General features: G+C 68.1%; 51 protein-coding genes and 3 tRNA genes (2 of these 54 running past the window's edge). 27 read left to right on the top strand and 27 right to left on the bottom strand.

Translation table 11 applies throughout. The features are described 5' to 3' along the window. Positions 1 to 376: the end of a DNA mismatch repair protein MutS gene (gene mutS / locus ACG3SL_RS01070; protein ID WP_448665209.1), read on the top strand. 2,204 nt of this gene lie to the left of the window's left edge; 376 of the gene's 2,580 nt are visible here — the last part of the coding sequence; its start codon lies beyond the left edge, outside the window; its stop codon occupies positions 374 to 376. Between the two features lie 3 nt (positions 377 to 379). Here the strand turns inward: mutS and ACG3SL_RS01065 are convergent, their stop codons facing one another. Further along, the gene (locus ACG3SL_RS01065; protein ID WP_448663294.1) at positions 380 to 2,062 is read right to left on the bottom strand and encodes a sensor domain-containing protein; all 1,683 of its coding nucleotides are present in this window, start codon (positions 2,060 to 2,062) and stop codon (positions 380 to 382) included. A 193-nt stretch (positions 2,063 to 2,255) separates the two neighbouring features. Between ACG3SL_RS01065 and ACG3SL_RS01060 the strand changes: the two genes are divergently transcribed. From ACG3SL_RS01060 to ACG3SL_RS01035, 6 genes are all read left to right on the top strand, one after another. Continuing rightward, positions 2,256 to 3,011, top strand: coding sequence for an EAL domain-containing protein (locus tag ACG3SL_RS01060; protein WP_448663293.1), 756 nt, complete (start codon positions 2,256 to 2,258; stop codon positions 3,009 to 3,011). Between the two features lie 287 nt (positions 3,012 to 3,298). Then, complete coding sequence (locus ACG3SL_RS01055; protein WP_448663292.1) at positions 3,299 to 4,117, top strand: EAL domain-containing protein; 819 nt, start codon at positions 3,299 to 3,301, stop codon at positions 4,115 to 4,117. A gap of 47 nt (positions 4,118 to 4,164) precedes the next feature. Next, on the top strand, positions 4,165 to 4,845 hold the full coding sequence (gene trmB / locus ACG3SL_RS01050; protein ID WP_448663291.1) for a tRNA (guanine(46)-N(7))-methyltransferase TrmB: 681 nt from the start codon (positions 4,165 to 4,167) through the stop codon (positions 4,843 to 4,845). A 104-nt stretch (positions 4,846 to 4,949) separates the two neighbouring features. Beyond that, on the top strand, positions 4,950 to 6,464 hold the full coding sequence (locus tag ACG3SL_RS01045; protein WP_448663290.1) for a glucuronyl esterase domain-containing protein: 1,515 nt from the start codon (positions 4,950 to 4,952) through the stop codon (positions 6,462 to 6,464). A gap of 71 nt (positions 6,465 to 6,535) precedes the next feature. Next, positions 6,536 to 7,228: a DUF2490 domain-containing protein gene (locus ACG3SL_RS01040; protein WP_448663289.1), complete on the top strand. Its 693-nt coding sequence runs from the start codon at positions 6,536 to 6,538 to the stop codon at positions 7,226 to 7,228. A 126-nt stretch (positions 7,229 to 7,354) separates the two neighbouring features. After that, a tRNA-OTHER gene (locus ACG3SL_RS01035) sits at positions 7,355 to 7,433 on the top strand. A gap of 409 nt (positions 7,434 to 7,842) precedes the next feature. Here ACG3SL_RS01035 and ACG3SL_RS01030 read toward each other — a convergent pair. The 4 genes from ACG3SL_RS01030 to ACG3SL_RS01015 all read right to left on the bottom strand — a co-directional run bounded on the left by ACG3SL_RS01030 (position 7,843) and on the right by ACG3SL_RS01015 (position 11,580). Beyond that, entirely contained in the window at positions 7,843 to 8,985 is a 1,143-nt protein-coding gene (locus tag ACG3SL_RS01030; RefSeq protein WP_448663288.1) for an acyl-CoA dehydrogenase family protein, read from the bottom strand. After that, positions 8,982 to 9,761: an SDR family NAD(P)-dependent oxidoreductase gene (locus ACG3SL_RS01025; RefSeq protein WP_448663287.1), complete on the bottom strand. Its 780-nt coding sequence runs from the start codon at positions 9,759 to 9,761 to the stop codon at positions 8,982 to 8,984. Before ACG3SL_RS01025 ends, ACG3SL_RS01030 begins: the two co-directional genes overlap by 4 nt. A gap of 14 nt (positions 9,762 to 9,775) precedes the next feature. After that, the gene (locus tag ACG3SL_RS01020) at positions 9,776 to 10,927 is read right to left on the bottom strand and encodes an acetyl-CoA C-acetyltransferase (protein WP_448663286.1); all 1,152 of its coding nucleotides are present in this window, start codon (positions 10,925 to 10,927) and stop codon (positions 9,776 to 9,778) included. A gap of 251 nt (positions 10,928 to 11,178) precedes the next feature. Continuing rightward, positions 11,179 to 11,580 carry a hypothetical protein gene (locus tag ACG3SL_RS01015; protein ID WP_448663285.1) on the bottom strand — a complete coding sequence of 134 codons (402 nt, stop codon included), beginning with the start codon at positions 11,578 to 11,580 and terminating at the stop codon, positions 11,179 to 11,181. Between the two features lie 214 nt (positions 11,581 to 11,794). On the opposite strand from ACG3SL_RS01015, the gene infA reads away from it, so the two are divergent. From infA to ACG3SL_RS00990, 5 genes are all read left to right on the top strand, one after another. Next, positions 11,795 to 12,013, top strand: coding sequence for a translation initiation factor IF-1 (gene infA / locus ACG3SL_RS01010; RefSeq protein WP_010162480.1), 219 nt, complete (start codon positions 11,795 to 11,797; stop codon positions 12,011 to 12,013). An 11-nt stretch (positions 12,014 to 12,024) separates the two neighbouring features. Further along, positions 12,025 to 12,594, top strand: coding sequence for a Maf family protein (locus ACG3SL_RS01005; protein ID WP_448663284.1), 570 nt, complete (start codon positions 12,025 to 12,027; stop codon positions 12,592 to 12,594). Next, positions 12,587 to 13,531 (top strand): ribonuclease E/G, encoded by a 945-nt coding sequence (locus ACG3SL_RS01000; RefSeq protein WP_448663283.1) that lies wholly within the window; start codon positions 12,587 to 12,589, stop codon positions 13,529 to 13,531. The genes ACG3SL_RS01005 and ACG3SL_RS01000 overlap by 8 nt, the downstream gene beginning before the upstream one ends. A 4-nt stretch (positions 13,532 to 13,535) precedes the next feature. Further along, positions 13,536 to 13,721, top strand: a complete 186-nt coding sequence (locus ACG3SL_RS00995) for a DNA gyrase inhibitor YacG (RefSeq protein WP_448663282.1) — start codon at positions 13,536 to 13,538, stop codon at positions 13,719 to 13,721. 53 nt (positions 13,722 to 13,774) lie between these two features. After that, a tRNA-Phe gene (locus ACG3SL_RS00990) sits at positions 13,775 to 13,850 on the top strand. Between the two features lie 59 nt (positions 13,851 to 13,909). Here ACG3SL_RS00990 and ACG3SL_RS00985 read toward each other — a convergent pair. Genes ACG3SL_RS00985 through ACG3SL_RS00970 form a run of 4 tightly spaced genes read right to left on the bottom strand, consistent with a single transcriptional unit; the run spans position 13,910 to position 19,890 of the window. Then, a complete protein-coding gene (locus ACG3SL_RS00985; RefSeq protein ID WP_448663281.1) occupies positions 13,910 to 15,040 on the bottom strand; it encodes a hybrid sensor histidine kinase/response regulator in 1,131 nt (376 codons plus the stop codon). A gap of 4 nt (positions 15,041 to 15,044) precedes the next feature. Further along, positions 15,045 to 15,593: a chemotaxis protein CheB gene (locus tag ACG3SL_RS00980; RefSeq protein WP_448665208.1), complete on the bottom strand. Its 549-nt coding sequence runs from the start codon at positions 15,591 to 15,593 to the stop codon at positions 15,045 to 15,047. Between the two features lie 5 nt (positions 15,594 to 15,598). Then, positions 15,599 to 16,450, bottom strand: a complete 852-nt coding sequence (locus ACG3SL_RS00975) for a CheR family methyltransferase (RefSeq protein WP_448663280.1) — start codon at positions 16,448 to 16,450, stop codon at positions 15,599 to 15,601. Next, positions 16,447 to 19,890 (bottom strand): response regulator, encoded by a 3,444-nt coding sequence (locus ACG3SL_RS00970; protein ID WP_448663279.1) that lies wholly within the window; start codon positions 19,888 to 19,890, stop codon positions 16,447 to 16,449. The genes ACG3SL_RS00975 and ACG3SL_RS00970 overlap by 4 nt, the downstream gene beginning before the upstream one ends. 176 nt (positions 19,891 to 20,066) lie before the next feature. On the opposite strand from ACG3SL_RS00970, the gene ACG3SL_RS00965 reads away from it, so the two are divergent. Continuing rightward, on the top strand, positions 20,067 to 20,906 hold the full coding sequence (locus ACG3SL_RS00965; protein WP_448663278.1) for a hydroxypyruvate isomerase family protein: 840 nt from the start codon (positions 20,067 to 20,069) through the stop codon (positions 20,904 to 20,906). Between the two features lie 28 nt (positions 20,907 to 20,934). On the opposite strand, the gene ACG3SL_RS00960 is transcribed toward ACG3SL_RS00965, so the two are convergent. The 4 genes from ACG3SL_RS00960 to folK all read right to left on the bottom strand — a co-directional run bounded on the left by ACG3SL_RS00960 (position 20,935) and on the right by folK (position 23,873). Then, positions 20,935 to 21,129 carry a YbdD/YjiX family protein gene (locus ACG3SL_RS00960; RefSeq protein WP_448663277.1) on the bottom strand — a complete coding sequence of 65 codons (195 nt, stop codon included), beginning with the start codon at positions 21,127 to 21,129 and terminating at the stop codon, positions 20,935 to 20,937. Between the two features lie 3 nt (positions 21,130 to 21,132). Next, positions 21,133 to 23,178 carry a carbon starvation CstA family protein gene (locus ACG3SL_RS00955; RefSeq protein WP_448665207.1) on the bottom strand — a complete coding sequence of 682 codons (2,046 nt, stop codon included), beginning with the start codon at positions 23,176 to 23,178 and terminating at the stop codon, positions 21,133 to 21,135. 116 nt (positions 23,179 to 23,294) lie between these two features. Then, positions 23,295 to 23,370, bottom strand: a tRNA-Lys gene (locus ACG3SL_RS00950). A 35-nt stretch (positions 23,371 to 23,405) separates the two neighbouring features. Then, positions 23,406 to 23,873, bottom strand: a complete 468-nt coding sequence (gene folK, locus ACG3SL_RS00945; RefSeq protein ID WP_448663276.1) for a 2-amino-4-hydroxy-6-hydroxymethyldihydropteridine diphosphokinase — start codon at positions 23,871 to 23,873, stop codon at positions 23,406 to 23,408. Positions 23,874 to 23,896: 23 nt separating this feature from the next. On the opposite strand from folK, the gene ACG3SL_RS00940 reads away from it, so the two are divergent. After that, positions 23,897 to 24,541 carry a uracil-DNA glycosylase gene (locus ACG3SL_RS00940; protein ID WP_448663275.1) on the top strand — a complete coding sequence of 215 codons (645 nt, stop codon included), beginning with the start codon at positions 23,897 to 23,899 and terminating at the stop codon, positions 24,539 to 24,541. A 120-nt stretch (positions 24,542 to 24,661) separates the two neighbouring features. Here the strand turns inward: ACG3SL_RS00940 and ACG3SL_RS00935 are convergent, their stop codons facing one another. Beyond that, the gene (locus ACG3SL_RS00935) at positions 24,662 to 25,363 is read right to left on the bottom strand and encodes a VIT1/CCC1 transporter family protein (RefSeq protein ID WP_448663274.1); all 702 of its coding nucleotides are present in this window, start codon (positions 25,361 to 25,363) and stop codon (positions 24,662 to 24,664) included. A 114-nt stretch (positions 25,364 to 25,477) separates the two neighbouring features. On the opposite strand from ACG3SL_RS00935, the gene ACG3SL_RS00930 reads away from it, so the two are divergent. Beyond that, positions 25,478 to 25,765 carry a hypothetical protein gene (locus tag ACG3SL_RS00930; RefSeq protein ID WP_448663273.1) on the top strand — a complete coding sequence of 96 codons (288 nt, stop codon included), beginning with the start codon at positions 25,478 to 25,480 and terminating at the stop codon, positions 25,763 to 25,765. Here ACG3SL_RS00930 and aguB read toward each other — a convergent pair. From aguB to ACG3SL_RS00910, 4 genes are all read right to left on the bottom strand, one after another. Continuing rightward, a complete protein-coding gene (aguB, locus tag ACG3SL_RS00925) occupies positions 25,762 to 26,622 on the bottom strand; it encodes an N-carbamoylputrescine amidase (RefSeq protein ID WP_448663272.1) in 861 nt (286 codons plus the stop codon). The two genes, ACG3SL_RS00930 and aguB, sit on opposite strands and share 4 nt — an antisense overlap. Before the next feature lie 61 nt (positions 26,623 to 26,683). Then, a complete protein-coding gene (locus tag ACG3SL_RS00920) occupies positions 26,684 to 28,114 on the bottom strand; it encodes a glucoamylase family protein (RefSeq protein ID WP_448663271.1) in 1,431 nt (476 codons plus the stop codon). A gap of 71 nt (positions 28,115 to 28,185) precedes the next feature. Next, complete coding sequence (locus ACG3SL_RS00915; protein WP_448663270.1) at positions 28,186 to 31,173, bottom strand: TonB-dependent receptor; 2,988 nt, start codon at positions 31,171 to 31,173, stop codon at positions 28,186 to 28,188. 26 nt (positions 31,174 to 31,199) lie between these two features. Next, entirely contained in the window at positions 31,200 to 32,198 is a 999-nt protein-coding gene (locus ACG3SL_RS00910) for a LacI family DNA-binding transcriptional regulator (RefSeq protein WP_448663269.1), read from the bottom strand. A 206-nt stretch (positions 32,199 to 32,404) separates the two neighbouring features. Between ACG3SL_RS00910 and ACG3SL_RS00905 the strand changes: the two genes are divergently transcribed. Beyond that, a complete protein-coding gene (locus ACG3SL_RS00905) occupies positions 32,405 to 34,690 on the top strand; it encodes a glycoside hydrolase family 3 N-terminal domain-containing protein (protein ID WP_448663268.1) in 2,286 nt (761 codons plus the stop codon). A gap of 6 nt (positions 34,691 to 34,696) precedes the next feature. On the opposite strand, the gene ACG3SL_RS00900 is transcribed toward ACG3SL_RS00905, so the two are convergent. Next, positions 34,697 to 36,061 (bottom strand): MFS transporter, encoded by a 1,365-nt coding sequence (locus ACG3SL_RS00900; protein WP_448663267.1) that lies wholly within the window; start codon positions 36,059 to 36,061, stop codon positions 34,697 to 34,699. Between the two features lie 157 nt (positions 36,062 to 36,218). Between ACG3SL_RS00900 and ACG3SL_RS00895 the strand changes: the two genes are divergently transcribed. From ACG3SL_RS00895 to ACG3SL_RS00885, 3 genes are all read left to right on the top strand, one after another. Then, the gene (locus tag ACG3SL_RS00895) at positions 36,219 to 37,031 is read left to right on the top strand and encodes a ferredoxin--NADP reductase (RefSeq protein ID WP_448663266.1); all 813 of its coding nucleotides are present in this window, start codon (positions 36,219 to 36,221) and stop codon (positions 37,029 to 37,031) included. A 144-nt stretch (positions 37,032 to 37,175) separates the two neighbouring features. Further along, a complete protein-coding gene (locus tag ACG3SL_RS00890; RefSeq protein WP_448663265.1) occupies positions 37,176 to 37,601 on the top strand; it encodes a hypothetical protein in 426 nt (141 codons plus the stop codon). Between the two features lie 95 nt (positions 37,602 to 37,696). Further along, on the top strand, positions 37,697 to 39,877 hold the full coding sequence (locus ACG3SL_RS00885; protein ID WP_448663264.1) for a TonB-dependent receptor: 2,181 nt from the start codon (positions 37,697 to 37,699) through the stop codon (positions 39,875 to 39,877). Positions 39,878 to 39,922: 45 nt separating this feature from the next. On the opposite strand, the gene ACG3SL_RS00880 is transcribed toward ACG3SL_RS00885, so the two are convergent. From ACG3SL_RS00880 to ACG3SL_RS00870, 3 genes are all read right to left on the bottom strand, one after another. Next, entirely contained in the window at positions 39,923 to 40,153 is a 231-nt protein-coding gene (locus ACG3SL_RS00880) for a hypothetical protein (RefSeq protein WP_448663263.1), read from the bottom strand. Further along, positions 40,150 to 40,704 (bottom strand): DUF4334 domain-containing protein, encoded by a 555-nt coding sequence (locus ACG3SL_RS00875; protein ID WP_448663262.1) that lies wholly within the window; start codon positions 40,702 to 40,704, stop codon positions 40,150 to 40,152. The genes ACG3SL_RS00880 and ACG3SL_RS00875 overlap by 4 nt, the downstream gene beginning before the upstream one ends. A 63-nt stretch (positions 40,705 to 40,767) precedes the next feature. Continuing rightward, the gene (locus tag ACG3SL_RS00870) at positions 40,768 to 42,312 is read right to left on the bottom strand and encodes a DUF389 domain-containing protein (protein ID WP_448663261.1); all 1,545 of its coding nucleotides are present in this window, start codon (positions 42,310 to 42,312) and stop codon (positions 40,768 to 40,770) included. Between the two features lie 189 nt (positions 42,313 to 42,501). On the opposite strand from ACG3SL_RS00870, the gene ACG3SL_RS00865 reads away from it, so the two are divergent. From ACG3SL_RS00865 to ACG3SL_RS00850, 4 genes are all read left to right on the top strand, one after another. After that, entirely contained in the window at positions 42,502 to 43,809 is a 1,308-nt protein-coding gene (locus tag ACG3SL_RS00865) for a chloride channel protein (protein WP_448663260.1), read from the top strand. 101 nt (positions 43,810 to 43,910) lie between these two features. Beyond that, positions 43,911 to 44,681, top strand: a complete 771-nt coding sequence (gene otsB / locus ACG3SL_RS00860; protein WP_448663259.1) for a trehalose-phosphatase — start codon at positions 43,911 to 43,913, stop codon at positions 44,679 to 44,681. Next, positions 44,678 to 46,474 carry a glycoside hydrolase family 15 protein gene (locus ACG3SL_RS00855; protein ID WP_448663258.1) on the top strand — a complete coding sequence of 599 codons (1,797 nt, stop codon included), beginning with the start codon at positions 44,678 to 44,680 and terminating at the stop codon, positions 46,472 to 46,474. The genes otsB and ACG3SL_RS00855 overlap by 4 nt, the downstream gene beginning before the upstream one ends. Beyond that, entirely contained in the window at positions 46,471 to 47,898 is a 1,428-nt protein-coding gene (locus tag ACG3SL_RS00850; RefSeq protein WP_448663257.1) for an alpha,alpha-trehalose-phosphate synthase (UDP-forming), read from the top strand. The genes ACG3SL_RS00855 and ACG3SL_RS00850 overlap by 4 nt, the downstream gene beginning before the upstream one ends. On the opposite strand, the gene ACG3SL_RS00845 is transcribed toward ACG3SL_RS00850, so the two are convergent. Continuing rightward, positions 47,879 to 49,591, bottom strand: a complete 1,713-nt coding sequence (locus ACG3SL_RS00845) for a thiamine pyrophosphate-dependent enzyme (RefSeq protein ID WP_448663256.1) — start codon at positions 49,589 to 49,591, stop codon at positions 47,879 to 47,881. The two genes, ACG3SL_RS00850 and ACG3SL_RS00845, sit on opposite strands and share 20 nt — an antisense overlap. A gap of 132 nt (positions 49,592 to 49,723) precedes the next feature. On the opposite strand from ACG3SL_RS00845, the gene ACG3SL_RS00840 reads away from it, so the two are divergent. Then, entirely contained in the window at positions 49,724 to 50,431 is a 708-nt protein-coding gene (locus tag ACG3SL_RS00840; RefSeq protein WP_448663255.1) for a phosphatase PAP2 family protein, read from the top strand. Here ACG3SL_RS00840 and galE read toward each other — a convergent pair. Continuing rightward, positions 50,428 to 51,423 carry a UDP-glucose 4-epimerase GalE gene (gene galE, locus ACG3SL_RS00835; protein ID WP_448665206.1) on the bottom strand — a complete coding sequence of 332 codons (996 nt, stop codon included), beginning with the start codon at positions 51,421 to 51,423 and terminating at the stop codon, positions 50,428 to 50,430. The two genes, ACG3SL_RS00840 and galE, sit on opposite strands and share 4 nt — an antisense overlap. Before the next feature lie 69 nt (positions 51,424 to 51,492). On the opposite strand from galE, the gene msrA reads away from it, so the two are divergent. Continuing rightward, entirely contained in the window at positions 51,493 to 52,038 is a 546-nt protein-coding gene (gene msrA, locus ACG3SL_RS00830; protein ID WP_448663254.1) for a peptide-methionine (S)-S-oxide reductase MsrA, read from the top strand. Positions 52,039 to 52,084: 46 nt separating this feature from the next. On the opposite strand, the gene ACG3SL_RS00825 is transcribed toward msrA, so the two are convergent. Continuing rightward, positions 52,085 to 53,005, bottom strand: a complete 921-nt coding sequence (locus ACG3SL_RS00825) for an L-threonylcarbamoyladenylate synthase (protein ID WP_448663253.1) — start codon at positions 53,003 to 53,005, stop codon at positions 52,085 to 52,087. A gap of 48 nt (positions 53,006 to 53,053) precedes the next feature. Between ACG3SL_RS00825 and ACG3SL_RS00820 the strand changes: the two genes are divergently transcribed. Continuing rightward, positions 53,054 to 54,748, top strand: coding sequence for an acyl-CoA dehydrogenase (locus tag ACG3SL_RS00820; RefSeq protein ID WP_448663252.1), 1,695 nt, complete (start codon positions 53,054 to 53,056; stop codon positions 54,746 to 54,748). 94 nt (positions 54,749 to 54,842) lie between these two features. Here ACG3SL_RS00820 and ACG3SL_RS00815 read toward each other — a convergent pair whose 3' ends face one another. Together ACG3SL_RS00815 and ACG3SL_RS00810 are read right to left on the bottom strand one after the other, a co-directional pair. After that, a complete protein-coding gene (locus ACG3SL_RS00815) occupies positions 54,843 to 55,199 on the bottom strand; it encodes a GntR family transcriptional regulator (protein WP_448663251.1) in 357 nt (118 codons plus the stop codon). Positions 55,200 to 55,213: 14 nt separating this feature from the next. Continuing rightward, positions 55,214 to 55,816, bottom strand: a complete 603-nt coding sequence (locus ACG3SL_RS00810; protein WP_448663250.1) for a nitroreductase family protein — start codon at positions 55,814 to 55,816, stop codon at positions 55,214 to 55,216. A gap of 121 nt (positions 55,817 to 55,937) precedes the next feature. On the opposite strand from ACG3SL_RS00810, the gene ACG3SL_RS00805 reads away from it, so the two are divergent. Next, positions 55,938 to 56,665, top strand: partial view of a peptide MFS transporter gene (locus tag ACG3SL_RS00805; protein ID WP_448663249.1) — the beginning only. It continues 868 nt past the right edge of the window; 728 of the gene's 1,596 nt are visible here — the first part of the coding sequence; its start codon is at positions 55,938 to 55,940; the stop codon falls past the right edge of the window.

The raw sequence follows: 56,665 nt of genomic DNA, 5'->3' as shown, positions 1-56,665 counted from the left end.
ACGCTGCGACGCGCTGACGCTCCACCATGTCCGCGCGCGCGAGTGGAAGGGCGATCTGGTGCTGCTCCACGAAGTTGCCGAGGGGCCGGCGGATCGAAGCTTCGGCATCGCCGTCGCCCGGCTGGCGGGGCTGCCCCCCGCGACGCTCAAGCGCGCCAAGGCCGTGCTCGACAAGCTGGAGGCCGGGCGCGCCAAGACCGGCGGGCTGGCAGCGGGACTGGACGACCTGCCGCTGTTCGCCGCCGTCGCCGAACAGGAAGCGGATGCGGTCGATGCGCTGCGCGAAACGCTGGAGGGGCTCGATCTCGACGCGCTCACCCCGCGCGAGGCACTGGACACGCTGTACCGGCTGAAGGCACTCGCCCGCGAGGGATGAGCGTCACGCCGCCCGGGCGCTGATCCCCGCGTTCGCCAGATAGGCACGCGCCGCCCGCTCGGGCAGCGGGCGCGAGAACAGATAGCCCTGGAAATCGCTGCACCCGCTGTCGCGCAGGAACCGGAACTGCGCGTCCGATTCGACGCCCTCTGCGGTGACGGCCACGCCCAGCGCCTTGCTCATGCACAGCACGGCCTGGATGATGGCGCGCGAATCCGCAGCCTCGACGACACCGCTGACGAAAGACTGGTCGATCTTGACGCGGTCGATCGACAGCTTCTGCAAATGCGACAGGCTGGAATAGCCGGTGCCGAAATCGTCCAGCACGATCTTCACGCCGCTTTCGCGCAACCGGCGCAGCTTGTCCGACCCCGCATCGCCCGAATCGAACAGCGCGGTTTCGGTGATCTCGACATGCAACTGGGCGCGGGCCAGCCCGGCATCGTCGATGATCGCCAGCAGCCGCTCGACGATATCATCGGCGCGGAGTTGCACGGCGGAGACATTGACCGCCACCGGCACCCCCGTCCACACCGCCATCATCCGCGCCGCGCGCGCCAGCACCCATTCGCCCAGCGCCACGATCAGCCCGGTTTCCTCGGCGATCGGCACGAATTCGGTCGGCGTCAGTTCGCCCAGCGTTGGGTGGTCCCAGCGGACCAGCGCCTCCATCGAGCGCACCGTCTCTCCGGTGTTGTCCACCACCGGCTGGTAATGGACGTCCAGCCCCTCGCCCGTCGCCAGTGCGACGCGCAGGTCGCGCTCGATCTGCGCCCGGCGGCGCATCGCCGAATCCAGTTGCGGCGAAAAGGTCTCGGCGCGGGCCTTGCCGGCATTCTTGGCATGGTACAGCGCGACATCGGCCATGCGGTGCAATTCGTCGCGGCACGTTCCGCCGTCGGGCACGATCGCGACTCCGATCGACGCGCCGACATAGACCTGCGCCCCTTCGATCTCGAACGGCTCGGTAGCGGCGGCAAGAATGCGCGCGCTGATGTCGGCGGGATCGAACTGGTCGCCGATATCGGTCAGCAGGACAGCAAACTCGTCGCCCCCGATCCGGGCGACGGTGTCCGAAGCGCGCGCGATAGACGCCAGCCGCGCGGAAAAATCGCGGAGCAATGCGTCGCCCGACGCATGGCCATAGCTGTCATTGACTTCCTTGAACCGGTCGAGATCGACGTACAGCAACGCGCACCGCGTCCGGCTGCGCCGCGTGCGCAGCACCGCCTGGTCGACGCGCTCGTTCAACAGCGAACGATTGGGAAGCCCGGTCAGCGGATCGTGAAAGGCGAGGTAGCGACTGCGGGCTTCGGCCTCGCGCACGTCGGTCACGTCGGTGAACAGCGCGACAAGCGCGGGCTTGCCGCCGATATGGACGCGCCGTTTGTGCGTGATCATCCGGCGGACGCGACCATTCCGGTCAACCACATCCTCTTCGTTTTCATGGTCGCAGCCGGTGGCGAAAACGATGTCGTCGGCGCGGTTGTAAATCGCGAGCAGCTCCTCCGACGCCAGCACCGCGCCCGGCGACAGCACGACTTCGCGCGGATAGCCGATCATGTCGCACGCGCTCTGATTGGCCATCAGGATGCTGTGATCGGGACGCTTGAGCATCACCGGGTTCGGGATTGCATCCAGCAGCGACTGCATCTCGCTCAGGGCAAGGTTGGACAGAAAACGCATCGGCCTGATCCCTGTCGGGCGGGCGTACTGGCCCCCGATACCGCCGGAAATGCCCCGCCCGTCCGCCCCGTGCCATCCCGGTCATTTGCGGAAGCGGCCGGCAAGTTTTCGGTAACCATCGCAAGCCGCGCGGGGCGCGGACCCGACGCCCGAACCGCAAACCTTCTATATGGAGTAGAGCAGGAGGGGACCCATGCACGCTGAACCATCGATCGCGCCGCGCGCCGAACAGGATTTCGACGTCGCGATGGCGTTTCAGCCGATTCTCGACGTCCATAGCGGCACCGCCTTTGCCTATGAGGCACTGGTGCGCGGGCGCGGTGGCGAGACGGCGGGCGAGATGCTGGGCCGCGTCCGGCCCGACACGCGCTATACCTTCGACCAGCAATGCCGCGTCGCCGCGATCGACCAGGCGGTCGCCGCCGGGATCATCGCCACCGGAGCCCGGCTGTCGATCAACTTCATGCCCGACGTGATCCTCGATCCGGTGGCGGACAGCCAGCGCACGCTGCGCGCCGCGCGCGAGACGGGGCTGCCGCCGGAACGGCTGATGTTTGAGTTCAGCGACCATGATGCGCTCGACGGCACGCAGATGGCGGGCGTGGTCGCGGCCTATCGCCGGATGGGCATGGCGACCGCGTTCGACGATTTCGGATCGGGGGAAGACGGCCTGCGGCTGCTGTCGCGCTTCACGCCCGATGCGATCAAGCTGGACCCGGAACTGGTGCGCGGGCTGTGCGTCAGCTGGTCGCGCCGGCTGCTGGTGGAGAACATCGTCCATATGGCGCACGGACTGGGGATCAAGGTGATCGCCGAGGGCGTCGAGACCCGCGCGGAATATGACAAGCTGCGCGCGATCGGCGTGCGCTATCTTCAGGGCTATTTCATCGCGCGTCCGGTCATCGGCCAGTTGATCGAGCCGGGCCTGCCCCGCGCCCGCGTGGCGTAATACCCAAGTCGCGTTGAGCGCGACTCATACCGCCCGCCCCGCCTCCCCACCCGACCACCATAGCCTGATGGTAATCTTGGTGGTCGGGTGGGGAGGCGGGGCGGGCGGTGCATGCGTTCATGCCAAGGAACCTGGGTATAACCCGACTCGCGCGCGGGGCGCCGGACTCTGTCCACGACCGGGACAAAGCTAGGGAAATACCGGAACGGACGAACCCAATGGGGCAAGCCCCGGAGTATCGAAACGGTACGTTAACGCTTTATTCGGACTTCGAAAGGAGACGCCGAATGCTTGAGACGACGCTTGCTGGAATCGACTCGCGCCTCGACTTCGTCATCGCGTTCCAGCCGCTGATCGCCGCGCATGCGCGCCAGCCGATCGCGTGGCACGCGCTGGCGACGGCGCCCAACGGTCGCAGCTTCGCCGCGGTCGCTGCCGCAGTCTCCCCCGAACAGCGCCCCGCGCTGGAGGCCAGCCGGATCGCGCTGGCCATCGAAGCCGCCGTGCGCGCCGGCATCCGGGAAAGCGACGCGCTGCTCATCCTGCCCATCGGCGCCGCCGGCGGGCGCGCCGAGGCGCTGCTCGGCCACCTCTTCCGCACCGCGCTCGCATGGCATTTCCCGGTCGATCGGCTGCTGGTCGAAATCAACGCCGACGAACGCGGCGACCTTGGCTGCGCGACCGCGCTTGCGCAGGCGTGCACCGCGCGCGGCATTGGCCTGGCGCTCGACGGTTTCGCCGCCGGCCCCGTCGCGCTCAACCTGCTCGCACGCTTCACCCCGCTATTCATCACGCTCGACCCCGCGCTTATCCAGAACATCCACCAGAGCCTGTCGCGCCGCCTGATCGCCGAAGGCGTGATGCGGCTGGCACGAGGCCTGGGCGTGGCGGTCGTCGCGCGCGGCGCTACCGCCGCCGGCGAATCGGCGGTGCTGGACGCGATCGGCGTGCGCCATTTTCAGCTCGACATCGCCGCCCTGCCGCCCGCCCCGCGCCCGCGCCGCGAGCCCCGCCTCGCGATACCCGTGCAGCGCCGCGCGCCCGCTCCTTTCGCCGCAATGGCCGCGCGTGGCCCCGCCGCCAGCATGGCGCGCGCCGCCGCGTAACGCACCGCACGCTTGCGCCGCGCGGCCAGCACGCTAACAGCCGCACCGTGTCCGATCCCATCACCATTGGCCGTCTCTATGGCCGCCGCCAGGGCCACAAGCTGCGCGCTGGCCAGTCGCAACTCGTCGAGGAATTGCTGCCGCGCGTCAGCGTTCCCGAAACCGGCCCGCTCGATTCCCGCAGCCTGTTCGGCGACGATCGCCCGCTTGAGTTCGAGATCGGCTTTGGCGGGGGCGAGCATCTGGCCGGGCAGGCAGCGATGCGGCCGGGCCATGGCTTTATCGGCTGCGAGCCCTTCCTCAACGGCGTCGTCGGCGCGCTCAACCATATCCGCGACGAGGATCTGGCGAATGTGCGCCTGTTCATGGGCGACGCGCTTGAGGCGCTGGCCCGCGTCCCCGATGCGACGCTGGAGCGCGTGTACCTGTTGCATCCCGATCCGTGGCGCAAGGCGCGCCATGCCAAGCGCCGGATGGTCAACCACGGCCCGCTCGACATGATCGCGGCCAAGCTGAAGCCGGGCGGCGAATTCCGGCTGGGCACCGACGACCCGACCTATTGCCGCTGGGCGATGATGGTGATGAACGCCCGCAGCGACTTCGCATGGCAGGCCCGCACCGCCACCGACTTCCTGACGCGCCCCGACGACTGGCCCGAGACCCGCTACGAGCGCAAGGCGCGGCGCCAGGGGCATGAGGTGTGGTACTTCCGCTACCTGCGCCAATAGCCCCGCGCGTCGCCGTGCATTGACGCTGGCGGCACCGTTCGGGCTTACTCCCCCCGCGGCCGCGAGTCGCCCTGCCGCGCGCAGGAAATGGGGGAGGATGAGGGATGCGAAGGATCGAAGCCGCGCGTGCGGTGCGCGCTGCCGTGCTGGCGCTGGGACTCGCTGCAACACCGCTGTTCGCGCAGGCGCGCGGGCCGGGGCCGACCAGCGACGAAGCGCGCGCCCTTATGATGGCGCAGCTGCATATCCAGGCGCTGATTCCCGGCCCGAGCGGCGACGAAAGCGCGCCCAACCACGCCAATTACGACGAGGCGCAGGCGAACCCCTTCCCCACCCTGCCCGACGTGCTGACCACCCGTGCGGGCCGCAAGGTGACCACGGCGGACCAATGGTGGAAGGTGCGCCGCCCCGAGATAGTCGAGGATTTTGCCCGCGAAATCTATGGCCGCGTTCCCGCATCCGCCCCGCGCATCACGTGGCAGGTGGCAGCGACCGACCGCGAACGCATCGGATTCGTCCCGGTGATCGCCCGGCGCGTGATCGGGCGCGCCGACAACAGTGCCTATCCGGCGATCGACGTCGCCATCCGCATGACCGTGGTGACCCCGGCCAATGCGAAGGGCCCGGTGCCGCTGCTCATCATGTTCGGGCGCGAGGGGTTTCCCGCCCCGTCGCAGCCCACGCGCGCCGAGTTCGAGCGGATCGACGCGGCGATCAAGGCGACGCTGGTCGCGCAGGACCCGGCGCTGGCCGGCATATTCGCGGCGCATCCGGGCTTCACCCTCGCCGAAGAGCCGCCGTTCCGCTTTCCCCAGCGCGACGCGCGCGGCGACCTGCCCGCCGCCGACCAGCTTGTCGCCGCCGGATGGGGCTATGCGATGCTCGACCCCGCATCGATCCAGCCGGACAGCGGCGAGGGGCTGGTCGAGGGCGTGATCGGGCTCGCCAACAAGGGGCAGCCGCGCGCGCCCGAGGATTGGGGCGTGCTGCGTGCCTGGGCCTGGGGCGCCAGCCGCGCGCTCGACTATCTGGCGACCGACCCGACGGTCGATGCCGCGCGGATCGGCGTCGAGGGCGTCTCGCGCTATGGCAAGGCGGCGCTGGTCGCCGCCGCGTTCGACCAGCGTTTCGCGGTCGTGCTCGCCGGATCGTCGGGCAAGGGCGGCACTACACTGCTCCGACGCAATTTCGGCGAGGCAGTGGCGAGCCTGGCGACCGGCGAGCATTACTGGATGGCGGGTAACTTCCTGAAATATGACGTCGCCAAGGCCGACGTGATGCGTGACGCCGGCGACCTGCCCGTCGATTCGCACGCACTGATCGCGCTCGTCGCGCCGCGCCCGATCTTCATCAGCTATGGCATTCCCGAACAGGGCGACGCCCGCTGGCTCGACCATCGCGGCAGCCTGATGGCGGCGATGGCGGCGGGGCCGGTGTTCGAACTGCTCGGCGCGCGCGACCTGGGGATCGGGCATGACTATGCGAAGGCGGTGCTCCCGCCGGTCAATAGCGGGCTGCTCGACGGCCGGCTGGCGTGGCGCCAGCATGATGGCGGCCACACCGATCTGCCCAACATGAAATTCTTCATCCCCTGGGCCGACAAGCAAATGGCGCGGTAAGCGCGGGCGCCTGCGCAGTTTGTGACGCGCGAGCAAAGAAGCAGCAACGTACGATCCGTAGCGGCGGCGCGATGGTTCCTTTGCTCCGCCGCGCGCTGCTCGCCGCAGCGCTTTCGCCCCTCTGCGCCGCCGGCGCGCACGCCCAGACCCAGCAGGACGAACAGGTATGGGTCAACCTGACCGCGATGGGCGGGCTGCGCGGCGACGTCGTGTATTTCGCCGAGGTCCAGCCGCGCACCGGCGACGGGGTTTCGCGGCTGGACCAGATGCTGTTGCGCGGCGCGATCGGCGTGAAGCTATCGCCCCGAGTCACGCTGTACCAGGGCTATGCCCATGTCGTGTCGCCGGTCGACGGTGCGCGCGACATCCATGAGGATCGCAGCTTCCAGCAGCTGAACTGGAACATCGGCAAGGCACTGGGCGGCGAGCTGTCGTCGCGCACCCGGCTCGAGCAGCGCTGGCGCTCCAATGGCAGCGGCACCGGATGGCGGCTGCGCGAGATGCTGCGCTACGAAACGCCGCTGAAGCCCGGCACCAATGGCCCCAGCGCGCTGGTCTATTCCGAAGCGTTCGTGGCGCTGAACGACACCGATTGGGGCGCGCGGGCGGGGTTCGACCAGGTGCGCAATTTCGCCGGCCTCGAAATCCCGGTCGGCGGCGCATCGACGATCGAGGCCGGGTATCTCAACCAGTGGATCGACCAGCCGGGTCGCCGCAGCCGGATGAACCATGTCGCGTCACTGACCCTGTTCTTCCGGCACTGAGGCCGGGGGGCGGCCATTAGAGCGGGGCAGAAGCGTACCGGGCCGCGGACTTATAAAAGCTGCTGGTCGGCTTCCGCTCCAGACGCGGACATTGCCCGAGTAGCAAGCGGAGGTTAGCTTCTTCGGGCCAGCATGACGGAATTGGTAGACGTATCGCTTCAGCGATCCCGGCAACGGGTGCGGGTTCGATCCCCTGCTGCTGGCAAACACCGCCCAGTTGTGGACTCTCGAGGCTAGCTCATTCCTCCCCCGGAGGGGGAGGGGGACCGGCGAAGCCGGTGGAGGGGTAGTCGCCGCGAGCGATAACGGCGATATGGATCGCGGCCTTCAAGTCCGACAGAATAATCTGCGCGGCGGTTCGGAGCCGTGCAAAGTCCTGTGTTTCTTCGAGCCACGGCACGCGCGGAGACTACCCCTCCACCAGCCTGCGGCTGGTCCCCCTCCCCATCCGGGGGAGGATCAAAGACAGCACCATCCGCGCGCCCGCGCCACGTCCGCTTCCCCCCATATCGGCGGGTCGCCCCTCCTGCCGAACGGGGCCGCTTATGCGTTCATGACCCGAAACAGCACGCCGTCATCCCGATAAAGTCAGGGTCCATTCGGTGCCCCGCCCGTTACAGGCTGCGCGCGATCAGCATCTTCATGATCTCGTTCGATCCGCCATAGATGCGCTGCACCCGCGCGTTGCGCCACATCCGCGCAATCGGATATTCGTTGATATAGCCATAGCCGCCGTGCAGCTGGAGGCATTCGTCCACGACCTGCCACTCGGCATCGGTCACCCAGTATTTGGCGATCGCCGCGCTGGTCAGGTCGAGCGCGCCGTCCAGCTGGCGGGCGATGCAATCCTCGACATAGACGCGCGCGATCTCTGCCTTGGCCTTGCACTCGGCCAGTTTGAACTGGGTGTTCTGGAAATCGAACACGCGCTGTCCGAAGGCCTGGCGCTGCTTCACATAGTCGGTGGTGACCTCCAGCGCCTTTTCCATCGTGATGACGCTACTCACCGCGATCACCAGCCGCTCGCGCGGCAGCTCGGCCATCAGCTGGCGGAACCCCTGCCCCTCGGTCGTGCCCAGCAGATTGTCGGCGGGCACCCAGACATCGTCGAAGAACAGCTCGGACGTGTCCTGCGCATCCAGCCCGATCTTGTCGAGCGCCTTGCCGCGCCGGAACCCCTCGGCCTGGTCGGTCTCGACCACCAGCAGCGACACACCCTTGGCGCCCTGGCTCGGATCGGTCTTGGCCACGACGACCGCGAAATCGGCGATCTGGCCGTTCGAGATAAAGGTCTTGGCGCCGTTGATCCGGTATCCGTTGCCGTCGCGCAGCGCGGTGGTGCGGATCGATTGCAGGTCCGATCCGGCACCGGGCTCACTCATCGCGATCGCCGCAACGCTTTCGCCCGAACACAGCTTGGGCAGCCAGCGCGCCTTCTGCTCCTCGGTCCCGTGCGCGAGGACATAGGGCAGGATGATGACGTTGTGCAGCGACAGGGCAAAGCCCTCCACGCCGCACCGGCCAACGGCCTCGACCAGCATCACGTCATGCCGGAAATCGCCCCCTGCCCCGCCATATTCGGTCGGGATCGACGCACCGAGCAGCCCGGCCTCGCCCGCCTGCCGCCAGAAGGCGCGATCGACCTGCCCCGCCTCGCGCCATCCGGCGATCCGCGCCTCGGTCGCCTCGCGGGCAAAGAAGCGCGCGGCATGGTCGCCCAGCGCGACCAGTTCGGGATCGTCCCGCCAGCCGCTCATCGCATGCCCATCCGAATGGCGCCGTCCAGCCGGACATCCTCGCCGTTGAAATAGGGATTGCGCAGCATCTCCAGCGCGAGGCTGGCATAATCCTCCGGGCGCCCCAGCCGCTTCGGGAAGGGCACCGACGCGGCCAGCGCGTCCTTCACCTGCGGCGGTGCCGCGTTCATCAGCGGGGTGTCGAAAATTCCCGGCAGGATCGTGTTCACGCGGATTCCCTCGCCCGACAGGTCGCGCGCGATGGGCAGCGTCATGCCGACGATCCCGCCCTTCGACGCGGAATAGGCCGCCTGGCCGATCTGGCCGTCCTCCGCCGCGACGCTGGCGGTGTTGACGATCGCCCCGCGTTCGCCGCCTTCGCCTGGCTCCAGCGTCAGCATCCCCGCCGCCGACTTGACGATGCAGCGGAACGTGCCGACCAGATTGACCTGGATCACCCAGTCGAACGACGCGGCGGGGAACTGGCGGATCTCGCCGCTGGCCTTGTCGCGGCTGACAGTCTTGTAGGCGTTGCCCACGCCCGCGCAGTTGACCAGCACGCGCTCCTGCCCATGCGCCGCGCGCGCCTTGGCGAAGCCCGCATCGACATCGTCGTCGGAGCGCACGTCCACCTTGCAGAACACGCCGCCGATCTCGGCAGCCAGCGCCTCGCCCTTGTCCGCGTTCATGTCGAACAGCGCGACCTTCGCGCCTGAGGCTGCCAGCGCGCGCGCGGTCGCCGCGCCCAGCCCCGATGCGCCGCCCGTCACGACTGCGGCGATACCGTTGAAATCCATGCCCGTTCCTCCCCTCAAAGCGCTTCGACGATGGTGACGTTGGCGATCCCGCCGCCCTCGCACATCGTCTGCAATCCATAGCGAAGCCCGCGCTTGCGCAGCGCATGGACAAGCGTGGTCATCAGCTTGGTGCCGCTGGCGCCCAGCGGATGGCCCAGCGCGATGGCGCCGCCATTGACGTTGAGCCGCGCGGGGTCCGCGCCGACATGGTCCACCCAAGCCAGCGGCACCGGCGCAAAGGCCTCATTCACTTCGTACAGGTCGATCTCACCGATCGACATCCCGGCGCGCTTCAGCGCCTTGTCGGTCGCGAACAGCGGTTCTTCGAGCATGATGACCGGATCGCCCGCGCTCACCGTCAGGTTCACGATCCGCGCGAGCGGCGTGAGCCCATGCGCCTTCAGCGCCGCTTCGGACACGATCATCACCGCCGATGCGCCGTCGCAGATCTGGCTGGCATTGCCCGCCGTGACCACGCCGCCCTCGGCCAGCGTCTTGAGCGCGCCCAGCCCCTCCAGGCTGGCGTCGAAGCGGATGCCCTCGTCCACGCTGTGCAGCGCCGGCCCTTCGGGCGTCTCGACGTCCAGCGGCAGGATCTCGTCGGCGAAGTCGCCCCGTTCCACCGCCGCCGCCGCGCGCCGGTGGCTCTCCAGCGCATAGGCATCCACGCGGTCGCGGTCATAGCCATATTTGCGCGCCATCATCTCCGCGCCGGTGAACTGGCTGAACCCCTTCACGCCATAGCGCCCCAGCACCCGGTCGCTGAACGGCCGCGCGCCCGCGACGGAGGTGCCCATCGGCACCCGGCTCATATGCTCGACTCCCGCCGCGATCACCACGTCCTGCGTGCCGGACATCACCGCCTGCGCCGCGAACTGGATCGCCTGTTGCGAAGATCCGCATTGCCGGTCGATCGAGACCGCCGGCACGCTATCGGGCAGCGTGGACGCCAGCACGGCGTTGCGCCCGACATGCAGCGCCTGCTCACCCGCCTGTCCGACGCATCCCATGATGACATCGTCGATCGCGGCGGGATCGATGCCGCTGCGCGCCGCAACCTCGGAAAGCACGGCCCCTGCCAGATCGACGGGGTGCCACCCCATCAGCCGCCCGTTGCGGCGCCCGCCGGCGGTACGCGCCGCCGCGACGATATAGGCTTCAGCCATCCCACTCTCCTGTCCCGGCGCGCCCTGTCGGCGCGCCCAACTGACACGAGTGTAAGTTAACTTTCGCCGCCAGCGCAAGCCCAAGTCGCAAGCACGCGATTCTGCAGGCGGCGGACGGTCAAGTAGAAGGCAGAGGTTCGCGCACAGGCGGGGAGGCGTGGAGGGATTCACGCCTCCCAGCGAACTTTGCGGCCGAGCGCTTTTCGAGTCGGAGCCGTGGACCGTTGAAGCGAGCGGTCAACCAATGCCCGCTATGCGTCACCGTTGCAGGACACCGAGACCAGCGTTTTACTGGGGACATTGTAGCGTACTCTGATGACGGCACAGCCCCCGTCCATTACCGGTGGCACGTCGCCCGGCGCGACCCAATAGGATTGCCCCGCTTTCCACTTCGAAGGCAGGCCGCCGGTCTTTTCAAAGAGATAGGTTCCGTCCACATTGCCCTCTTCGGTATGGGAATAGAGGCGCACATAGCGCTCGGGAGTGAAATCAGGATGTGCCACGGACACCTGCTTTTCAATGGACTCGGCGAGCGCAAAATTCTCCGATAGGGGTGTCTGACGCGCCACATTGCCCCCTCCGCAATTTACCAGAAAAAGGGCCATCAGCGCGAGGACGAGACGGATCGGTTTGGGCATCCGCGCGAGTGTCACACGGTCCTCCACTGTCCGCAATGCATCGCCACCCGCGCCGCTTTACAAGTTGACGCCGCAGCCCGCCCCGAACCCTCTCTGCGCCTCCGCGCCTCTGTGCGAACCTCTACCTTCTTCTTCTGCGCGCGCGCCACACCGCCCCACCTTCCCTTTTCGCGGTTTGGGGAGTAAAGGCTCCGCCAATTTTACCGGCACAGACTAAAGAGGCACTTTTTTGGCCAAAGAAGAACTGCTTGAAATGCGCGGACAGGTCGTTGAGCTTCTGCCCAACGCCATGTTCCGCGTGAAGCTCGAAAACGATCACGAGATCCTTGGCCACACCGCCGGCAAGATGCGCAAGAACCGCATCCGCGTGCTGGTGGGCGACGAAGTGCTGGTCGAGCTGACTCCGTACGACCTGACCAAGGGCCGTATTACCTATCGCTTCAAGTGACAGGCGGGCCCATGCGGCTCGTCCTCGCGTCCACTTCGCCGCGTCGGCTTGATCTGCTGACGCGAATCGGCGCCGTGCCCGCGCGAATCGCGGCACCCGATGTCGACGAAGACGCCCGCCCGAACGAACTTCCCCGCGACTATGTGCTGCGCGTCGCAGTCGACAAGGCACATGCGGTGTCCCGTGCCGCCGACGAGATCGTCCTGGCCGGCGACACCACGATCGCCGTGGGCCGCCGCATCCTGGGCAAGCCGGCGGACGAGGCCGACCTGCGGCGGATGCTCGCGCTGCTCTCCGGACGGCGCCACCATTGCCTGTCGGCGATCTGCCTGATCGGGCTGGACGGCAAGGCGCGCACCCGGATCAGCGATACCGTGGTCGCGTTCAAGCGGCTGACCCCGCGCGAAATCGACGCCTATGTCGCGTCCGGCGAAGGCATGGGCAAGGCCGGCGGCTATGCCATCCAGGGCCGCGCCGAGGCGTTCGTCCGCTTCCTCTCGGGCAGCCACTCGGGCGTGGTCGGGCTGCCGGTGTTCGAGACCCGCGCCTTGCTCGACTCCGCCGGCTACGCCTTTGGCTGAGTGGCTGTACGAGGCGGGGATCGGCGAGAACCGCGCCGCGCTCGTCTCGCGCGGGGTGATCTGGAAGGCGCGGATCGAGCTGGAGGGCACTGCCCCCCATGTCGGCGCGGTGCTGAATGCCCGCGTCGCCGATCGCAGCACCGGCAAGGTGACGCTGGAGGGCGGCGGCGAAGCGCTGTGCGATCCGCTGCCCAAGGGGATCACCCAGGGTGCGGCACTGCGCGTGATGATCGTGCGCGAGGCGATCCAGGAGCCGGGCCGCGCCAAGCTGCCCAAGGCAGTGCCCAGCGACGCACTGCCGATGCCGGGCCCGGATCTGCTCCAGCGAATCACCGCGACCGGCCTGCCGGTGCGAATCGCCCGCGCGCACGAACCCGATATGCTGGAAGAAGCGGGCTGGTCCGAAGTGCTGGACGAGGCCGTCACCGGCGACATCGACTTTCCCGGGGGCGCGCTGCGGCTGTCCCCGACGCCGGCGATGACGCTGTTCGACGTCGATGGCGGCGGCCCGCTGGAGGCGCTGTCGGTCGCGGCGGCGCATGCCGTCGCGCGCGCGATCGAGCGTCACGGCATTGGCGGGTCGATCGGCATCGATTTCCCCACGCTCGCCAACAAGGCCGCGCGCCAGGCGGTGGCGGAGGCGATCGACGCCGCGCTGCCCCAGCCGTTCGAGCGCACGGCGATGAACGGATTCGGCTTTCTCCAGATCGTGCGCCGCCGCACGCGCCCCTCGCTCCCCGAATTGCTGCGTACCGACCCGATCGGCGCCGAGACCCGCGCCGAACTGCGCCGCGTCGAGCGCCTTTCCCCACCGCCCCCGGCCACCCATATGGTGACCAGGCGAATCGCCCGCCGGCTGGCCCAGCAACCCGGCTGGACCGCCGAACTGGCGCGGCGCAGCGGCGGGACGACGCAGTTCGTCTCGGCAAAGGAGTAGAATTTTGGCCAAGCGCGACGGCTGCCCGATCTGCGGGCACGCCCCCACCCCCGAATCAAAGCCCTTTTGCAGCCGCGGCTGCAAGGATCGCGACCTGCTGAACTGGCTGGGCGAGGGCTATCGCGTCCCCGGAGAGCCTGTTGATCCCGATGCAATAAGCGGGCTGGACATGCGCGCCGACCCCGACTAATAGCCCCGCTCCGGCGTTCGCCGGCCACATGGTTTCCGGCCCCGCCGGACGCTGCCCGGGTAGCTCAGTTGGTAGAGCATGCGACTGAAAATCGCAGTGTCGGCGGTTCGACTCCGTCCCCGGGCACCACTTCTTCCGCTATGGATGTCCGAAAGTGGTGGTCACTTGGCGCGCAAGCGGGAAGGCCGTCAATCGCGCGGCAGAAGCACCCTAAACGTCGAACCCTGGCCGGGCACGCTTTCCTTTAGCGCAATCGAGCCGCCTTGCAGCGTCACGAGCTGCCGCACCAGCGCCAGCCCGATGCCCAGCCCGTCCGCAGTGCCCTCCTGGCGATCGACCTGGGCGTAGAGGTCGAATATCCGCTCGTGCAGCGCAGGCGGGATGCCGATTCCGGTATCCGCGACTTCGATAGCCACCTGCGACGCCTCGCGTCGGACGGTCAGGCGGATCGCGCCACCCGGCGGGGTATATTTGGCGGCATTCGACAGCAGGTTGCTGACGATCTGCGCGATGCGGGCATGGTCGGCGTGGAGCCAGATGGGGTCCTCGGGCAACTGCACCGTCAGGCTGTGGTTCTGCGCCTCGATCTGCGGCGCGCTGAGGTCCACGGCCAGCGCCACGGCGTCCGCGATTGCCATACGCTCGGTGCGCAGCACGATCTTGCCCTGGTCGATCCGGGCGACGTCGAGCAGATCCTCGATCAGCCGCGCCATGTGCGTCACCTGCCGCTCCATCTGGCCGCGCACCTTCTCGGCGGCGTCAGCGGTCGCGGCACGCCCGAGCAGGTGGAGGCCGGCGCCGAGTGCCATGATGGGGTTGCGCAGCTCATGGCCGACCATGCCGAGAAAGGCGTTCTTGCGCCGGTCGGCAAGCTGAAGGCTCTCGCTCAGGCGCGCCAGTTCGTCGCGCTGGGCGGTGATCTGGCGGCGCTGCTCGTACAAGTCGAAGAACACGTTGCTTTTCGACCTGAGCACGCCCGCATCGATCGGCTTGTGCAGGAAATCCACCGCCCCCGCCTCATAGCCGCGAAAGCGGCGCTGGGCATCGGCGCTGCCGGCGGTGAGGAAGATGATCGGCACATGCCGGGTGCGTTCGTTGCCGCGCAGGAACTCGGCCAGCTCGAATCCGTCCATCCCCGGCATCTGCACGTCGAGCAGCGCCAGCGCGACATCGTGGACCAGCAACAGCTCCAGTGCCTCTTCGCCCGATCGCGCCTTCAGGCACGCGAGCCCGTCGCGCCGCAGCAGCGCCTCCAGCGCCAGCAGATTCTCGTCGAGATCGTCAACCAGCAGGAAGTGCACGGGCGCAGCGGCAGGCATGGGGTCAGGCCAATCGTACAAGGTGGGGCGCAATGGCTTCGATCGGCAGCCGGGTCGCCGCGGGGCACAGCGCAAGCCCGGCGGCGGGCATGGTCGGCACGCGGGCGGTTTTGGGGTCCTCGACGATCGCGGTCCCGCCGGCGCGGGCGACGGCGCGCAGCCCTTCGGCGCCGTCCTGATTGGCGCCGGTCAGCAGCACCGCGATCAGCCGGCTGCGCAGCGCATCGGCAGCGGTTTCCAGCAGCAGGTCGATCGACGGGCGGCTGTGGTTGACCGGATCGTCGGCGGACAGCGCCATGCTGCCATCGGGCTCGACCAGCAGATGATAGTTGGCGGGCGCGAAATAGATCGTGCCGGGCTCGGGCACCAGCTTGTCCTCCGCCTCGCACACCTGCATCGCGCACCGCGTCTCGAACAGCGCCGCCAGCCCGTGATCGTGATCGGGCGGTACGTGCACGACGATCAGCACCGGGCGCGGAAAGTCCGCCGGCAGCGCGGGCAGCAGCGTGAGCAATGCCTGCACGCCCCCCGCCGAAGCGCCGATGGCGACCATCCCCTTCACCGGTCGCGCCGCTGGTAGATCTTCTCCTCGCGGACGAAGTCGGAATAGCCGGCGGCATGGTCCGAAAAGCGCAGACTTTCCTTGCGCCCCAGCCCAAGGAAGCCGCGCCGCACCAGCGACGAATCGAACAGCCCGACCGCGCGCTCCTGCAACGCACGATCGAAATAGATCAGCACGTTGCGGCACGAGATCAGGTGCATCTCGCCGAACACCGAATCGGTCGCCAGGCTGTGATCGGAGAACACGACATTGGCGCGCAGGCTGCTGTCGAAGATCGCCCGGTCGTAATCGGCCGTGTAGTAATCGGACAGCGAGGTGCGCGCGCCGGATTGCTGGTGGTTCTCGGTGAACTTGCGGATCTGGTCGAGCGGATACACCCCCGCCTCCGCCGCGCGCAGCGCCTTGGGGTTGATGTCGGTGGCATAGAACAGCGTGCGCTGCTCCAGCCCCTCTTCGCGGAACAGGATGGCGAGCGAATAGACTTCCTCGCCGTTGCTGCACCCCGCGATCCACACCTTGAGCGAGGGATAGGTCCGCAGATGCGGGATCACCTTCTCGCGCAGCGCCCGGAAATAGCTGGGATCGCGGAACATCTCGCTCACCTGGACGGTCAAGTAGTTGAGCAGCCGCGCCAGCATCTCCGGATCGCGCAACAGCTGTTCCTGCAAGGCGGAAAAGCTGCTCAGCCCCAGCCGGTTGCGCGCCTGGATCAGCCGCCGCTTGATCGAGGCGCGCGCATAATGCCGGAAGTCGTAATGATAGCGCCGGAACAGCGCCTCGAGCAGCAGCGCGATCTCGATATCGTCGATATCGGGCTCGGCTTCGGCTTCGGGGACGCCCTCGCTCATCGCGGCATCCACACGCGGACCAGCGACAACAGCTTATCGACGTCGATCGGCTTGGCCATATAGTCGCTGCCGCCGGCTTCGATGCAGCGTTCCTGATCGTCGGGCATCGCCTTTGCAGTGAGCATGATGATCGGCAGCTTCGCCCAGCGCGGGTCCTGGCGGATTTCGCGCGTGGCGGTCAGGCCGTCCATCACCGGCATCATCACGTCCATCAGCACCAGGTCCACGCCCTGCGCGGGATCGGCCGCCGCCTCCGCCAGCGCGTCGAGCGCCTCCTGCCCGTTGCGCGCGATGCGGACCAGCACGCCGCGCGGCTCCAGCACGCTGGTCAGCGAATAGACGTTGCGGACATCGTCCTCGACGATCAGCACGCGCCGCCCTTCGAGCACCGCGTCGCGGCGGCGGGCGTTCTGGATCATTTCCTGCTGCTCGCTCGGCAGTTCGGACACGACCTGGTGGAGGAACAGCGAAACCTCGTCGAGCAACCGTTCGGGCGACTTCGCCCCCTTGATGATGATCGAGCTGGAATAGCGCCGCAGCTTCTGTTCGTCGTCGGGGCTCAGGTCATGGCCGGTATAGACGATCACCGGCGGGAAGCTGTGGGCTCCGTCCTCCTGGCTCAGCGTCTCGAGCAGCGAATAGCCCGAGGCATCGGGCAGCGACAGGTCGAGCACCATGCAGTCGAAGGTCTGGCTGCGCAACATCTCCAGGCACTCGGCGGCGGTGCTGACGCCGATGGTCTCGACATCGTCGGTCTGGAGCAGCCGGGCAACGGCGTCGCGCTGGACGGGATCGTCCTCGACGATCAGCACGCGGCGCACGCGGCTGGCAGTGCGCGCCTGCAGGCTCTCCAGCACTTCGGCCAGCAGCTCGCGCTTGATCGGCTTGATGTGATAGCCGACCGCGCCGAGCGACAGCGCCGTCTGGCTCTGGTCCGCGGCGGAGATGACGTGGATCGGGATGTGCCGCGTCGCGTCGTCCTGCTTCAGCCGATCGAGCACGGTCAGCCCCGACTGGTCGGGCAGGCCCAGGTCGAGCACCACCGCGCTGGGGCGATAGGTCTTGGCCAGGTGCAGCGCCTCGTCGGCGGTGCTGGCGATCAGGCACTGGAAGCCCAGTTCGCGCGCGAGATCGCGGACGATCGAAGCGAACACGGGATCGTCCTCGATCACCAGCAACTGGCGCCCGCCGGGCATCAGCGCCTCGCGATCATCCTCCAGCACCCAGTCGCCCGCAGCGGGTGTCCGGCGCGACGGGGCTGGCGTCGGCGGGCTGGCGGGGACCGGCGCGGCCCGCGGGGCGGCCACCGCCGCAGGCGCGCGGGGGGCGACACCGGCGGGATCGTAGCTGACCGGCAGCGTGAGCGTGAAGGCGCTGCCCTCGCCCGGCGTGCTCTCCAGCGTGATGCCACCGCCCAGCAGCCGCGCCAGCTCGCGCGAGATCGACAGGCCGAGGCCCGTGCCGCCGTAGCGGCGGTTGATCGTGCCATCGGCCTGGTGAAACGCTTCGAAGATCAGCCGTTGCTGTTCCTCCGAAATGCCGATGCCGGTATCGCGCACCGTGAACGCGACGCGATCGTTGCCGGCCGCGCGCATCTGGAGCGTCACCGACCCCTTTTCGGTGAACTTGAGCGCGTTCGACAGCAGGTTCTTGAGGATCTGTTCCAGCCGCAAGCGGTCGGTCTCGATGCCGCGCGGCGCCTCGTCATCCAGCGCGATGTCGAGATCGAGCCCGCGCTGCTGCGCCACCGGCTGGAAGACCTGGCGCAGATCGGTGCCGAGCCGTACCAGGCCCACCGGCTCGGGCCGGATATCGACATGCCCCGCCTCGATCTTGGACAGGTCGAGAATGTCGTTGATGAGCGTGAGCAGGTCGTTGCCCGAGGATTCGATGGTGCGGGCGAACTTGATCTGCTCCGCGGTCAGGTTGCTGGTGCTGTTGTCGCCGAGCAGCTTGGCGAGGATCAGCAATGAATTGAGCGGCGTGCGCAGCTCGTGACTCATATTGGCGAGGAAGTCGCTCTTGTACTGGCTGGCCTGTTCCAGCGCGCGCGTCTTGGCGACCAACGTGGCGCGACCGCTTTCCAGTTCGTCGCGGTGGTGCTCCAGTGCCTGCGCCTGTTCCTCCAGCTGGCTGTTGGTCTGTTCCAGCTCGACCTGCTGCTGTTCCAGCATCGCCTGCGATTCGCGCAGCGCGCGGCCCTGTTCCTCCAACTCCTCGTTGTTGACCTGCAGCTCCTCGCTTTGCATCTGGAGCTCGGCGGCCTGGCGCTGGGTCTCGTCCAGCGCGTCCTGCAACCGGGCGCGGAAGCGGGCGGAGCGCAGCGCCACGCCGATGACGGGGGCGGCGCGCTCTAGCAGTTCCAGCATCAGCGGGTCGGTGGGATAGAAGAAGCCCAGCTCCATCACTGCGTTCACAAGTCCGTCCGCCTTGGCGGGGACGATCAGCAGGTGGCGCGGCTTGTCGCTGCCAAAGGCCGAGCCGATTTCCAGATACTGATCGGGCACGTCGTCGAGCTGAATCGGCGCCCCCTCGGCAGCGACTCGACCGAGCAGGCCTTCGCGCACGCCGAACGCCTCCGGCACAGCGGCATCGCCCGGCACGCCGAGCGTCGCGACGCGGCGGAACAGCCCCGCCTCGCCCTTGAACAGCGCGCCCGCCTGGAAGCCGAGCTTCTCCGCCAGATAGCGCAGCACCGCATCGCCGATCTCGTCCACCGATCGATCGCCGCGCACCGCCTCCGAAATGCCGAGCAGACCGTTCTGAAGCCATTCCTCCTGCGCCCGCGCGCGCAGGTTGCGACGCATCAGCACGAAGATCAGCGCCGTCAGCAAGGCGCCGATCAGGCTGGCGATGACTCCGCTGGCGATCGCCGCGCGCGATGCGCTCTCCATGTCGTCCAGCCGCTGCGAGCGCAGACGTCCCTCTTCCGCCGCCATCGCCGCCAGCTGCGCGCGGATGGCGTCCATGCTCATCTTGCCGCGATCGGTAGCGACGATCGCCAGCGCAGCGGCAAGGCTCTGGTTGCGGCGGGCGTCGATCGTTTCGCGCAGTTCGCCGAGCTTGGCGTCGACGTGGCGGCGCAGCTGGGCGACATTCCCGATCTGGACCTCGTTGTCGCCGACCAGCTCGCGCAAATGTGCAATGCGCTCCGACACGGTCTCGGTGGCAACGGTATAGGGCTCGAGATATTTCGGCGCGCCGGTCAGCAGGAAGCCGCGCTGCCCGGTTTCGGCGTCCTGCAGCGTCGACAGCAACTCGTCGAGCGCGATCATCACCGTGTGGGTGTGCCGGATCGCGACGTCGCTTTGGCGCAGCGCCTGGACGTTGCGATAGGCAAGCGCGCCGCTGATCAGGAAGAACAACAGCCCGACGACCAGGCCAAAGGTCGGCCAGGCGACACGGCGGCCGGAGTCGTGCAGCAATTTCCGACGCTTCATCAACATGTATCCCGAAAGAAGCCCCCGCCTCCGAATATCGCCCAGCGCCCATAGAGCAAGCGCTGATGTGCCCGGCGCCGCTTTCATGCCGCGCAGGCCGATCCCTGCGAGCCAGGTCAATCGGCTTCGGCAGGCAATGGTGTTGCCGCGAAGCCCGTCTTCAGTAACAAACAGGCATGATCACGCGACGCCACGTCATCGGAACGTCTCTCGCACTATGGGCGACAGCCGGGCTCCCCGCCGCCGCCGCACCCGCCGGCCGGCTGAAACAATCGGCCAGCCGATGGTGCTACAAGGACATTCCCCTCGATCAGCTGTGCGCCGCTGCGGCCCGGATCGGGCTGCAGGGCATCGATCTGCTCGATCCCGCCGACTATGAAACGCCGCGCCGGTACGGCCTGCGCTGCACCATGGGCTATGCCGCCGACCCGATGACGATTCCCAACGGGCTGAACCGGCTGGGAAACCATGCGGCGATCGAAAAGGCGTTCCGCACGGGCATCCCTCAGGCCGCCAGGGCGGGCGTGCCCAACGTGATCGCCTTTTCGGGCAATCGCCGTGGCATGTCGGATGAAGAGGGCGCCGCGAACACCATCGCCGGCCTCAACCGCGTCAAGCGCATCGCCGAGGACAATGGCGTGACGATCTGCGTGGAGTTGCTCAACAGCAAGGTGAACCATGCCGACTACATGGCCGACCACACCGAATGGGGCGTGCGCGTCGCGAAGGAAGTGAACTCGCCGCACGTGAAGCTGCTGTACGACATCTACCATATGCAGATCATGGAAGGCGATCTGATCGACACGATCCGCCGCAACATCCAGTGGATCGGCCATTTCCACACCGGCGGCGTCCCCGGTCGCCACAACCTGGACGACACGCAGGAAGTCAATTGGCGCGCGGTTGCCGGCGCCATCGCCGACCTGGGCTTCCAGGGCTATTTCGCGCACGAATTCGTGCCGCAGGGCGATCCGCTGACGGCGCTGGAGCAGGCGGTGCGCACCTGCACGGTGTGACCGCCCTACCCCGGCATCGCATCACGCCTCAGCAGCAGCGCCCCTTGCCCCGGCCATAGCGCGCGCGCTGGCATGCGGCGAAGAATGCGCCGCGCGACTTGGGCTCCCGATCCGGGTGACAGGCGGCCATGTGTGCGCGGTACCGCTCATAGGAGGGCACGCCCGCGATCAGCCCCAGTGCTTCGCGAACACCGCTCCATATCCCCTTGGGAAGCCGCACCATGGCTCAGGCCGCCGCCGCAAGCGGAAGCTCGTGCGCGGTGGGCCCGGGCGCGCGCCGCGCGTCCAGACAGGCGCGGATGGCGAACACCAGGGTCGCCAGCACGACGCCAAGGAACAGGCCGCACAGCGTCGCATCCACCAGATCGTTGAACAGGATGCTGCGCATCTCCGCCACCGACTTGGCCGGCGCGAGCAGTTCCCCGCGCGCCATCACGTCGCGTACCCGACCCGCATGGGCGAGGAAGCTCACGCGCGGATCGGCGGACAGCAGCTTCAATCCCGCCGCCGACACGGTGCAGGCGAGCAGCCACGCGGTGGGCAGCAGCGTGACCCAGGCATAGCGATCGCGCTTCATCCGAAACAGCACCACCGTCGCCAGCATCAGCGCGATGGCGGCCAGCATCTGGTTGGCGATGCCGAACAGCGGCCACAGCGTGTTCACCCCGCCCAGCGGATCGGTGACGCCCTGATAGAGGAAATAGCCCCAGGCGCCGACGCACAGCAGCGTGCCGACCAGCGCCGGCACCACCCCCGTCGCGTTGCGGAAACTGGGGACGGCAAGGCCGATCAGGTCCTGCAGCATGAAGCGTCCGGCGCGCGTGCCGGCATCCACGGCCGTGAGAATGAACAGCGCCTCGAACAGGATCGCGAAATGGTACCAGAACGCCATCATCGCGCGGCCGCCGATCATCCGGCTGAAGATGTCCGCCATCGCCACGGCCAGTGTGGGGGCACCGCCGGCGCGGCTTATGATCGTCGTCTCGCCCACGTCGCGGGCGGTGTCGGCGATCGTCTCGGCCGCGATGGGGAAGCCCATTGCGGTCACCGCTGTAGCGGCGCTCTGGGGATCGGTGCCGACGATCGCCGTCGGGCTGTTCATCGCGAAATAGATGCCGGGATCGAGGATCGAGGCGGAGATCAGCGCCATGATCGCTACGAAACTCTCCATCAGCATCGCGCCATAGCCGATGAAGCGCAGATCGCCCTCGGACGCGATCAGCTTGGGCGTCGTGCCGCTGGAAATCAGCGCGTGGAAGCCCGAGACGGCGCCGCACGCGATGGTGATGAACAGGAAGGGGAACAGCGTACCCGACCACACCGGCCCGCTGCCGTCCACGAACTGGGTCAGCGCCGGCATCCTGAGCGGCGGCGCCACCACGACGATGCCGATCGCCAGCGCGGCAATCGCGCCGATCTTGAGAAAGGTCGAAAGATAATCGCGCGGCGCGAGCAGCAGCCATACGGGGAGCAGCGCGGCGACGGCGCCATATCCCACCAGGATGAAGCAGAGCTGGACCGGGGTGAAGGTGAACCATGCCGCCAGCGCAGGATCGGCCGCCACCTGCTGGCCATAGACGATCGCCGCGAACAGCCCGACCAGCCCGATCAGCGAAGCCTCTCCCACGCGGCCCGGTCGCACGAAGCGCATGTACACGCCCATCACCACCGCGAGCGGCATCGTCGCCGCGACAGTGAAGGTGCCCCACGGGCTATGCGCCAGCGCGCGCACCACGATCAGCGCGAGCACGGCGAGGATGATGACCATGATGAGGAAGGTGCCGACCATCGCGATCGTGCCCGCCCAGGCGCCCAGTTCCATCCGCACCATCTCGCCCAGCGAACGCCCGTCGCGGCGGACCGAGAGGAACAGCACCAGGAAATCCTGCACCGCGCCCGCCAGCACCACGCCGGCAAGAATCCACAGCATCCCCGGCAGATAGCCCATCTGCGCGGCGAGCACCGGCCCGACCAGCGGACCCGCGCCGGCGATGGCGGCGAAATGGTGGCCGAACAGCACGTTGCGGTTGGTCGGCACGAAATCGGTGCCGTCGGGGCGGCGCACGGCGGGTGTCGGTCGCGCGGGATCGACCTGTGCCACGCGGCTCGCGAGGAAGCGGGCATAGAAGCGATAGGCGATCAGATAGACCGAAACCGAAGCGACCAGCACCCACAGCGCGTTGATCGGCTCGCCTCGCGCGCTGGCGATCACGGCCAGCGCCGCCGTGCCGATCAGCGTGATGAGAACCCAGAACAGCTTTTTCATGAGCATGGGCATTCCGTTTTCCTCACCTGCGCTACCGCGTTCGTATGCGGCCTGCACTATCAGGCTAAACGGTGCCACGTCACCCACTTGTGGCCGCGCTCCGACACATGCGCGACGGGTGGTGGTGGGCTCGCCGGGATTCGAACCCGGGACCTACAGATTAAAAGTCCGTTGCTCTACCGACTGAGCTACGAGCCCACGCCGGTGGCCCCTAAGCATGGTGGCCGGGCGGGTCAACCCGAGTGAATATGCAGCGCATGCAACTGGCGGATGCTGCGCCCGGTCAGCGGATCGCGCCAGCGGGGTGCGACCTGCACCAGCGGGGCCAGCACGAAGCCGCGATTGCGAAACTGCGGGTGCGGCACGGTCAGTCCCGTGCCGGACCACGCGCCGCCGGACCACAGCACGATGTCGAGGTCGATCACCCGCGCGCCCCAGGTCTGGCCCCGCCGCCGCCCGAACGCGCGCTCGATCGCCTTCAGCCGGGCCAGCAGTTCCGGCGGGCTTTCGCTGGTCTCCACCAGCGCCACGGCGTTGACGAAACGGCGAATAGACGGCCCGAGGGGCGGCGTGTGCAGCATCCGCGACACCGCCACCACGCCACCCAGCGCGGCCAGCGCCGCCGCGACTTCGCGCGCCGGGCCGCCATGCCGCCCGGCGCGATTCGATCCAAGTGCGATTGCGTAGCTTGTCGTTACCACCCGCCGGGGCCTATCGCGCGACGATGACGCTGCCAATCCTTGCCGACGCGCCCGATCGCGACTGCCCCCGCTGCCCCCGGCTGGTCGCGCTGCGCGAAACGCTGCGCGCCGAGCAGCCCGAATGGTGGAACGCGCCCGTCCCGGCACTGGGGGAGAGCGATGCGTGGCTGGCCATCGTCGGGCTCGCACCGGGGCTGCGCGGCGCCAACCGCACGGGCCGCGCCTTTACCGGCGACGATTCGGGCACGCTGCTGTTCGCCACGCTGGAGAAATTCGGGCTGGCGGAGGGCGGCGAACCGCGCGGCGTCGCGATCCTGAACGCCGTCAAATGCGTGCCGCCCGACAACAAGCCGGTGCCCGCCGAAATCCATGCCTGCCGCCCGTTCCTGGTCACGGAGGCAGCGGCACTGCCCCGGGCGCGCGTCTATGTGGCACTCGGCCAGATCGCGCACCAATCGACGGTGAAGGCGCTGGGAGGCAAGCTGCCCAAGACGCGTTTCGCCCATCTGGCCGAACATCGCATGCCCGATGGCCGCATCGTCATCGATAGCTATCATTGCTCGCGCTACAACCAGAACACCGGCCGGCTGACGGCGGAGATGTTCGAGGTCGTGTTCGCCCGCGCGCTGGCGGTTCGCGAGGATGCGCGTATCATCCGGGTTCATTGACATTAACCCCTGCGCCACCCGCCCCGCCTCGCCACCCGACCACCATAGCCTGATGGTATCATTGGTGGTCGGGTGGGGAGGCGGGGCGGGCGGTCTGCGTCGCGTGGACGCGACCTGATCTTACGCGGCAACCCCGAACAGGGCACCTACGCCCGCAGTGACGGCCATCGCCACCACGCCCCAGAACGATACCCGCAGCACGGCGGGCACGGGCCTTGCGCCGCCCGCCCGTGCGCCGACCCAGCCGAGCACCGCGAGGCACAGCAGCGCCGCCGCGAACACCGCCGCCACGATTGCTCCCTGCGGCACCAGCAGCGCCACGATCAGCGGCACCGCCGCCCCGACCGAGAAGGTCGCCGCCGACGCCATCGCCGCCTGGAGCGGGCGCGCCGTCATCACTTCGGAAATGCCCAGCTCGTCGCGGGCATGCGCGCCCAGCGCGTCCGCTGCCATCATCTGCTCCGCCACTTGCCGCGCCAGCGCCGGATCGACGCCGCGCCCGACATAGATCGCCGCCAGCTCGTCGCGCTCGAACGCCGGGTCGGTGCGGATTTCCTCGGCCTCGCGCGCCAGGTCGGCGCGCTCGGTATCGGCCTGCGAGCTGACCGAGACGAACTCCCCCGCCGCCATCGACAGCGCGCCCGCGAGCAGCCCCGCCACCCCCGCGACCAGGATCGCGCCGCGCTCCGGCCCGGCGGCGGCGACGCCGACGATCAGGCTGGCGGTAGAGACGATCCCGTCATTCGCCCCCAGCACCGCCGCGCGCAACCATCCGATCCGGCTGGCGAGGTGGCGTTCGCTGTGCGTGGTCGTGCTGCGCATGGATGGGTCTCCGGCTGGCGTTGCGTGCTTGTGGGCGCAATGCCGGCAGGCGCCAAGCGGGGATTGTACGGACGCACAGCGATGATAGTCTGCACCGACCGAAGGAGAGTGCCGATGCCCGCGCTGTTGCTTGCCCTTGCCCTGTTCCCCGCCGCAGCGCTTGCCGAAGAGCGTGCGCCCGTGGACGCCGCTCCCGCCGCGCTGGCGCCGTGCGATCCGCACAACAGCCTTTCCTTCGCAGGCGCCGAGCCGGCGGAGCGGCCCGCGCTGCGCACGCTGGATCGCGAGCCGGAGGCCACGCAATATCTGGGCGTGCTGCGCAGCGAAGGCGGCTGCACGCGCCCGATCAAGGCGCGCGGCGTGTTCCACGGCAGGACGAACGCAAGCCTGCCCGCGCGTTAAATATCCTGCACCAGCCGCCCGTACAGCTCGGGCCGGCGATCGCGGAAGAAGCCGAAGGCGGCGCGGTGGCGCTTCACCACGTCGAGGTCGAGCGTCGCGGTGATGACGCCGGTCTCGGTGCGGTCCAGCTCGGCGACGATGTCCCCGCGCTCATTGGCGATGAAGCTGGTGCCGTAGAAGGTCTGGCCATGCTCGGTCCCCACCCGGTTGGCGGCGATCACCGGCACGACGTTGGACACCGCATGGCCCACCATCGCGCGGCGCCACAGCCGGGCGGTGTCCAGGCTGTCGTCGTGCGGTTCGTTGCCGATCGCAGTGGGGAAGAACAGCAGCTGCGCGCCCATCAGCATCATCGCGCGCGCGGTTTCGGGATACCATTGGTCCCAGCAGATGCCGACGCCCAGCTTGGCCCCGCCCGCCGCCTGCGGCCCGTCCCACACCTTGAACCCGGTATTGCCGGGGCGGAAATAGAATTTCTCTTCATAGCCCGGGCCATCGGGGATGTGGCTCTTGCGATAGACGCCCGCGACCGTCCCGTCCGGGCCGATCATCGCCAGGCTGTTATAGTGATGCGGCCCGTCCGCTTCGAAAAAGCTGGTCGGGATGTGGATCTGCAGCTCGGCGGCGAGCTTCTGCATCGCCAGCACGGCGGGGTGCGACTCCACCGGCCTGGCGGTCGCGAACAGCCCCTCGTCCTCGACCCGGCAGAAATATTCGCCCTCGAACAGCTCGGGCGGCAGCACGACCTGCGCGCCGCGCCCCGCGGCCTCGCGCACGAGTTCGGATACCGCCGCGATATTGGCGTCGATGTCATTGGTGAAGGCGAGCTGGAGCGCTCCGACGGTGATCTCGTTCATGCCGCGCCATGTAGTGCGAAACGCGGCGGCTTGCACCCCCTGCCCCGCGCAAAACCGCGCGTCAGCCGAGCCAGCCGCCGGTGAACCCCGCGCGTGTCAGGCCTGCGCGGATCGGCGCGGACTTGCGCATCCGGGCCCAGACGAAATCGCTGTCGCGATTGGCCATCATCGCCAGGATCGGCCCCTGGTCGATCCCCAGATAATCGTCGTCGAACCAGCCGAGCGCCGGATCGATCATCCCCTTGTTCAGCGGCACATCGGCAAAGCGGAAGCTGGGGTTGAAGCTGTCGAGGAAGCCGTATTTGCCATAGAGCCGCCGGCCATAGCGGGCATGGAGCGCGTGGGCGCAGGGCTCGACGATCTCGGGGGCGAAGGCGATCGATCCCAGCGCGGCGGTGGGCGCCAGCGTGCCGTCGTCGAATTCGTCGGGCAGCCCCATCGGCCCGCGCGCGGAATAGGTGCGGAAGCTGCGCTCGACACCCTTCACCATGCGCTTCACGCCTGCCGGGCCGTCGCACGCGGTTAGGCCCCAGATGTCGGCGGAGTAGCCGTCCCACTGCATCGGATTGGCGATGGCATAGTTGCGCTGGGCATAGGTCGCGCGGCGGCTGTTCTCGAAATAGTCGAACCCGGCCTCGCGCATCGTCGCATCGCGCACGCCCCGGAAATCGACCCAGACATGGCTGTACTGGTGCCCGAAATGCGGGGCGAAGGCGAGGTGGCGGCCATCCCCCTCGCCGCGCCAGCTGTGCGGATAAGTGGCGGCCCATGCCGCCCAGGCATCGCCCTGGGGCCGCTTGTCCGCATCCGGCGCGCCGAGCGCGAGGATATAGACCAGCATCCCCTCGTTATAGCCGTGCCAGCTGGAGGGTATGAAGCCGTTCTCCGGGTGCCATCCCATCGACAGCACGCCCTTGTCCGTCTGCATCCAGCGCCAGTCGACGCGGGCATAGATCTTGTGCGCCAGATCGCGGATCTCCGCCTCGACCGGGGCGGCGCCGTCGAAATATTCGGCACTGAACAGCACGCCGCCGAGCAGCAGCGCGGTATCGACCGAAGACAATTCGGTGCGCCCGAAACGCGCGCCCGTCTCCATGTCGAGGAAATGATAGAAAAAGCCCTTGTGGCCCGTCATGCCGCCGGCGGCATCGCCCTGCGGCGCGTTCCAGAAGGTGCGCAGCGTGCGCACGGCGCGCTCCGCCGCCTCAGCCCGCGTGATCCAGCCGCGATCGACGCCGATCGGATAGGCGGTCAGCGCAAAGCCGGTCGCGGCGATGCTGCAAAACCCCTTGGTCGGCCAGCGATCGGGCGCCAGCCCATTGGCGGCGTTGGTGGTTTCCCAGAAGAATCGAAAGGTGCGCGCGGCAATATCGTCGAACAGCGCGTCGCGCTTCGCCGCGCCGGCGCTCTGCACCGTCCCCACGCAACCTGCCGTCGCAGCCCCCGCCATCAGCATCGAACCACGGGCGATAAGCGAGCGGCGGGTAGGCACGATCGTGTCTCCAAAAAAGATGGGCGGGGCCGACAAAGGGATTTGGGCGGCCCCGCCCAGGAGGGGTAGGTTTAGAAGCTGAAGCCAGCCGACAGCTTGAACGTGCGCGGCGGATAGCCGCCGGTTTCGTAATTGCCGTTCAGGCGCCCGAAATTGGGCGAGTTGGCGTCGCCGTTATACGACGTGTAGTTCGCCGTGTTGAACAGGTTCAGCACGTCCACACGCACCCGGATCGCCGACTGTTCGGACAGGAAGCGGACCGGGATCGACTTGCTGAGTGCGAAGTCGACCTGGCGGAACGCCCACCAGTCGCCCAGGATGAACGAGCGCTTGTTCTGCCCCTCGATCACCTGCGGCCCGCCCGCATTGGTCGTGCCATAGACATATTGCGGCGAACGCAGCTGGATCTTGGTCGATGCGGTCAGGCCGAACGGCAGGTCGGCGCTGCCCGCGAAGATCACGCGGTGCTTGGACACGCCGGTCGAGCGCAGCGTGGGATAATCGTCGATCGACGCGTAATCGAGCGAATAGACTTCGCCGAACGCCCGGTTTTCCTGCGCCTCGGTATAGGTGTAGGTGAAGTTGACGCTCCACGGCGAGCTGGGCGTATAGTCCTTCTCTATCTTCACATACGCCGAATCCGCGCTGGTCTTGAGCCCGTTGGTACCAAGGATGATCGAGCCATAGCCCGACGGCGCAAAGCCCCAGGGCTGGGAGCCGAACGTCGAACCCGGCGCAAAGAAGGTACCGTCCGCGCGGCGATTGCCGAGCAGCCAGACGAAGCCGTTGCGGCTCTCGATATGCGTATAGCCGATCTCGGGGCGCCACATGCCGAACTTGCTGCGCAGACCCAGGCTGAACTGGTCCGAATAGGGCATCTTGAGGTCGTTGTTGACCAGCAGGATTTCACGGCCGCCGCCCGTGGTCGAGGTGGCGAGCGTCGCCAGCCCGGCCGGAGTCAGGTAGTTGGTGTTCCACGCCACGCAGTTCGCGCCGGCGCAGCTATGCTGCGGATCGCCATTGTTGAACTGATAGGTGAGCGTGCGGAACGCGCCGGAGGTCTGTTCCTGGCTGACATAGTCGAACTGGTTGCGATCGTAGGACCGGCCATAGCCGCCGAACACGGTGAAGCGCCGTGCCTCGTCCAGCGCATAGCTGAAGCCGATGCGCGGCTGGAACGCGCCGGTGAACGCCTTCCGCTCTTTGCCGGTCGAGATATAGTCGCTGATCTTGTAGTTCGCGTTGTTCAGGTTCGGATAATTGGCCGACGACAGCGCCCTGACCAGGTCGCTAGGCGTCTGGTAATCCAGATAGGACGGCGTCCGCTCGTAATCCCAGCGCAGGCCGGCGTTGATCGTCAGGCGATCGGTGACATCCCAGTCGTCCTGGATGTACAGGCCCAGCTGGAAGTTGTCCGAAGTGATCGTGCCATCGCCGACGCCCGCAACCGGAACGCCGAACTGGACGCGCCACGGAATGGTCGCCGAATAATCGACATTATAGGTGAACTGCGGGTTGGTGTAGTTCAGCTGCTGCGAGTTGAGCTTCACCCACTTGGTCTTGACGCCCAGCTTGATCGCATGGCCGGTAAAGCCGGTGTAGGTAAAGTCGTCCTGGACGGTCCAGCCCTTCTGCCCCTTGTTCTGATAGCTCGGGCTGGAGCCGGTCTGCAGCAGCGTAGCCTGCTGGTTGTTCTGGAAAATGAAGCCGTTGCCGAACGAGCGCGGCGTCGGGCTCCACGACACGTCCTCATACGACAGCTTGGCGTCGTTCACCCAGCTGTCCGCCGTGTGCTGCCAGCGCAGCAGCCCGCGCTTTTCCTTGACGTCGTTGCTGGTCGTGGCGCTCTCGGCGGTCTGGCCGCTGTTCCAGTTGACGCCGCTTTCCTTGCGGTACTTGCCCGACAGCTCGATCAGGTCGGCATCGGTCGGCACGATGTCGATCTTGCCGAAATACAGGTCCTCGTTGAACTTGCGATTGAAGCTGCCGAAAACGTCCTGATATTCCGCCGGATAGGACGAAATCGGGCGCCCCGCCGCCGGAGTCACTTCCACCGGCACCTTGTTCCGCTTGCCTTCATAAGCGGCGAAGAAGTGCATCTTGTCCTGGATGATCGGCCCGCCGAGCGAGACACCGAACTGCATGTCCTGCGTCTTGGTCTTGTCGCTATCGTTGTGCGATTCGAGCGCGGTCTTGGAACGCAGGCTCTGGTTCGTGAAATCGAAGAACGCGTCCCCATGGAACTCGTTGGTGCCCGACTTGGTCACTGCCGTGATCGCGACCGAGCTGACCTGGTCGAACTCGGCCTTGTAGTTCGAGCTGATGACCCGGTACTCACCGATCGCCGACTGGGGGAACGGGTTGCCGTTCGACGAATCCTGCCCGGTGATGCCGTTCTTGAGGACATAGTCCTTCTGCCCGACGCCATCGATGAACACGTTGACGCTGCGGCTCGCCTGCGCGCCGCCCTGGACCCGGACGGTGCCATTAGCCCCGGTCTCCAGCGAAACGCCCGGCGCGAGGTCGGCAAAGGCCAGGAAGTTGCGGTTGTTCTGCGGCAGCGTGTCGATCAGACGCTGGGTGATCGTCGCGCCGACTTCGCCGCCTTCCAGCGTGCGGATGCGCGATCCGGTGACGATGATCTCGTCGCCCGCCGCCGCGCCATCGACGCCGGCATCAGGGGTGCCCGCCGCCGGTTGCGGCGCCGTCAGGTCGATGTCGAGCTGCGCGGCCTGGCCGACCGTCAGCGTGAAATTGTCGGTATTGCGCGTGCCGGCGGCGGTCACGATCGTCAGGCGATAGGTGCCGGGGCGCAGCGACGCGAACTGGTAGGTGCCGTCGGCGCTCACCGAGCCATTGGCGCGATAATTGGTGCTGATTTCGGTCGCGGTGACCGACTGGACCTGCACCGGCTGGCCCTGTTCGGTGATCTTGCCGCGCAGCGTCGCCTGGCTCTGCTGCGCATGTGCCTGCGTGATCGACACCGCGCTGGTCGCCGTGCCCAGCATGAGCATGGCGGCAAGACCAAAGCGGCGCGCCTTCCCCTGACGATTCATCATTGTCCTTGTTCCTTTTACCCTGACGGTCATTCTTGTTCGGTTATCGTTGTGGTCTTCCGCGCGACGAGTTCGGGCGCGTGAAGTTCGGTGGTCGCCTGGTCGCCCGTGCCGTTCAGCCGGGCGGTCAGCCGCTGGACGGCGCGGGCGCCGATGTCGGCGATGCGGACGCGCATCGTCGTCAGGCCCAGATAGCGGGCGACCGGAATGTCATCGAAGCCGGCGACGGCGACCTGCACCGGCACGTCGATCCCCGCCTCGCGCAGCGCGAGCAGGCATCCGATCGCCATCATGTCGTTCGCGGCGAACACCGCGTCCACCGGGCGGCCCGACGCGATCAGCGTGCGCGCGGCGGCGGCGCCGGCCTCTTCGGTGAAGTCGCCGGGCAGGACCAGCGGATTGTCCACGCCGGCATGGCGGCGCATCGACAGGCGGAAGCCGGCCAGCCGCTCCTCGGCGTCGAGGTTGCCGTGCGGCCCCGCGATATGCGCGATCCGGCGATGGCCAAGGCTCAGGAGGTGGCGGACCATCGTGTCCGCACCGCCAACGTTGTCAACCAGGAGCGTCGCGACATGCGTGTCCGCCCGGCAATTGATGAGCACCGCCGGCACGTTGCGCGGCATGCTGCGCATCAGCGCGCCGGCATCGAGGTGCGGCGCCATTACCAGCAGCCCGTCCACCCGCCCGCGCATCGCCCGCAGCGCCTGCGACGCCAGGTCGATGTCGTCGTGCATGTTCGACAGCAGCAGCTGGAAGCCCTGGCCATTGGCCTCGCGATCCATACCGCGCACGATTTCGGAAAAGAACTCGCCGTGCAGGTCGGGCAGCACCACGCCGATCGCATGCGACCGCGCCATGCTGAGGCTGCGCGCACCGGCATGGGGCACATATCCCAGCGCCTCGGCTGCGGCGAGCACGCGCTGGCGCGTGTCGGGGTGGACATTGTCCAGACCGTTCATCACGCGCGACACCGATGCGACGGAAACCTCCGCCGCACGTGCGACATCGCGAATGGTGGCGTGCGCCATAACGTCCCTGCATCCTCAACCAGCCCGCGCATGTCCCCGCGCTTCGGCTTTCGACCCAATCGGCCCCGCCCCGGCATGAAACCGGTTGCGCGAGGACCTGACCTGCGTGCTATGTAACCGGTTACAGGATTTTGCCCAAGCAAAAAGTTTCAATCGAGTGACGGCCCGTCGCCAGGCCCGCCGTTCTTGCAGGAGAGGACAGTAAGATGTTGAATTCCCGGATCTCGCGCCGCGCGGCGCTGATGGGTGCAGGCGCGATGGCGGCATGGGCGGCCAGCCCCGCCCGCGCGCTGATCCGTGCCGCGCAGGACGCGCCGGTCCCGGCGTTCGTCGAGTCGCTGATCGCGAAGATGACGGTCGAGGAGAAGGCAGGGCAGCTAACCCTGAACGCCGCAGCCTGGGCGGGCGCTGCTGCCACTGCGCTCAATCCCCCCACCGCAGGCGCCACCTTCGAGCAGCAGCTGGACGAGGTCCGCAAGGGTCGGCTGACCGGCGTGTTCAACGGCGCGGGCGCCGAAATGTCGCGCCGGATGCAGACTGTGGCGGTGCGTGAATCGCGCCTGAAAGTGCCGCTGATCTTCGCCGCCGACGTGATCCACGGCTATCGCACCGTCTTCCCGGTGCCGCTGGGCGAGGCGGCAAGCTGGGAACCCGAGCTGGCGGAGCGCAGCGCGCGCGTCGCGGCGACCGAGGCGGCGGCAGCCGGCATCGACTGGACCTTTGCGCCGATGGTGGACATCGCGCGCGACGCCCGCTGGGGCCGCGGCGTCGAGGGTGCGGGCGAGGACGTGTATCTGGGCAATCTGTTCGCCGCGTCGCGCGTGCGCGGGTTCCAGGGCAAGGCGTTGACCGATCGCGATTCGGTGCTCGCCTGCGCCAAGCATTTCGCCGCCTATGGCGCGGCCGAGGGCGGGCTGGACTATAACACTGTCGACGTTTCCGAACGCACGCTGCGCGAAGTCTATTTCCCGCCGTTCGAGGCTGCGCTGGGCGCGGGCGCGGCATCGGTGATGGCGGCGTTCAACGAACTGTCGGGCATCCCCGCCACCGGCAACCACTGGCTGCTCGACGACGTACTGCACGGCGAGTGGAAGTTCGACGGGCTGGTCGTGTCGGATTACACCGGCGACGAGGAAATGATCGCGCATGGCTTTGCCGCCGACGCGCGTGACGCGGCACGGATCGCGTTCCTGGCGGGCGTCGACATGTGCATGCAGAGCGGGCTGTATATCCAGCATCTGCCCGCGCTGGTCGCGTCGGGCGCAGTGCCGATGGCGCGGCTGGACCAGGCGGTGCGCCGCGTGCTGGCAGTGAAGGCGCGGCTGGGCCTGTTCGACGATCCGTTCCGCCGCGCCGATCCGCGCCGCGAAAAGGCCGTCGTCCTGTCGAAGCCGCACCGCAGCTTTGCCCGCGAAGTCGCGCGCCGATCGATGGTGCTGCTCAAGAACGACGGCGACCTGCTGCCGCTGCGCAAGGATGCGCGCGTCGCGCTGATCGGGCCGTTCGCGTCGGGCCAGCATGACCTGGTGGGCCCGTGGTGCGTCTATGGCGACGATGGCCAGGCGATCGACCTTGCCACCGGCATGCGCGCCGCCGCCGCGCGCCCCGACCTTATCAGCGTGACGCAGGGTTCGGAGATCGAGGCCCCGCTGGCCGGCGGGATCGACGCCGCCGTGGCCGCCGCCCGCGCCGCCGACATCGTCGTGCTCGCGATCGGCGAAGGCACGCGCATGTCGGGCGAGGCGCAGGCCGTGACCGAGATCGTCGTTCCCGCCCCGCAAATGGCGCTGGCCGAAGCCGTCGCCGCGACCGGCAAGCCCATCGTCGTGCTGCTCAAGAACGGCCGCGCGCTGGCGCTGGGCGGCGCGGTCGCCGCTGCGCCCGCGATTCTGGTCAGCTGGTTCCTCGGCACCGAGACCGGCCCCGCCATCGCCGATGTGCTCTATGGCGCCTACAGTCCGTCGGGCCGACTGCCGGTCAGCTTCCCGCGCGCGCCCGGGCAGGTGCCCTATCATTACGATCACAAGCCCACGGGCCGCCCCAACCCGCCGGGCGCGCTCCAGGAATACAAGGCGCATTATCGCAGCATCCCCAATTCGGCGCTCTATCCGTTCGGCCATGGCCTTACCTATGGCGCGATTGCCTATGCCGATCTGGCGCATGACGCGCGGCTGCCCTGGGACGGGGCGCTGACGGTGCGGGCGACGGTGCGCAACACCGGCACGCGCGCGGCGGAGGAAGTCGTGCAGCTCTATATCCGCGACCTGACCGCCAGCGTCACGCGCCCGGTCCGCCAGCTCAAGGGCTTCCGCAAGGTCGCGCTGGCACCGGGGGAATCGAAGCAGGTCGAATTCCGCCTGACTCGCGCCGACCTGCTGTTCATCGGCCGCGACAACAAGCCGACGGTGGAACCCGGCGCCTTCACGCTATGGGTCGCGCCTTCGGCAGAGGCGGAGGGGCTTGCGGGGAAGTTCGAGCTGGTCGCCAGCTGACGCCCCTTACTCCCGCGCCAATGCCGCCAGCACGGCGGCATGGGCGCGGCGGCCAAGCGGGCTGAGCGCGATCAGCACCGCCGCGACCGCGAGGAACGCCAGCGGCACCAGCGCCACCGCCAGCCGCAGCGCGTCGCGCGTCGCGGCGCCGGCCACCATGTCGGCCCGGTATCCGATCGTCTCCAGCGTCAGTCCGAACAACGCGGTGGCGACGCCGATCGCCACCCGCTGGAGCAGCGCCGCCAGCCCCATCACTGCGCCCTCCAGCCGCAGCCCGGTGACGCGCTCGCCATATTCGACGGTGTTGGGCAGCAACGCCCAGAACACGATGTTGAGCCCGATCAGCGCCACCTGCATCGCGGCGAGAAAGAACTGGGTGCTGTGCGTCCCCGCAAAGGCGTTGCCGGCAAAGGCACCGAGCAGCACCAGCGCCAGCCCGGTGGCGGCGAACCACGCCGTCATGCCCCCCAGCGCCCGGCACGCCAGCGTCCATAGCGGCACCGCCACCAGCCCCACTGCCCCCATCAGCGCGAACGCCAGCTGCCCCGCCGCGACGTCGCCGAACGCAGTCTTGTAGTAATAGAGCACCGACTTCGACAGGAAGGTCGATGCGATCACCACCCCCGCCATCGCCGCGTTGAGCAGCACGAAGGCGCGGTTGTGCGCCAGCGCCGCCAGCACGCGGCCCAGCGCCGGGGGCGCCTGTACCGGCGCCGGGCGATGCTCGGGCGCGAACGCGCCGACCAGCAGCAGGATCGCGGTGCCCACCCCCGCCAGCGCTGCCGCCGCCGCCAGATGCGCCGCGATCGGCCCCTTGCCCCCGGCCAGCCACGCCCCCAGCGGCTGGGTGCCCAGCGTCACCACCACCAGCGCCAGCGTGCCGAACAGCATCCGCATCCCCGCCACCAGCGCGCGGTCGCCGGCATCGCTGCTCACCCGCGCCGACATCGCCAGATAGGGGATGTTGACCATCGCATAGCCGGTGCGGAAGAGCAGGTGCGTGCCCAGGATCATCGCCCCCGCAAGCGCGCCGCTGGCCGGGACGGGCAGATAGAGGAGCACGAACGACACGCCGAGCGGCACGGCGCCCAGCATCAGATAGCGGCGATACCCGCCCGGCGCGCGCCACCGGTCCACCGCCATGCCGACCGCAAAGCTCACCAGCCCGTCCCACACCAGCGCGATGGTGAAGGTCGTCGCCGCCCAGCCCACGCCGATCCCGACGATGTCGGTGTAGTAGAACAGCAGGAAGAGCATCACGCTCTGCCAATAGAGGTTGAACGCGAAGTCGCCGAAGGCGAACAGCACCAGCCGCCAGCGGGCCGCAGCACCAGCGCCGGCGCCGCGCCGGCCGATCGAAACCAGGGTCATGCGCCGGGTGTATCGAACCCGCGGCACCGCCGGGACACATTTTTTGCACGCGTCCAAACCCAATTTGCGGTTGCGCCAACGCGAACGACTTGCAACTGCGCGTTACACTGCACGAGTCCCGTGCCACCCAACCGATCCGATTCAGGACCCCATTCGAATGACCACCCCCCTTCGCGCCCCCGTGCTGATCGACGAGCATCCCAGCTTCGCAAGCTGTGCCGTCCGCTGGGTGCGCCACTGGAACGAGCATCTGTTCAGCTTTGCGATCGAGCGCCCGGCCAGCTTTCGCTTCCGCGCGGGCGAATTCGTGATGATCGGGCTGCCTGCCGACGGCAAGCCGCTGATGCGCGCCTATTCGATCGCCAGCCCCACCTATGCCGAGGAACTCGAGTTCCTGTCGATCAAGGTGCAGGACGGCCCGCTGACCTCGCGGCTCCAGCTGATCCAGGAAGGCGACCAGATCTATCTGGGCCGCAAGCCGACCGGCACGCTGGTCACCGACGCACTGCTGCCGGGCAAGCGGCTGTTCCTGCTCTCGACCGGCACCGGCATGGCGCCGTTCCTCAGCCTGATCCGCGAACCCGATGTGTATGACATGTTCGACCAGATCGTGCTGGTCCACGGCGTGCGCCGCGTCAGCGACCTGGCGTATCACGACCTGCTCGACTCGCGCCTCGTCGGCGATCCGCTGGTCGAGGACCAGGCACAGGCGCAGTTCCACTATGTGCCCACCGTTACCCGCGAGACGTTCCGCACCCAGGGCCGGATCGGCGACCTGATCGAATCGGGCGCGCTGTTCCAGGGGCTGGAAGGTCCCGCCGCGTTCGATCCCGAGACCGATCGTGTCATGCTGTGCGGCAGCACCGCGATGAACAACGACATGGCGGCGCTGCTCAAGGAGCGCGGTTTCGAAGAGGGCGCCAATTCCAAGCCCGGCCAGTTCGTGCTCGAGCGCGCGTTCGTCGGCTGATCCTTCGCGACGGTGCGGCGCCCGCTGCCGCACCGTCGCTTTCGCGCAACACGGCCGGCAAATGCGTCGCCATGTTTCGCCATGTGACTTTACAACATATCGGTGCTGCTGCACTGCAATAGCAGTGATTACTCGGTACCAGCGTTGAGCGTCGGCACGACCTCTACGGGCATCCTCCCCGGCCACGGAGCGCATCGCGCGCCGCGTCGGCGCGCGGACGCCCTGCGCACGCTGTTGCTCTGGGCCGTCCTGCTCGCCTTTGCATGGCAGGCGATCGTTACCCAGACGCACCGCCATTTCGACGCGATCCAGCAACTGGCGATGTGGGCGCCCACTGCCGTCGCCGACGATGGATCGCGCACCGATTCGCCGTTCGATTCACCCGCCAATTGCCCGGTTTGCCGCGAGACGGCGCATGCCGGGCCGCTGCTGCTGCCCCCGGCGATCACGATCGCGCTGGTCGCGCCTGTATCCTTCCGGGCCGCAGCGATCGTCGCGCGTCCGCTGGCGCGCCTCGAACCCTCGCATAACTGGCGCAGCCGCGCGCCCCCGGAACCGCTCCAAGCCTGAGAAACGCCCCGCTGCACGCTGCCGCTTCCCGCTGCGCGCGCATACCTGCCGTTTCGCACCCCTCGGAAAAACAAAGGTTCTTGGAGTACTCCCCCATGCGTTCGATCTTCCTGCTGAGCGCCGCGTCGCTCGCGCTCGCCCTGCCCGCCGCCGCCCATGCCGCCGGCCCCGACACCACGCCGCCCAAGCCCGACACCAGCGCGCCCGCCCCCGCCAACGCCGATGGCCAGTCCACCCCCACGTCGAAGGGCGACGAGATCGTCGTCACCGGCCTGCTCCAGCAGAGCGAGAAGGATGTGCTGTCCGGCACCACCGTCGTCTCGGGCGAAGAACTGACCCGCAACCTGCGCCCCAGCATCGGTGAGACGCTGGCCCGCCAGCCCGGCGTGTCCGCCACGTCGTTCGGCCCCAGCGCGTCGCGCCCGATCCTGCGCGGCTTCCAGGGCGAGCGCATCCGCGTGCTGACCGACGGCATCGGCTCGATCGACGTGTCGAACACCTCGGTCGATCACGCCGTCATCATCGATCCGCTGCTCGCCGAGCGCGTCGAAATCGTGCGCGGCCCCTCTGCACTGCTCTATGGCTCGTCGGCGATCGGCGGCGTGGTCAACGTGATCGACAGCCGCATCCCGCGCGCGATCCCCGAAAACGGCTACCGCGTGAGCGGCATCGCCAATTACGGCTCGGCCGCGAACGAGCGCTCGGTCGGCGGCGCCGCCGATGTAGCGCTGGCGGGCAAGATCGTCCTCCACGCCGACGGTTCGTATCTGAAGAGCGACGATCTCGACATTGGCGGCCATGTCCTGTCGCGCCAGGCGCGCCGCGACGCGCTGACCGCCGCCGCCGGCCCGGTCACCGCGGACGACCCCGATTTCGCCGCCACCGCCGCGCTGAAGAACACGCTGCCCAACTCGGCCGCACGCACCTGGACCGCAGGCGTCGGCGCCGCGCTCATTACCGACACCGGCAATCTCGGCATTTCGTACAGCCATTATGACAGCCTGTACGGCGTGCCGATCCGCTACGCGACCGAATCGGGCCAGGAACAGGAAGCGCCGCGCCTCCAGGTGGCCCAGGACCGCGTCGATCTGCGCGGCGAAGTGGAAACCGGCGGCGGCTTCCTCGACAAGATCCGCGTTCGTGCGGGCTATGCCGACTATCACCATTTCGAGCTGGAAGAAGACGGCTCGGTCGGCACCGCCTTCTACAACAAGGGGCTGGAAAGCCGGCTGGAACTGCTCCAGGCCAATCGCGGCGGCTGGAGCGGCGCGTCGGGCGTGCAATATTACCACCGCGACTTCAACGTCGAGGGCGACGAGGCCTTCCTGCCCAAGAACCGCACCAGCCAGCTCGGGCTGTTCACGCTGCAACAGTTCGACCTGGGCGCGCTGCGCCTGGAAGGCGGGCTGCGCTATGAATCGAGCACGCTGGAGGCGACGCCGCTCGCCAGCGACACGCGCTTCTTCTCGGGCAAGCGCAGCTTCGACGCGGTGTCGGGTTCGGCAGGCCTGTCGTACCAGATCGCCGATGGCGTCCGCATCGGCCTGAACGCCTCGCGCACCGAACGCGCCCCCTCCGCCGAGGAACTGTTCGCGCGCGGCGGCCATGCCGGCACCCAGGCATGGGAACTGGGCAATGCCGACTTCAAGCTCGAAAAGTCGTGGGGGCTGGAAGGCACGCTGCACGTCCACCAGGACCGCTTCAGCTTCGATGCCTCGGCCTATTACAACTGGTTCTCCAACTATATCTCGGAAAACCAGGTGGCGACGTCGGTGTGCCAGGCGGCCGCCGATCCCAGCGGGCGCGAGGTCGACCTGCCCTGCTTCCAGTATCAGCAGGCCGATGCGCGCTATTACGGGTTCGAGGCCGACGCCTCGTTCCGCCTCGCCCAGATCGGCAATTATGCGATCAACGTCGATGCGCTGGGCGATTATGTCCATGCCAACATCGTCGATGCTGGCCCCGTGCCGCGCATTCCCCCGGCGCGCGTGCTGGGCGGGATTGAGGCGCAGTCGGACCGGGTGAGCGCCCGCGCCGAAGTCGAGCATGTGTTCGAGCAGGACCGCATCGCGCCGTTCGAGACGACCACTGCCGCCTATACGATGGTCAACGCCTCGGTCGGGTTCAAGCCGATCCCCGGCAACGACAAGGTCTCGCTGCTGCTCAGCGCCAACAACCTGTTCGACGTGGAGGCACGCCGCCACTCGAGCTTCCTCAAGGATTTCGCACCGCTGGCCGGCCGCGATCTCCGCGCGACGCTGCGCTTCGGCTTCTAAAGCGGGAACCACCGTCGGTCCGGCAATCGCCGGGCCGACGGCCGCTCAACCGTTGACCACCAGCGGGAAACTGGCCCGCACTTCGTCGAGCAGCCGCTCAATCGCCTCATTCTCCGCGATCGACCCCGCCGGTGCGATCGACCAGTTGCAATGCGGATGCGTCGCCAGGTCGCGCACCGTCACCGGCCCTACCGCCAGCTGCCATTGCCGTTTGCGCCCGCCATATTTGCGGAACAGCCGGCCGACGATCAGGTCCTGCAATTCGCTGCCGGTCATGTGCCCACGCGCCGCAGCGTGAAGAAGAAGGGCGGAAACCCGCGCAGGTCCATCAGCCCGAGCAGCAGGCCGGGCGCCGCCTCGCGGAAATGGTCGTTTATCGGTTGTCGGTCATAGATCATGGTCGCCGTCGCTACACCGCGATATTCGACTGCGCGCAAGCGGGCACCGGGCTGATCGGTCGCGATCAGCCGTTTTCCGAGGCGAAATCCCGCCACGGCCCAGCCGCGATCGTGCATCCGCGTCCGCGCCGCCAGCCCGACCGGCAGCCAGCGCGGATCGAGCGCAAAGGTGCGGCCCTTCTCCTGAAACAGCAGGGGGAAGACCCGGTCGGCATCCTCGAAACGCTTCCCATACCATCCGAACGCACTGAGCATCCCGTCCATCGGGTGCCCGGTCGCCACTTCGCCGCCGCGCCATTCGCCGAACATCGCCTCTACCGGCACCGGTGCACAGCGATCGAACGCCGCCAGCGCCGCCTCGCGCGTCGCGCCCTCGCGTTCGGCGCGATCGATCCATTCGGCATCGGGCAGCGTGGTGGACGTCGACATGATGGCTCTCCCGCATCGTGCAACGCGTTGCCCGCGCCGCTGTTGCACGGCATTCTATGCGCCTTAGCGCGGCACCGCGAGTTCGAATGCCTGTCCCGCAGCGGGAGCGGGCACGGGCTCCACACCTTGTTCGCGCAGCAGCGCCGCGATCGCCAGCGCACGCCGCTGGGACAGGGTCGGGCGCGCAGGCGTCTGCGCCGGCAATCCCGGCACGGCGAACGCGCGCAGGTTCCATCGCCGCGCGGCCCAGGCGGAGGTCAGCACCGCCTCGCGCACCGCGCCGTCCAGCGTGTCCGTCGCGCCGTCGAACGACAGCACCGGCAGCACCGCCTGGGGCGGCACGATCGCGATGTCCCATCCCGGCGCCTGTGCCGAAAGGCGCTGCTCCAGCGCGCGATAGGTTGCCAGCGTCGCGCCGGGAAGCGGGGCTATGGCGGCGGTCGCGCGGTGGTGGTCGCGATCGACCGTGACGTCGTCCGGCGCCGTGCCGGTGGCCAGCGCCACCATCTGCGACAATTGCGTGATCCGCTGTGTCTCTCCGCTGCTGGCCTCGGCGGCCTGGCGCAGTTCCTCGCGCTGCGCGTCCAGCGCGCCCGCGCCGGGATCGAGCAGGATCTGGTCGAGCCGCAGCGTGAGCGGACGGCCCAGTGCCTTGCTGAGTTCGGCCTGCAGCACCGGGTTGCGCTGCGCCCGCCCGCGCGGCGTGATCACCACCGCGCGGACCACGATCGGACGCGCGGCGAAGTCCACGCTCAGCTGGGTGACGCGCGCCTCGGCCCCGAATTTCTCGGTCAGCAGCGAGCGCACCTGCGTCACCGCCACGGCCTCGCTAGCGATCTGGCGCAGCGACACGCCCAGCGGAATCGCCATCGCCACGAACAGCAGCAGCAACAGGATCGTCTGCGTCCAGCTCTGCTGGCTGGAGAGAAAATGGCCGAAGCCATAGAATCGCGCCATGACCATCGCCGACAGCGCAATGGTCACGAAATTGGTCGCGAACAGCGCCAGCGACCCCGCCAGCACCGGCATGTTGCCGGTCGCGAGGCCATAGCCGACCACCGCCAGCGGCGGCATCAGCGCGGTTGCGATCGCGACGCCGACGATCGTCTCGCCGCGCCCGCGGATGATCGCGAAGGTGCCCGCCAGCGCCGCGAACAGCGCGACGGCAAGGTCGAACAGGTTGGGGCGCGTCCGTGCAATGATCTCGCTGGTGGCGGCCTGGAGCGGCGAGAGCAGCACGATCAGCGCGGTAAACGCCACCGCGATCACCGAGCCCAGCACCAGCGCGGCAAGCGAGCGCCGCATCTCGGCAAAATCGAACAGCGCGAGGCTGAAGCCCAATCCCAGAATCGGGCTCATCAGCGGCGAGATCAGCATCGCGCCGATCACGACGGCAGGCGAGGACAGCAACAGCCCCAGCACCGCGATTCCCGCCGACATCATCGTCATGAACAGATAGCGCGGCGACCAGCCGCTATCCTGCACGATGCGGTCCATCACCGCTGCATGGTCAATGCCGTTTACGATCGACATCCGCCACCAGCGATAGAGCGGATTGTGTCGCCACCGCGATTCATGCGTCGGGCCAAGGGGGGAAATCGACGCCATCCATTCTCGCCGGCTGTTACTGGATCGCGGTAGATAGCGCCGGGTTTCAGCAACTTCCACCCGCGCCCGCGCCCCGGCGAGCCTGGCCCGGCACAGGCGCCGTGCGCCACCTCCTTGCCAAGAGGGGTGGAGCATCGGCGGTAAATGGCCCAAAAGGGCGGCCATGTTCTTTACCCACAGCGTATCCGCGTGACGGCGCCCCGGCGGCTCCGGGCGATTGCCGACCGGTTCGCCCCGCGCGACGGCGACACCGTGCTGCCGGTCGCGCGGCGCCGCATCGCGACCGGCGTAGGCGCCGTCCTGCTCGGGCTTGTCGCGCTCGCCTTTGCCGCGCTGGGGGACCAGGCGCAGCGCGCCTTCGCGGCGCTGGTGGCGCGCTGGCCCTATGCCCCGCTGCTGCTGACGCCTGCCCTGTTCGCGGGGGTTGCCTGGGTCACGCGGCGCTGGTTCGCCCCGGCGCGGGGATCGGGCATCCCGCAGGTGATCGCCGCCAGCCGCGATCCAGCCGCCGCCGCGCGCGGGCCGCTGGTCGCCCTGCGCACCGCAGCGGCGAAATTCGGGCTGACGTTGGTCATGCTCGCCGCCGGCGGATCGGTGGGTCGCGAAGGCCCGACGGTGCAGATCAGCGCCGCGATCATGGTCGCGGTCCACCGCGTCCTGCGCGTGCCGATCAGCGCGGGCGTCTATATCGCGGGCGGGGCGGCGGGCGTGTCGGCTGCGTTCAACACGCCGCTGGCGGGAGTCGCTTTCGCGATCGAGGAGCTTGCCTCGGCCTATGAACAGCGCGTCGCCGTGCTGGTGATGGCGGCGGTGATGATCGCGGGCTTCGTCAGCCTGGGGATTGCAGGCGACTATGTCTATTTCGGCGCGATGCGGCAGACGCTGGCGCTGGGCGCGACGCTGGCCATCGTGCCGGTCGTCGGCATCGTCGGCGGGCTGGCAGGCGGGATGTTCGCGCGCGGGGTGCTCGGCTTCGGCAAGGCACAGCACCCCTGGCTGGTCGCGCTGCGCGCCCGCCCGGTGCGGCTCGCGCTCCTGTGCGGCGCGATCGTCGCCGTCGTGGGCGTGGCGACCGGCTCCACCTGGGGCACCGGCTACGACACGACTCGCGACCTGGTCGAGGCGCAGGGCGGCTCGCTATGGTTCGGCCCGGCCAAGCTGGTGGCCACCATCGCCACTACGCTCAGCGGCACGCCCGGCGGCATCTTTGCCCCCTCGCTCGCGGTCGGCGCGGGCATCGGCAACCTGGTCTCGGCGCTGTTCGACGGCGCGCCTGCGGGGGCGATCGTCGTGCTGGGCATGGCCGCCTATTTCACTGGTGTCGTGCGCGCGCCGCTGACCGGCGTCATCATCATCAGCGAGACCACCGCCAGCCGGGGGCTGATCCTGCCGCTGTTCGCCACCGCGCTGATCGCCGACACGGTGAGCGCGATGGTGTGCCGCGAACGGCTGTACCACGGGCTGTCCGCCGCGTTCCTGCCTCCCGCCAAGGCATAAAACAGGGAACCTTCCGCAACCGAGCGCCGTTCCCTGAGCGCGCCCGGATCGGACCGCGCCACCAATGGCGTGGCGGCGGCCATTCGGCGCACCGGCATCATTTGCGAAGAGGCAGTCCTATCTCTACCCAACCCATCACCGCGCTCGCCACCCCGCCTGTCGCGCTGCTCGACGGCGCCAGCCTGTTCCTCGATTTCGACGGGACGCTGGTGGACCTGATCGACCGGCCGGACCAGGTGACGGCCGATCCCCAGCTGCGCGAACTGCTGTCGGGGCTCCATGCGCGGCTGGGCGGACGGCTCGCGGTCATCAGCGGGCGATCGCTGGCCCAGCTCGACGCGATGCTGGGGCCGATCGCACACGAGATCGGGCTGGCGGGCAGTCACGGCACCGAGCATCGCTGGCGCGGATTGATGGCGCAGCCCGATCGCCCCGCCGCGCTAGACCTCGCGACCGGGCGGTTTCACGGCTTTGCCGCGCGCAATGCGGGAGTGCTGGTCGAGGAAAAGAGCTATGGCGTCGCGCTGCATTATCGCGCGCGGCCCCAGGCAGAACCCGACGCGCTGCACCTAGCGCGCGAGCTTGCCGGCGACCATGACCTGCTGGTGCAGGAGGGCAAGATGATGGTCGAGCTGCGCGTCCCCGGCGGCGACAAGGGGACGGCAATCGCCCGGATGATGGAGCACGCGCCGATGGCGGGGACCCGGCCCGTATTCCTCGGCGACGACTGGACCGACGAGCCCGGTTTTGCCGCGGTCGAGAAGCTTGGCGGCGCGGGTGTGCTGGTGGGCGCAGAACGTGCTACTGCTGCGCATTATCATCTTGGCAACCCCGCCGCCGTGCGCGCGTGGCTGGCGGAGGCATGCGCATGACCGCGACGTTGGATCTGTGGCCGATCGGCAATTGCCAGGTTTCCGCGCTGGTCGATCGCGCCGGACGCTTCGTCTGGGGATGCGTGCCGCGCGTCGATGGCGACCCGACCTTTTCCTCGCTGCTCGACGATGCCCCGCGTGCGGGCGAAGGGGCGCGCGGCTTCTGGGAAATCGACCTCGACGGGTGCGTCACCACCACGCAATCCTATCTACGAAACACGCCGATCCTGGTCACGCGCCACACCGATGGCGACGGCAACGCGATCGAAGTCATCGATTTCTGTCCGCGCTTCCGCCGCAATGGCCGGATGTACCGCCCGGTCGCCTTTGCCCGCATCGTGCGGCCCGTGGCGGGCGCGCCGCGCATCCGCATCCGGCTGCGCCCCGCGCGCAACTGGGGCGCCGATAGCTGCGCAACGACGCGCGGGTCGAACCATATCCGCTATCTGCTGACCGACACGGTCCTGCGGCTCAGCACCACTGCCCCGGTCGGCTGGATCGAGGACGAGCGGCTGTTCCGCGTCGAGCGCCCGCTGCATTTCTTCCTGGGGCCGGACGAGAGCTTTTCAGACGACCTGCGCGTCGCGCTGGAGACGATGCTGGATCGGACCGTCCAGGAATGGCGCGAATGGGTGCGCGGGCTGGCGACGCCGGTGGAGTGGCAGGAAGCGGTGATCCGCGCCGCCATCACGCTCAAGCTGTGCCAGCATGAGGAAACCGGCGCGATCGTCGCGGCGCTCACCACGTCGATCCCCGAACATGCCGGATCGCAGCGCAACTGGGATTATCGCTACTGCTGGATTCGCGACGCCTATTACACGGTCCAGGCGCTCAACCGGCTGGGCGCGCTCGACGTGCTCGAAGGCTATCTGGAGTATCTGCGCAACATCATCGACAACGCGCGCGGCGGGCATATCCAGCCGCTCTACGGCGTCGGCGGCGAAGCGCGGGTGGAGGAACGGATCGCCCCCGGCCTCAACGGCTATCGCGGCATGGGCCCGGTGCGAGTCGGCAACCAGGCCTATGAACAGGTCCAGCACGACGCCTATGGCCAGATCATCCTGTCCAACACGCAGAGCTTTTTCGACCAGCGGCTGTTCCGCATCGGCGGGCTCGCCGATTTCGAGGCGCTGGAGACGATCGGCGAGCGCGCCTGGGACGTGCACGACAAGCCCGATGCCGGGCTGTGGGAGCTGCGCACCAAGAGCCATGTCCACACCTATTCGGTCGCGATGTGCTGGGCCGCATGCGACCGGTTGGCCAATGCCGCGCTGGCGCTGGGGCTGACCCACAGGGCCACGTTCTGGCAGGACCGCGCCGACCGCATCCGCGCGACGATCGAGCAGCAGGCGTGGCGTGAGGATACCCAGCGTTTGTCCGCCACCTTTGGCGGCGACGACCTGGATGCCAGCCTGATCCAGCTGCTCGACCTGCGCTTCCTGCCGCCAGACGATCCCCGCTTCCGCGGCACGCTGGTCGCGGTGGAGGAAGGATTGCGGCGGGGCAGCCACATGCTGCGCTATGCCACCGAAGACGATTTCGGCCTGCCCGAGACGGCGTTCAACGTCTGCACCTTCTGGCTGATCGAGGCGCTGCACGCCACCGGCCGCATCGCCGATGCTCGCGCGCTGTTCGAGGAAATGCTCCAGCGCCGCACCGGCGCGGGGCTGCTGTCGGAGGATATCGACCCCATCACCGGCGAGCTGTGGGGCAATTATCCGCAAACCTATTCGCTGGTCGGCATGATCAATTGCGCCGTGCTGCTCAGCAAACCGTGGAGTTCGATCCGATGAGCCGGCTGGTCGTGGTATCCAATCGCGTCTCCCCGCCCCGGGGCGGCAACGCGAACCAGGGCGGGCTTGCCGTCGCACTGGCCGCCGCGCTGCGCGAGACGGGCGGGATCTGGTTCGGCTGGTCGGGCGAAGAGACCGAGCGCTTCACCGGCGACATCGCCTATGAGGAAAATCAGGGCGTCACCACCGCCACGATCGACCTGGAGCCGCAGGATACCGAGGAATATTATAACGGCTATGCCAACCGCACGCTGTGGCCGCTGTTCCATTACCGCATCGACCTGGCCGAGTACGAACGCAGCTTCGAGGGCGGCTATGCGCGGGTGAATGCCCGCTTTGCCGATACGCTGCGCCCGCTGATCGAGGCGGACGACATGATCTGGGTGCATGACTATCACCTGATCCCGCTCGGGCTGGGGCTGCGGCGGCGCGAAGTGAACAACCGGATGGGGTTTTTCCTCCACATACCCTGGCCGCCGCGCCGCCTGCTGCTGACCCTGCCCAGCCACCGTGCGCTGGTGAAGTCGCTGTTCGCCTATGACGTGATCGGGTTCCAGTCGCGCGATTCGCTGGACGCCTTCCTCGATTATGTGCGCGGCGAACTTGGGCTCGATGTCGACGAGGATGGCACGATCCACGTCCCAGGCCGCCGGGTCACGGCGATGGTATGCCCGATCGGGATCGATGCCGCCGCGTTCAAGACCGTGGCCGAAAGCGAGGCCGCGATCGAGAAGCATGCCGCGATGGTCAAGAGCGCCGATGGCCGCGCGATGATCGTCGGCGTCGAACGGCTCGACTATTCCAAGGGGCTGCAGGAGCGATTCCTTGGCTATGAGCGGTTCCTGGCCGCGCATCCCGACATGCGCGAACAGGTGTTCCTGCTCCAGATCGCGCCCCCCTCGCGCGTCGATGTCGGCAGTTACCAGGAAATCCGCGCGACGCTGGAGGCGCTGTCGGGACGTGTCAACGGCGCCTATGCCAGCGCCGAATGGGTGCCGATCCGCTATGTGAACCGGGGCTATCCGCACGAACAGCTCGCCGGCATCTATCGGGCGGCACGCATCGGGCTGGTCACGCCGCTGCGCGACGGGATGAACCTGGTGGCGAAGGAATATGTCGCGGCGCAGGACCCCGAAGACCCCGGCGTGCTGATCCTGTCGCGCTTCGCCGGCGCCGCCGCGCAGATGAAGGAAGCGCTGCTGGTCAACCCGCACAGCCCGGAGGACATCTCGGACGCGATCGCCACTGCGCTCGCGATGCCGCGCGCGGAGCGGATCAGCCGGTGGCGCGCGCTGATGGACATTGTCCAGCGTCAGGACGTGACGTGGTGGATGCGCCGCTTCCTGGCCGCCCTGCGCGCCGAGGGCATCTCGCCCATCGCCGCGCTGGGTGCGACGCCCCGGATCAGCGCAGCGCGCCCTTGACCAGCTCGACCACCGCGTCCCCGCGCCCGGCCAGGATCGCCTTGGCCGAATAGAGCGCAGTGCCGAGCACCTGCCCCGCCTCCACCTTGGGCGGCATCACCAGTTCATAGCGATCGGTGACGACGTCGAGCAGCGCGGGGCCGGGTTCGGCGAGCCATTGCCGCACCGCTTCGTCCAGGTCGCTGCTCTTCTCCACCCGGCGCCCCCACAGCCCCATCGCCCGCGCGACATCGCCGAAATCGGGGTTGTGCAGGTTGGTATAGGCGTCGAGCAGCCCGTCCACCTTCTGCTCCAGCTCGACGAACCCGAGCGAGCTGTTGTTGAACACGCACACCTTGATCGGCAGCTTCTCCTGCACCGCAGTCAACAGGTCGCCCAGCAGCATCGCGATGCCGCCATCGCCCGACAGCGAGATGACCTGCCGCCCGGCAAACGCCGCCTGCGCGCCCAGCGCCTGCGGCATCGCGTTCGCCATCGTGCCATGGGTGAGCGAGATCATCGTCCGATTGGCGCCGGTCGAGGCCACATGGCGCAGGCACCACACCATCGGCGATCCGACATCGGCGGTGAAGATCGCATCCGGCGCGGCATGGCGTGCCACGGTTTCGGTCAGATATTGCGGATGGATCGCGCGGGCATCGTCGATCACCGCGTGCTTGCGCTGGCTCGCCACTGCCTTGGCGCGCCGCTCCAGGCAATCGTTCAGGAAACTGTCGTCCTCGCGTTGGTCGAGCAGCGGCAGCAGCGCCTCGATCGTGTCGCGCACATCGCCCACCGCGCCGATATCCACCGGATGCCGCCGCCCCAGATGCGCGCCGTCGATATCGATCTGGAGGATCGTCGCCTTGTCCGGATAGAATTGCCGCCACGCAAAGTCGCAGCCGAGCAGCAGCAGCGTGTCGCACGCCATCAGCGCGTGATACCCCGCCTCCGACCCGAACACGCCGGTCATGCCCACGTCGAACGGGTTGGCATGTTCCAGGAAATCCTTGGCGCGCGAGGTATGCGCCACCGGCGCGCGCAACCGCTCCGCCAGCGCGACCACGGCATCATGCGCGTCGCCGCAGCCCGATCCGCCATAGATCGCCACGCGCTTGCCCGCGTTGAGCGCATCGGCCAGCGCCTGGACTTCCGCCTGCGCAGGGCGCGTGCGGGGGAAGGATCGGTGGACGCGGAAATCGCCCTTGTCGGGCGCAGTCGCCGCCGACACGTCGATGGGCACGATCAGCACCGCCACCCCCTTTTTCGCGAGCGCCGCCTGCGCCGCCATCGCCGTCATCCGCCGCGCCTGGGCGGGGGTGCGGATTTCCTCGCAGAACACGCTGCAACTGGCATAGACGGCCTTGAAGTCCACTTCCTGCGGGAAATCGAAGCCGATCTCGTCGCGCGCGATCTGGCTGGCGATCAGCACCACCGGCGCGCGGTTGCGGTGGCTTTCGAACAGTCCGTTGATGAAGTGCAGCCCGCCCGGACCGCACGATCCCGCGCACGCCGCCAGTTCGCCGGTGAGCAGCGCATCGGCGCCTGCGGCAAAGCCGCCCGCTTCCTCATGCCGCACATGCACCCAGCGCATGTCGCTGCGCCGGATCGCATCGGTGACGTAGTTGAGCGTGTCGCCCGGCACGCCATAGCAACGCCGCACCCCCGCCTGCGCCAGCGTTTCCACGATCACTTCGGCCACGGTCTGCGACATCGCACCACTCCTGCTGCTTGGGTAGAGAGCGTGTAACAAGCGGGCGCGGCCAATGGGCTCATACATGGGTATGCGGACGCGCGCCGGAACCAAACGGAACGCGCCGCGCGATTTCGGGTTAAAAGCAGCGTCATGACCGACCTTCCCGATTCGCTTGCCCCCCTTGCCGCCGAAGCCAGCGCCTCGCGCCGCGTGCCCTGGGTGATGGTCGCAGCCGCCGCGATCGCGGCGCTGCTCGCCGCGCTCGTCTGGCTGGGGCATGAACTCAACGAAGGCGATGCCGCCGCATTCGACCGCGCGATCATGCTGGCGATGCGCGTGCCGGGGCATCCCGAACAGCCGATCGGGCCGGCATGGCTGCCCTCGGCGGTGCGCGACATCACTGCGCTCGGCAGTTCGACCGTGCTGACGATGGTGGTGGCGATGACCGCGCTGTTCCTCGCGCTGCGCGGGCGGTGGAAAAGCACGATGTTGGTGCTGGCCGCAACGACGCTGGGCGCGGTTGCGGTAACCGTCGTGAAGGCACTGGTCGGGCGCGCTCGCCCCGACCTGATCGACCGGCTGATGGCCGAAACCTCGAACAGCTTTCCCAGCGGCCATGCCGCGAACAGCGCGATCGTCTATCTGACGCTCGCGACCCTGCTGTTCCCGGTCGTGCAGGAACGCCGGATGCGCGCGTTCCTGCTCTGCGCCGCGCTCGCGCTGGTGGGCATGATCGGCATCAGCCGGCTGTATCTGGGCGTCCACTGGCCCAGCGACGTACTCGCCGGCTGGGCGCTGGGCTCGGCCTGGGCGCTGTTGTGGTGGGCGATCGAATTGCGGGTGATCCGGCGGGGTTAGCCCCGCTCGCCCAGTTTGCGCTCCCACGCCAGCGCGTCGCGGACGATGCCGTCCAGGTCGTCATGCCTGGGCCGCCACGGCAGCGCCGCCAGGATCGCGCTGCTGTCTGCCACCAGCGCATCGGGATCGCCCGCGCGACGCCCTTCCATCCGGCGATCGATGGTCATGTTGGTCACGCGGTCCACGGCGTCGAGCACCTGGAGCACCGAAAAGCCCTTGCCATAGCCGGCGTTGAGCGTGTGGTTCTGGTCCGGCTTCGCAATCAGCAGGTCGAGCGCGTCGACATGCGCGGCGGCGAGGTCGCTGACATGGATATAGTCGCGCACGCCGGTGCCGTCCGGCGTCGCGAAATCGGTGCCGAACACCGATACATGGCCGCGCTTGCCCGTCGCCGCCTCGGCCGCGATCTTGATGAGGTGAGTCGCACCCGCCGTCGATTGCCCGCTGCGCCCCTGGGGATCGGCGCCCGCCACGTTGAAGTAGCGCAGCGCGCAGTAATTGATCGGATGCGCCGCCGCGACGTCCTTCAGCATGATCTCGGTCATCAGCTTGGACATGCCATAGGGATTGATCGGCGATTTCGGGCTGTCCTCGCGCACCGGCACCACTTCGGGAATGCCATAGGTCGCGGCGGTGGACGAGAAGATGAAGTGCTTCACGCCTTCGGCCACTGCGCTCTCGATCAGCGATCGGCTGGCGGCGGTGTTGTTGCGGTAATATTTGAGCGGGTCGACGACCGATTCCGGCACCACCACCGATCCGGCGAAGTGCATGACGGCGATCACGCCGTGGTCGCGCATCGTCTGGCGCACCAGTGCCTCGTCCTCGATCGCACCGACCACCAGGCTGGCGCGCTTGTCCACGGCCCAGTCGAAGCCAGTGACGAGGTTGTCGACCACCACCACCTTCCAGCCCGCATCGAGCAGCGCGAGTACCGCATGGCTGCCGATATAGCCCGCCCCGCCCGTCACCAGCACCGAACCCGTCCGCATCGCCATTCCCTCGATCATTGTCGTTTGCCGCCTCAATCCTATCTTGGCGCGACAAGCAAGGAGTTACGCATGACGATCGAGACTGCCACCCTGGCTGGCGGGTGCTTCTGGTGCACCGAAGCGGTGTTCAACGATGTGATCGGCGTCCAGTCGGTCGAAAGCGGCTATATCGGCGGGCATGTGCCCAACCCGACCTACAAGCAGGTCTGCGGCGGCGACACCGGCCATGCCGAGGCGATCCGCGTCGCGTTCGACACCGATCAGATCAGCTATGGCGAGATCCTCGACATCTTCCTGGCAACGCACGACCCGACCCAGCTCAACCGGCAGGGCAACGACGTCGGCACGCAATATCGCTCCGCGATCTTCCCGCATTCGGCGGAGCAGGAGCGCGAGGCACTGGACGCGATCGAGCGCGCCCGCCCCGATTGGCCCGCGCCGATCGTGACGAGCATCGAAACGCTGGGCGAATGGTATTCCGCCGAGGACTATCACCAGGAATATTGGCAGGGCGAGGGACAGAGCAATCCCTATTGCCTGTCGGTCATCCCGCCCAAGCTGCGCAAATTGCGCAAGAGCTTCGCCGCGCGAGCCAAAGCAGACGCGGCAGCCTGAGGCCCACCTGTTCCCCCGCGAAAGCGGGGGAACGAGGCGTGCGCCCTCAATCCCGGTGCGCGGCCCGCCGCAGCCGGTCGTTGATCGCGGCACCGATGCCGTGATGCGGCACTGGCGCCACCGCAATCGCCGCCGCGCCCGAAGCATCCGCCCGGTGCAGCGCATCGAACAGCGCCGCCGCCGCCTCCACCATATCGCCGCCCGGCGACAGGCTGTCGTCCCCCGCCACCGCGCCGAACCCGATCAGCCATTCGCCGGCGCGCGCCTCGGTCGCGTCGAGCCGCACCGGCTTGGACGGCGCATAGTGGCTCGCCAGCTGGCCCGGCGCCGTGATCGCATCGCCCAGCACCGCGACGTCGAGCCCCAGCGTCTCCGCCGTCAGCGGCCCGGGGCGTAGGATATGCCCGTCCTGCACGATGGTCGATTCCAGCCCGGCGGGAGTCGCGCCATCGTCGATCACCAGCGGGATGCGCCCCGCAAGGCTGGCGGCGACGTGCGCCGCGCGCGTCGGGCTGATCCCGCCGCTGGCATTGGCCGAGGGCGCGGCCAGCGGCACGCCCGCCGCCGCCAGCAATGCCTGCATCGCGCGGTGCGCCGGCACGCGCACCGCCACCGTATCCAGCCCCGCCGTCACCAGCGCCGCGATCCCCGCATCGGCGCGCACCGGCAGCACCAGCGTCAGCGGCCCCGGCCAGAAGCGCGTCGCCAGCGCCATTGCCGCATCGTCGAACACCGCGATCCGCTGCGCCGCCGCCAGATCGGCGACATGCACGATCAGCGGATTGAAGCTCGGCCGCCCCTTGGCCGCATAGATACCCGCCACGGCGCGCGAATCGGTCGCGTCGGCGGCGAGGCCATAGACTGTCTCGGTCGGCACCGCGACGCATCCCCCGCCGCGAATCACGGCGGCGGCCTCGGCGATCGCCGCCGTTCCGTAGGGTAAGATGCGCGGATTTGTCGGGCTCACCCGGACGGCGCTATAACGGCTGCAACAAGACCACAAGAGAGAGGCCCGATGTTCACTCCCGCCATTGCCGAGCAGCGTTTCGTGCTCGAGCATATCGTCCGCCTGTCCGACATCGCCGCAGACGCCACGCCCGACCTGGTCGATGCGGTGCTGGAGGGTGCGGGCGCCTTCGCCGCGGGCGAATGGGCGCCGCTCGAACGGCTGGGCGATACCGAAGGCGCGCGCTGGACCGAAGAGGGCGTGCGGATGCCCGCCGGCTTTGCGGCGGCGTATCGCGCCTATGTCGAGGGCGGCTGGGGCACGATCGGGTCGCCCGCCGATTTCGGCGGACAGGGGCTGCCCGTCAGCCTGTCGATCGCGGTGCTGGAGACGCTGGGCACCGCGAACATGGGCTTCGCGCTGGCGCCGGTGCTGACGGTGGGCGCGATCGAATCGCTGGCGCACCACGGCACGCCCGAACAACAGGCGCTGTACCTGCCCCGGCTCGCTACCGGCGAATGGACCGGCACGATGAACCTGACCGAGCCCCAGGCGGGCAGCGACGTCGGCGCGCTCAAGACCAAGGCCGAGCCGGTCGGCGACGGCACCTGGCGGATCAAGGGGACCAAGATCTACATCTCGTTCGGCGACCACGACATGGCCGACAACATCATCCATCTGGTGCTGGCCCGCACCCCCGATGCCCCGCCGGGCACCAAGGGGCTGTCGCTGTTCCTCGTCCCCAAATATCGGCTGAACGCAGACGGCACGCCCGGCGCGTCCAACGACATCAAGGTCGTGTCGATCGAACACAAGATGGGCCTCCACGCCTCGCCCACCTGCGTGCTCAGCTTCGGGGACCATGACGATTGCATCGGCGAGCTGATCGGCCCCGAACTGGGCGGCATCCGCGCCATGTTCACGATGATGAACAATGCCCGGCTCAACGTCGGGCTTCAGGGCGTGCAGGTCGCCGAGCGCGCCACCCAGCGCGCGGTCGCCTATGCCCGCGATCGTATCCAGGGCTACCGCGCGGGCGCGCCGGTGGCGATCATCGAGCATCCCGATGTGCGCCGGATGCTGCTGCGGATGAAGGCGCAGACGCAGGCGGCGCGCGCGCTGGTCTATTACGCCTTCGGCCAGCTCGATCGTGGCCGGGCGGGCGATGCCGCCGCTGCCGCACGCGTCGAATTGCTGACGCCGCTCGCCAAGGCGCACGGCACCGATATCGGCAACGAAGTCGCCAGCCTGGGCGTCCAGGTCCATGGCGGCATGGGCTATATCGAGGAAACGGGCGCCGCCCAGCATTTCCGCGACGCGCGCATCACCCCGATCTATGAAGGCACCAACGGCATCCAGGCCGCCGATCTGGTCGGGCGCAAGCTGACGCACGATGGCGGCGCGGCACTGCTCGCGCTGCTGGCGGAGATGCGCGGCGATGCCGAGCATGGTGATCTGCTCCGCCTGATCGACGCGTGCGAGGACGTGACGCGCCATATGCTCGACGTCGAGAGCGACGACCGGCTGGCCGCCAGCTATCCGTTCCTGACGATGGTATCGGTCGCGGTGTGCGGCTGGCTGATGGAAGCCCAGGGCCGCATCGCCGCGCGCGGCGAGGGCGATCCGGTGTTCCTGGCGATGAAGGCTGCGACCGCGCGCTTCTATGTCGAACAGGTCGTGCCCGAGGCGCTGGGACTGAAGGCGGCGGCGATGGCGCCGGCAGAGGCACTGTACGGGATCGACGCGACAGCGTTCGCAGCCTGAGCACCCGTCATCCCGGCGAAAGCCGGGACCTCAGGCGGCGCGGGAAAAGGAGCGAGGAGTCGGCCACCGGGCTCCTCGGCCCCGGTCGAACGCCTCAGGCGATCTCGCGGCCCAGCAGTTCGTTCACATCCAGCCCGAGCAGCGCGATATGGTCCTTCACGCGCGGCCAGTGGCCGGTGAGGAAACGTTCGCGCTCGGCGGCGCGCAGCCGTTCGACCGCGCCGGCCAGCACGAACATGCCTACGCCACGCCGCACCTCGACATAGCCGTCGTCCTGGAAACTCTGATAGGCCTTGGCCACCGTCAGCGGATTGGCACCATGTTCGGCGGCGAGTGCGCGCACGGAAGGGAGTTGGTCGCCTGCCCGGAACTGGCCCCTCAGGATCGCGGCAGCGATGCTGGCGCGCAGCTTGAGGTAGACCGGGCTGTCTTCATGTTCGAGCGCTGTCATGGCCCCTTAATACACTAAGCGCCCTTTGGGTCCACCCCGTTGTTCCACCTAGACATGATTTGAGACAAGTCGCCGCGCGGGCGTTCCTCCAGCGGGCGCGCCGGGCTGCCCAGAAACACAAAGCCCGCGATCCGCTGTGGCGCCGTCCCGAACAGGTCGCGCACCGCATCAGAATAGGCGGCCCATCCGGTCAGCCAGCCGCCGACGAACCCCATCGCGTGCGCCGCGTGGAGCAGGTTCATGCACGCCGCCCCAGCCGACAATTCCTGTTCCCACACCGGCACCTTGTGGCCGATGACGGGCGCCGACAGCACCACCACCAGCGCGGGCGCCTGCGTCGCGAACTGCGCCGCCGCTTCTTCGTCGCGGGGGGTCGCGTCGGGCTTCTCGGCGCGCACGATCTCGGCCAGCCGCAGCGCCAGCGCGGGGCGCTGGTCATCGGGCACCACGACGAAGCGCCACGGCGCCAGCTTGCCATGATCGGGCGTGCGCGCGGCGATGGCGAGCATCGCGTCGATCTGGTCCGGGCTGGGCCCCGGCCCCACCATGTCGCGCGGCTTGCCCGAACGACGGGTCTGGAGGAGCGAAAGCGGAGTCGTGGGGTCGTTGAAGGACATGGGCCACGCCTAACAGCGGCTCCGCGCGACAACAACCGGGCTTCACACACGGCATTTCGTCGCTAGTCTGGCGACATATCCCTGCGGGGACACGCAATTTTCGAAAAGGGTTTTTCTGGGCATGGCAACAACACCGGCGGGCAGAGGCGTGCCCGCTTCCGCCAAGACGTTCCTGGGCCATCCGCGCGGCCTGTTCATGCTGTTTTTCGCGGAAATGTGGGAGCGCTTCTCCTATTACGGGATGCGCGCGATCCTGGTCTTCTATCTGACCAAACACTTCCTGTTCGCGGAAAATCCGGCCTATGCGGTCTACGGCGCCTATACGTCGATGGTGTATATCACGCCCGTGATCGGCGGCTATCTGGCCGACAAATATCTGGGTGCGCGCAAGGCCGTGTTCGCAGGCGGCATCCTGATCGCGATCGGCCATCTGCTCATCGCACTGGTCGAAGGGCCGCAGGGCGAACAGGGCATTTACCTCAACGGATTTTACGGCGGGCTGGCGTTCATCATCGTCGGTACCGGCTTTCTCAAGGCCAATATCTCTGTGCTGGTCGGCCAGCTTTATGCCCGTGACGATGTGCGCCGCGACGGCGGATTCTCGATCTTCTACATGGGGATCAATCTGGGCGCGTTCATCGGGCCGCTGCTGATCGGGTATCTGGGCGAGCGCGTGGGCTGGTCCTATGGCTTCGGCGCCGCGGGCATCGGCATGGTGCTGGGGCTGGTGGTCTTCGTGCTGGCGCGCGGCGAACTGCACGGCGCCGGCGCGCCGTTGAACCCGGCGCTTTTGCAGGCACGCACGCCGCTGGGCCTTTCGCGCGAGTGGCTGATCTATCTGGGGTCGAT

The organism is Sphingomonas degradans (genome assembly GCF_053502645.1).
This window is presented reverse-complemented; position numbering and strand designations above follow the sequence as displayed.

Coding starts and splice junctions, on each gene's coding strand:
- ACG3SL_RS01065 (WP_448663294.1), bottom strand. CDS start 2,062: ATGCGTTTTCTGTCCAACCTTGCCCTGAGCGAGATGCAGTCGCTGCTG.
- ACG3SL_RS01060 (WP_448663293.1), top strand. CDS start 2,256: ATGCACGCTGAACCATCGATCGCGCCGCGCGCCGAACAGGATTTCGAC.
- ACG3SL_RS01055 (WP_448663292.1), top strand. CDS start 3,299: ATGCTTGAGACGACGCTTGCTGGAATCGACTCGCGCCTCGACTTCGTC.
- ACG3SL_RS01045 (WP_448663290.1), top strand. CDS start 4,950: ATGCGAAGGATCGAAGCCGCGCGTGCGGTGCGCGCTGCCGTGCTGGCG.
- ACG3SL_RS01040 (WP_448663289.1), top strand. CDS start 6,536: ATGGTTCCTTTGCTCCGCCGCGCGCTGCTCGCCGCAGCGCTTTCGCCC.
- ACG3SL_RS01030 (WP_448663288.1), bottom strand. CDS start 8,985: ATGAGCGGCTGGCGGGACGATCCCGAACTGGTCGCGCTGGGCGACCAT.
- ACG3SL_RS01025 (WP_448663287.1), bottom strand. CDS start 9,761: ATGGATTTCAACGGTATCGCCGCAGTCGTGACGGGCGGCGCATCGGGG.
- ACG3SL_RS01020 (WP_448663286.1), bottom strand. CDS start 10,927: ATGGCTGAAGCCTATATCGTCGCGGCGGCGCGTACCGCCGGCGGGCGC.
- ACG3SL_RS01005 (WP_448663284.1), top strand. CDS start 12,025: ATGCGGCTCGTCCTCGCGTCCACTTCGCCGCGTCGGCTTGATCTGCTG.
- ACG3SL_RS00985 (WP_448663281.1), bottom strand. CDS start 15,040: ATGCCTGCCGCTGCGCCCGTGCACTTCCTGCTGGTTGACGATCTCGAC.
- ACG3SL_RS00980 (WP_448665208.1), bottom strand. CDS start 15,593: ATGGTCGCCATCGGCGCTTCGGCGGGGGGCGTGCAGGCATTGCTCACG.
- ACG3SL_RS00975 (WP_448663280.1), bottom strand. CDS start 16,450: ATGAGCGAGGGCGTCCCCGAAGCCGAAGCCGAGCCCGATATCGACGAT.
- ACG3SL_RS00970 (WP_448663279.1), bottom strand. CDS start 19,890: ATGAAGCGTCGGAAATTGCTGCACGACTCCGGCCGCCGTGTCGCCTGG.
- ACG3SL_RS00965 (WP_448663278.1), top strand. CDS start 20,067: ATGATCACGCGACGCCACGTCATCGGAACGTCTCTCGCACTATGGGCG.
- ACG3SL_RS00960 (WP_448663277.1), bottom strand. CDS start 21,129: ATGGTGCGGCTTCCCAAGGGGATATGGAGCGGTGTTCGCGAAGCACTG.
- ACG3SL_RS00955 (WP_448665207.1), bottom strand. CDS start 23,178: ATGCTCATGAAAAAGCTGTTCTGGGTTCTCATCACGCTGATCGGCACG.
- ACG3SL_RS00940 (WP_448663275.1), top strand. CDS start 23,897: ATGACGCTGCCAATCCTTGCCGACGCGCCCGATCGCGACTGCCCCCGC.
- ACG3SL_RS00935 (WP_448663274.1), bottom strand. CDS start 25,363: ATGCGCAGCACGACCACGCACAGCGAACGCCACCTCGCCAGCCGGATC.
- ACG3SL_RS00930 (WP_448663273.1), top strand. CDS start 25,478: ATGCCCGCGCTGTTGCTTGCCCTTGCCCTGTTCCCCGCCGCAGCGCTT.
- aguB (WP_448663272.1), bottom strand. CDS start 26,622: ATGAACGAGATCACCGTCGGAGCGCTCCAGCTCGCCTTCACCAATGAC.
- ACG3SL_RS00915 (WP_448663270.1), bottom strand. CDS start 31,173: ATGATGAATCGTCAGGGGAAGGCGCGCCGCTTTGGTCTTGCCGCCATG.
- ACG3SL_RS00910 (WP_448663269.1), bottom strand. CDS start 32,198: ATGGCGCACGCCACCATTCGCGATGTCGCACGTGCGGCGGAGGTTTCC.
- ACG3SL_RS00905 (WP_448663268.1), top strand. CDS start 32,405: ATGTTGAATTCCCGGATCTCGCGCCGCGCGGCGCTGATGGGTGCAGGC.
- ACG3SL_RS00900 (WP_448663267.1), bottom strand. CDS start 36,061: ATGACCCTGGTTTCGATCGGCCGGCGCGGCGCCGGCGCTGGTGCTGCG.
- ACG3SL_RS00895 (WP_448663266.1), top strand. CDS start 36,219: ATGACCACCCCCCTTCGCGCCCCCGTGCTGATCGACGAGCATCCCAGC.
- ACG3SL_RS00885 (WP_448663264.1), top strand. CDS start 37,697: ATGCGTTCGATCTTCCTGCTGAGCGCCGCGTCGCTCGCGCTCGCCCTG.
- ACG3SL_RS00880 (WP_448663263.1), bottom strand. CDS start 40,153: ATGACCGGCAGCGAATTGCAGGACCTGATCGTCGGCCGGCTGTTCCGC.
- ACG3SL_RS00875 (WP_448663262.1), bottom strand. CDS start 40,704: ATGTCGACGTCCACCACGCTGCCCGATGCCGAATGGATCGATCGCGCC.
- ACG3SL_RS00870 (WP_448663261.1), bottom strand. CDS start 42,312: ATGGCGTCGATTTCCCCCCTTGGCCCGACGCATGAATCGCGGTGGCGA.
- ACG3SL_RS00855 (WP_448663258.1), top strand. CDS start 44,678: ATGACCGCGACGTTGGATCTGTGGCCGATCGGCAATTGCCAGGTTTCC.
- ACG3SL_RS00850 (WP_448663257.1), top strand. CDS start 46,471: ATGAGCCGGCTGGTCGTGGTATCCAATCGCGTCTCCCCGCCCCGGGGC.
- ACG3SL_RS00845 (WP_448663256.1), bottom strand. CDS start 49,591: ATGTCGCAGACCGTGGCCGAAGTGATCGTGGAAACGCTGGCGCAGGCG.
- ACG3SL_RS00840 (WP_448663255.1), top strand. CDS start 49,724: ATGACCGACCTTCCCGATTCGCTTGCCCCCCTTGCCGCCGAAGCCAGC.
- galE (WP_448665206.1), bottom strand. CDS start 51,423: ATGCGGACGGGTTCGGTGCTGGTGACGGGCGGGGCGGGCTATATCGGC.
- msrA (WP_448663254.1), top strand. CDS start 51,493: ATGACGATCGAGACTGCCACCCTGGCTGGCGGGTGCTTCTGGTGCACC.
- ACG3SL_RS00820 (WP_448663252.1), top strand. CDS start 53,054: ATGTTCACTCCCGCCATTGCCGAGCAGCGTTTCGTGCTCGAGCATATC.
- ACG3SL_RS00815 (WP_448663251.1), bottom strand. CDS start 55,199: ATGACAGCGCTCGAACATGAAGACAGCCCGGTCTACCTCAAGCTGCGC.
- ACG3SL_RS00810 (WP_448663250.1), bottom strand. CDS start 55,816: ATGTCCTTCAACGACCCCACGACTCCGCTTTCGCTCCTCCAGACCCGT.